General features: G+C 43.1%; 55 protein-coding genes, 2 tRNA genes and 1 riboswitch (1 of these 58 only partly in view). Of the genes, 12 read left to right on the forward strand and 45 right to left on the reverse strand.

Annotated features, from left to right (window positions below):
- Positions 1-139 precede the first annotated feature (139 nt).
- The 3 genes from ACOAOT_RS20235 to ACOAOT_RS20245 are packed head-to-tail and all read right to left on the reverse strand — an operon-like array spanning position 140 to position 2,542.
- Positions 140-874 carry an ABC transporter permease gene (locus tag ACOAOT_RS20235; RefSeq protein ID WP_420218620.1) on the reverse strand — a complete coding sequence of 245 codons (735 nt, stop codon included), beginning with the start codon at positions 872-874 and terminating at the stop codon, positions 140-142.
- Positions 875-878: 4 nt separating this feature from the next.
- Entirely contained in the window at positions 879-1,628 is a 750-nt protein-coding gene (locus ACOAOT_RS20240) for an ABC transporter permease (RefSeq protein WP_420219459.1), read from the reverse strand.
- Complete coding sequence (locus ACOAOT_RS20245; RefSeq protein ID WP_420218621.1) at positions 1,628-2,542, reverse strand: ABC transporter ATP-binding protein; 915 nt, start codon at positions 2,540-2,542, stop codon at positions 1,628-1,630. The genes ACOAOT_RS20240 and ACOAOT_RS20245 overlap by 1 nt, the downstream gene beginning before the upstream one ends.
- A gap of 161 nt (positions 2,543-2,703) precedes the next feature.
- On the opposite strand from ACOAOT_RS20245, the gene ACOAOT_RS20250 reads away from it, so the two are divergent.
- Together ACOAOT_RS20250 and ACOAOT_RS20255 are read left to right on the forward strand one after the other, a co-directional pair.
- Entirely contained in the window at positions 2,704-3,423 is a 720-nt protein-coding gene (locus ACOAOT_RS20250) for a response regulator transcription factor (RefSeq protein WP_420218622.1), read from the forward strand.
- Complete coding sequence (locus ACOAOT_RS20255; protein WP_420218623.1) at positions 3,420-4,784, forward strand: sensor histidine kinase; 1,365 nt, start codon at positions 3,420-3,422, stop codon at positions 4,782-4,784. Before ACOAOT_RS20250 ends, ACOAOT_RS20255 begins: the two co-directional genes overlap by 4 nt.
- 74 nt (positions 4,785-4,858) lie before the next feature.
- On the opposite strand, the gene ACOAOT_RS20260 is transcribed toward ACOAOT_RS20255, so the two are convergent.
- From ACOAOT_RS20260 to ACOAOT_RS20275, 4 genes are all read right to left on the reverse strand, one after another.
- Positions 4,859-5,527 carry a zinc-ribbon domain-containing protein gene (locus tag ACOAOT_RS20260; protein ID WP_420218624.1) on the reverse strand — a complete coding sequence of 223 codons (669 nt, stop codon included), beginning with the start codon at positions 5,525-5,527 and terminating at the stop codon, positions 4,859-4,861.
- A gap of 71 nt (positions 5,528-5,598) precedes the next feature.
- A complete protein-coding gene (locus ACOAOT_RS20265) occupies positions 5,599-6,435 on the reverse strand; it encodes an alpha/beta fold hydrolase (RefSeq protein ID WP_420218625.1) in 837 nt (278 codons plus the stop codon).
- 88 nt (positions 6,436-6,523) lie between these two features.
- Positions 6,524-6,931 carry a MarR family winged helix-turn-helix transcriptional regulator gene (locus ACOAOT_RS20270; protein WP_420218626.1) on the reverse strand — a complete coding sequence of 136 codons (408 nt, stop codon included), beginning with the start codon at positions 6,929-6,931 and terminating at the stop codon, positions 6,524-6,526.
- Positions 6,932-7,052: 121 nt separating this feature from the next.
- Positions 7,053-7,138: transfer RNA gene (locus ACOAOT_RS20275), tRNA-Leu, on the reverse strand.
- 193 nt (positions 7,139-7,331) lie between these two features.
- Between ACOAOT_RS20275 and nox the strand changes: the two genes are divergently transcribed.
- Positions 7,332-8,666, forward strand: a complete 1,335-nt coding sequence (nox, locus tag ACOAOT_RS20280; RefSeq protein WP_420218627.1) for a H2O-forming NADH oxidase — start codon at positions 7,332-7,334, stop codon at positions 8,664-8,666.
- A gap of 69 nt (positions 8,667-8,735) precedes the next feature.
- Here nox and ACOAOT_RS20285 read toward each other — a convergent pair.
- The 12 genes from ACOAOT_RS20285 to ACOAOT_RS20340 form a co-directional block, all read right to left on the reverse strand.
- Positions 8,736-8,817 (reverse strand) — tRNA-Tyr (locus tag ACOAOT_RS20285).
- Positions 8,818-8,906: 89 nt separating this feature from the next.
- Positions 8,907-10,967, reverse strand: coding sequence for a glycoside hydrolase family 13 protein (locus ACOAOT_RS20290; protein WP_420218629.1), 2,061 nt, complete (start codon positions 10,965-10,967; stop codon positions 8,907-8,909).
- 366 nt (positions 10,968-11,333) lie between these two features.
- The gene (gene ftsH, locus ACOAOT_RS20295; protein ID WP_170821665.1) at positions 11,334-13,151 is read right to left on the reverse strand and encodes an ATP-dependent zinc metalloprotease FtsH; all 1,818 of its coding nucleotides are present in this window, start codon (positions 13,149-13,151) and stop codon (positions 11,334-11,336) included.
- Between the two features lie 12 nt (positions 13,152-13,163).
- Positions 13,164-13,691, reverse strand: coding sequence for a hypoxanthine phosphoribosyltransferase (hpt, locus tag ACOAOT_RS20300; protein WP_104433552.1), 528 nt, complete (start codon positions 13,689-13,691; stop codon positions 13,164-13,166).
- Positions 13,684-15,060, reverse strand: a complete 1,377-nt coding sequence (tilS, locus tag ACOAOT_RS20305) for a tRNA lysidine(34) synthetase TilS (RefSeq protein ID WP_420218630.1) — start codon at positions 15,058-15,060, stop codon at positions 13,684-13,686. Before tilS ends, hpt begins: the two co-directional genes overlap by 8 nt.
- Before the next feature lie 74 nt (positions 15,061-15,134).
- Positions 15,135-16,550, reverse strand: coding sequence for a SpoIIE family protein phosphatase (locus tag ACOAOT_RS20310; protein WP_341457781.1), 1,416 nt, complete (start codon positions 16,548-16,550; stop codon positions 15,135-15,137).
- Between the two features lie 206 nt (positions 16,551-16,756).
- A complete protein-coding gene (locus ACOAOT_RS20315) occupies positions 16,757-17,080 on the reverse strand; it encodes a septum formation initiator family protein (protein WP_420218632.1) in 324 nt (107 codons plus the stop codon).
- Between the two features lie 17 nt (positions 17,081-17,097).
- Entirely contained in the window at positions 17,098-17,454 is a 357-nt protein-coding gene (gene yabQ / locus ACOAOT_RS20320) for a spore cortex biosynthesis protein YabQ (RefSeq protein ID WP_104433544.1), read from the reverse strand.
- A gap of 17 nt (positions 17,455-17,471) precedes the next feature.
- A complete protein-coding gene (gene yabP, locus ACOAOT_RS20325) occupies positions 17,472-17,756 on the reverse strand; it encodes a sporulation protein YabP (protein WP_104433542.1) in 285 nt (94 codons plus the stop codon).
- 90 nt (positions 17,757-17,846) lie between these two features.
- A complete protein-coding gene (locus ACOAOT_RS20330; RefSeq protein WP_420218633.1) occupies positions 17,847-18,086 on the reverse strand; it encodes an RNA-binding S4 domain-containing protein in 240 nt (79 codons plus the stop codon).
- Between the two features lie 3 nt (positions 18,087-18,089).
- Entirely contained in the window at positions 18,090-18,392 is a 303-nt protein-coding gene (locus ACOAOT_RS20335; RefSeq protein WP_268875600.1) for an HU family DNA-binding protein, read from the reverse strand.
- A 64-nt stretch (positions 18,393-18,456) separates the two neighbouring features.
- Positions 18,457-18,849 (reverse strand): MazG family protein, encoded by a 393-nt coding sequence (locus tag ACOAOT_RS20340; RefSeq protein WP_349672463.1) that lies wholly within the window; start codon positions 18,847-18,849, stop codon positions 18,457-18,459.
- Between the two features lie 158 nt (positions 18,850-19,007).
- Between ACOAOT_RS20340 and ACOAOT_RS20345 the strand changes: the two genes are divergently transcribed.
- Entirely contained in the window at positions 19,008-19,988 is a 981-nt protein-coding gene (locus ACOAOT_RS20345) for a ComEC/Rec2 family competence protein (protein WP_277409614.1), read from the forward strand.
- Between the two features lie 70 nt (positions 19,989-20,058).
- Here the strand turns inward: ACOAOT_RS20345 and ACOAOT_RS20350 are convergent, their stop codons facing one another.
- The 5 genes from ACOAOT_RS20350 to pth form a co-directional block, all read right to left on the reverse strand.
- Positions 20,059-20,202 (reverse strand): AE-binding protein, encoded by a 144-nt coding sequence (locus ACOAOT_RS20350; protein WP_104433535.1) that lies wholly within the window; start codon positions 20,200-20,202, stop codon positions 20,059-20,061.
- 12 nt (positions 20,203-20,214) lie between these two features.
- A complete protein-coding gene (gene spoVT, locus ACOAOT_RS20355) occupies positions 20,215-20,763 on the reverse strand; it encodes a stage V sporulation protein T (RefSeq protein WP_104433533.1) in 549 nt (182 codons plus the stop codon).
- A 190-nt stretch (positions 20,764-20,953) separates the two neighbouring features.
- Positions 20,954-21,139 (reverse strand): hypothetical protein, encoded by a 186-nt coding sequence (locus ACOAOT_RS20360; RefSeq protein WP_420218634.1) that lies wholly within the window; start codon positions 21,137-21,139, stop codon positions 20,954-20,956.
- 144 nt (positions 21,140-21,283) lie between these two features.
- The gene (gene mfd / locus ACOAOT_RS20365) at positions 21,284-24,820 is read right to left on the reverse strand and encodes a transcription-repair coupling factor (RefSeq protein ID WP_420218635.1); all 3,537 of its coding nucleotides are present in this window, start codon (positions 24,818-24,820) and stop codon (positions 21,284-21,286) included.
- 9 nt (positions 24,821-24,829) lie between these two features.
- Positions 24,830-25,396, reverse strand: a complete 567-nt coding sequence (gene pth, locus ACOAOT_RS20370) for an aminoacyl-tRNA hydrolase (RefSeq protein ID WP_277409616.1) — start codon at positions 25,394-25,396, stop codon at positions 24,830-24,832.
- Between the two features lie 235 nt (positions 25,397-25,631).
- On the opposite strand from pth, the gene ACOAOT_RS20375 reads away from it, so the two are divergent.
- Complete coding sequence (locus ACOAOT_RS20375; RefSeq protein WP_420218636.1) at positions 25,632-27,290, forward strand: DUF4091 domain-containing protein; 1,659 nt, start codon at positions 25,632-25,634, stop codon at positions 27,288-27,290.
- 77 nt (positions 27,291-27,367) lie between these two features.
- Positions 27,368-27,463, forward strand: a riboswitch (purine riboswitch).
- Positions 27,464-27,474: 11 nt separating this feature from the next.
- Positions 27,475-28,884, forward strand: coding sequence for an NAD(P)/FAD-dependent oxidoreductase (locus tag ACOAOT_RS20380; RefSeq protein WP_420218637.1), 1,410 nt, complete (start codon positions 27,475-27,477; stop codon positions 28,882-28,884).
- Between the two features lie 72 nt (positions 28,885-28,956).
- Here ACOAOT_RS20380 and ACOAOT_RS20385 read toward each other — a convergent pair whose 3' ends face one another.
- From ACOAOT_RS20385 to ACOAOT_RS20430, 10 genes are all read right to left on the reverse strand, one after another.
- A complete protein-coding gene (locus ACOAOT_RS20385) occupies positions 28,957-29,607 on the reverse strand; it encodes an RloB family protein (RefSeq protein WP_420218638.1) in 651 nt (216 codons plus the stop codon).
- 2 nt (positions 29,608-29,609) lie between these two features.
- Positions 29,610-30,866 (reverse strand): AAA family ATPase, encoded by a 1,257-nt coding sequence (locus tag ACOAOT_RS20390; RefSeq protein ID WP_420218639.1) that lies wholly within the window; start codon positions 30,864-30,866, stop codon positions 29,610-29,612.
- Positions 30,867-31,118: 252 nt separating this feature from the next.
- On the reverse strand, positions 31,119-31,916 hold the full coding sequence (locus ACOAOT_RS20395; protein WP_420218640.1) for an HAD family hydrolase: 798 nt from the start codon (positions 31,914-31,916) through the stop codon (positions 31,119-31,121).
- Positions 31,913-32,497: a xanthine phosphoribosyltransferase gene (locus ACOAOT_RS20400; RefSeq protein WP_104433507.1), complete on the reverse strand. Its 585-nt coding sequence runs from the start codon at positions 32,495-32,497 to the stop codon at positions 31,913-31,915. The genes ACOAOT_RS20395 and ACOAOT_RS20400 overlap by 4 nt, the downstream gene beginning before the upstream one ends.
- 25 nt (positions 32,498-32,522) lie before the next feature.
- Positions 32,523-33,629 carry a trigger factor gene (gene tig, locus ACOAOT_RS20405; protein WP_420218641.1) on the reverse strand — a complete coding sequence of 369 codons (1,107 nt, stop codon included), beginning with the start codon at positions 33,627-33,629 and terminating at the stop codon, positions 32,523-32,525.
- 125 nt (positions 33,630-33,754) lie between these two features.
- Positions 33,755-35,149: an aminopeptidase gene (locus ACOAOT_RS20410; protein ID WP_420218642.1), complete on the reverse strand. Its 1,395-nt coding sequence runs from the start codon at positions 35,147-35,149 to the stop codon at positions 33,755-33,757.
- 38 nt (positions 35,150-35,187) lie between these two features.
- Positions 35,188-35,652 (reverse strand): D-aminoacyl-tRNA deacylase, encoded by a 465-nt coding sequence (gene dtd / locus ACOAOT_RS20415; RefSeq protein WP_420218643.1) that lies wholly within the window; start codon positions 35,650-35,652, stop codon positions 35,188-35,190.
- Positions 35,653-35,666: 14 nt separating this feature from the next.
- On the reverse strand, positions 35,667-37,466 hold the full coding sequence (locus ACOAOT_RS20420) for a glycerophosphodiester phosphodiesterase (protein WP_420218644.1): 1,800 nt from the start codon (positions 37,464-37,466) through the stop codon (positions 35,667-35,669).
- A 75-nt stretch (positions 37,467-37,541) separates the two neighbouring features.
- On the reverse strand, positions 37,542-38,219 hold the full coding sequence (locus ACOAOT_RS20425; protein WP_104433499.1) for a GTP pyrophosphokinase: 678 nt from the start codon (positions 38,217-38,219) through the stop codon (positions 37,542-37,544).
- Positions 38,220-38,349: 130 nt separating this feature from the next.
- Entirely contained in the window at positions 38,350-39,282 is a 933-nt protein-coding gene (locus ACOAOT_RS20430) for a S1 RNA-binding domain-containing protein (protein ID WP_420218645.1), read from the reverse strand.
- 173 nt (positions 39,283-39,455) lie between these two features.
- Here ACOAOT_RS20430 and ACOAOT_RS20435 point away from each other — a divergent pair, with 173 nt between their 5' ends.
- The 5 genes from ACOAOT_RS20435 to rbr all read left to right on the forward strand — a co-directional run bounded on the left by ACOAOT_RS20435 (position 39,456) and on the right by rbr (position 42,823).
- Positions 39,456-40,181: a phosphatase gene (locus ACOAOT_RS20435; RefSeq protein ID WP_420219460.1), complete on the forward strand. Its 726-nt coding sequence runs from the start codon at positions 39,456-39,458 to the stop codon at positions 40,179-40,181.
- The gene (locus tag ACOAOT_RS20440) at positions 40,178-41,116 is read left to right on the forward strand and encodes a LysR family transcriptional regulator (RefSeq protein WP_420218646.1); all 939 of its coding nucleotides are present in this window, start codon (positions 40,178-40,180) and stop codon (positions 41,114-41,116) included. The genes ACOAOT_RS20435 and ACOAOT_RS20440 overlap by 4 nt, the downstream gene beginning before the upstream one ends.
- Before the next feature lie 94 nt (positions 41,117-41,210).
- Positions 41,211-41,600 (forward strand): Fur family transcriptional regulator, encoded by a 390-nt coding sequence (locus ACOAOT_RS20445; protein ID WP_420218647.1) that lies wholly within the window; start codon positions 41,211-41,213, stop codon positions 41,598-41,600.
- A 116-nt stretch (positions 41,601-41,716) separates the two neighbouring features.
- Complete coding sequence (locus ACOAOT_RS20450; RefSeq protein WP_170821442.1) at positions 41,717-42,259, forward strand: NADH peroxidase; 543 nt, start codon at positions 41,717-41,719, stop codon at positions 42,257-42,259.
- A gap of 27 nt (positions 42,260-42,286) precedes the next feature.
- On the forward strand, positions 42,287-42,823 hold the full coding sequence (rbr, locus tag ACOAOT_RS20455) for a rubrerythrin (protein ID WP_349672441.1): 537 nt from the start codon (positions 42,287-42,289) through the stop codon (positions 42,821-42,823).
- A gap of 88 nt (positions 42,824-42,911) precedes the next feature.
- Here the strand turns inward: rbr and ACOAOT_RS20460 are convergent, their stop codons facing one another.
- The 9 genes from ACOAOT_RS20460 to ACOAOT_RS20500 form a co-directional block, all read right to left on the reverse strand.
- Positions 42,912-43,943 carry a glycosyltransferase gene (locus ACOAOT_RS20460; protein ID WP_420218648.1) on the reverse strand — a complete coding sequence of 344 codons (1,032 nt, stop codon included), beginning with the start codon at positions 43,941-43,943 and terminating at the stop codon, positions 42,912-42,914.
- Positions 43,944-43,972: 29 nt separating this feature from the next.
- Complete coding sequence (locus ACOAOT_RS20465) at positions 43,973-45,112, reverse strand: M20/M25/M40 family metallo-hydrolase (RefSeq protein ID WP_420218649.1); 1,140 nt, start codon at positions 45,110-45,112, stop codon at positions 43,973-43,975.
- Between the two features lie 132 nt (positions 45,113-45,244).
- Positions 45,245-46,144 carry a fumarylacetoacetate hydrolase family protein gene (locus tag ACOAOT_RS20470; protein WP_420218650.1) on the reverse strand — a complete coding sequence of 300 codons (900 nt, stop codon included), beginning with the start codon at positions 46,142-46,144 and terminating at the stop codon, positions 45,245-45,247.
- A 12-nt stretch (positions 46,145-46,156) separates the two neighbouring features.
- Positions 46,157-46,717: a glycerol-3-phosphate responsive antiterminator gene (locus ACOAOT_RS20475; protein ID WP_104433481.1), complete on the reverse strand. Its 561-nt coding sequence runs from the start codon at positions 46,715-46,717 to the stop codon at positions 46,157-46,159.
- A 223-nt stretch (positions 46,718-46,940) separates the two neighbouring features.
- Positions 46,941-47,303: a DUF1667 domain-containing protein gene (locus ACOAOT_RS20480; RefSeq protein WP_420218651.1), complete on the reverse strand. Its 363-nt coding sequence runs from the start codon at positions 47,301-47,303 to the stop codon at positions 46,941-46,943.
- A gap of 1 nt (position 47,304) precedes the next feature.
- On the reverse strand, positions 47,305-48,570 hold the full coding sequence (locus tag ACOAOT_RS20485) for an NAD(P)/FAD-dependent oxidoreductase (RefSeq protein WP_420218652.1): 1,266 nt from the start codon (positions 48,568-48,570) through the stop codon (positions 47,305-47,307).
- Between the two features lies 1 nt (position 48,571).
- The gene (locus tag ACOAOT_RS20490; RefSeq protein ID WP_420218653.1) at positions 48,572-50,020 is read right to left on the reverse strand and encodes an NAD(P)/FAD-dependent oxidoreductase; all 1,449 of its coding nucleotides are present in this window, start codon (positions 50,018-50,020) and stop codon (positions 48,572-48,574) included.
- A 183-nt stretch (positions 50,021-50,203) separates the two neighbouring features.
- Positions 50,204-51,703 (reverse strand): glycerol kinase GlpK, encoded by a 1,500-nt coding sequence (gene glpK, locus ACOAOT_RS20495; protein ID WP_420218654.1) that lies wholly within the window; start codon positions 51,701-51,703, stop codon positions 50,204-50,206.
- A 205-nt stretch (positions 51,704-51,908) separates the two neighbouring features.
- Complete coding sequence (locus ACOAOT_RS20500; protein ID WP_420218655.1) at positions 51,909-54,515, reverse strand: cation-translocating P-type ATPase; 2,607 nt, start codon at positions 54,513-54,515, stop codon at positions 51,909-51,911.
- 428 nt (positions 54,516-54,943) lie between these two features.
- On the opposite strand from ACOAOT_RS20500, the gene ACOAOT_RS20505 reads away from it, so the two are divergent.
- Positions 54,944-55,426: an S-ribosylhomocysteine lyase gene (locus tag ACOAOT_RS20505; RefSeq protein ID WP_420218656.1), complete on the forward strand. Its 483-nt coding sequence runs from the start codon at positions 54,944-54,946 to the stop codon at positions 55,424-55,426.
- Here ACOAOT_RS20505 and ACOAOT_RS20510 read toward each other — a convergent pair.
- Positions 55,423-57,222, reverse strand: coding sequence for a carbohydrate-binding domain-containing protein (locus ACOAOT_RS20510; RefSeq protein WP_420218657.1), 1,800 nt, complete (start codon positions 57,220-57,222; stop codon positions 55,423-55,425). The two genes, ACOAOT_RS20505 and ACOAOT_RS20510, sit on opposite strands and share 4 nt — an antisense overlap.
- Positions 57,222-57,671, reverse strand: partial view of a DUF4956 domain-containing protein gene (locus ACOAOT_RS20515; protein WP_420218658.1) — the 3' portion only. The gene runs 240 nt beyond the window's last position; 450 of the gene's 690 nt are visible here — the last part of the coding sequence; the start codon falls outside the window, past its right edge; it ends in the stop codon at positions 57,222-57,224. Before ACOAOT_RS20515 ends, ACOAOT_RS20510 begins: the two co-directional genes overlap by 1 nt.

Raw genomic sequence — 57,671 nt, forward strand, 5'->3', positions numbered from 1 at the left:
CGTGTAGTTCTATTCCATTTTGGAAAGAGACAGGATCATTATAACGGATAATATTCTGATTAGCATAGACACTTTACCTATGTTTTACAATTTTTACCAACTATTTACACAATTTCCATATATCACATACAACCGCTGACTACTCAGTCGTTACATCTGTGTTACTCAGCCATAAAATTGCTACCACTGCAGAAATTATTAAATAAAACAGGCTGCCTGCCATAAACTGTACCTGACTGCATGCCATAGAACCACCCGGGCTGTTAGCTCTCATACCCAGGCTCAACAGTGTATAGGGATAAAATGCACCGACTCCTTTGGAAAGAGCCCCAATTCCCAGTATTCCTCCCGCCATTGCAATCCCTACCGGTACAGCAAAACTTCTGATTATAAGAGAAATGCTAAGCTGAATTCCACAGATAACGATTCCCCCTATTGCTCCATACACCAGCCATTCAGTTAATTCTGGTGGAACCGGACCTGACAGTCCTGACATTTTACCTGAGAGAATAAACAAAACCCCTACCCATAGCTGAGTCATTATTACCATTGCAGATGCCATAATAAGCTTTGCAAGATATAAATGCAGCGCAGACACAGGCAGCGTCATCACACAATTCCAGTTATGATTGGTGTGTTCCAGCCGAAAAAGGTAAGAACAATACACAGCAATTGTTGCAGGCAAAAAGAAGTAGCAGGTAAACAGCGTGTGCTGAGTCCACAGACTGTACCACCCATCTCTTAAAATCTCAATATTTTGCAGATAATTAAATGTTCCCATAAACGCAGGAAGAACAGGCAAAATAAAGAAAGCCAGCCATACAGGACTCCTCCTCAGCTTCATTTGTTCTCCACGAATTACATTCCACAGCATCAGCTCAACGCTCCTTTCTTGTAAAGCACCGGCGTCCGGTGAAATAGATCACTGCAAACAATCCCATAAGCAGCCAGAAACTGCTCCAGTCCACAGGAATATACTGCAAATCTGCTATCCTGGTCTCGCTGTCCCAGTTCATTCTTACCGGTGTTAAAACTCCGTAATAACTCCATAAAACCACTTTTTGTATATTCTGGGGCAGAAATAAACTGAACAGCCCCGCAAAACTTCCTGTGATACCAATAACAAAAGAAACCATCTGATTGGCAAACAATAGGGAAAACACCTGTTGAATCGCTAAGATAACAACAGTGACCGAAATTGTTATAATAAAATAATAAAGCAGAAAACCTGGAGGAAATGGTTCCGTAAATCCTGCTGCTTTACCCAGAATGATAATAAAGATTGTCTGGACCGCCCCTACTGCCACCATATACATGGAGGCGCAGATAAATTTCGCATCAAATAAGGTCCCCGCCGGCATGACTGTCAGGAGTAGCTTAAAAGTCTGTCCCTTATGCTCCAGATCACAGATTTTTGATGCCGTTATTGCTGCAATCATGGGCATCATGATGGTATTTAACACGGAAAAATGGTACAGGCACTGCATATATCCCTGGGACAGCTTTTTTGCATCCATATTCCGAAATGCCCACAACCCCCAAAGACACTGCACTCCAAGCAGCGCCAGAATAATAACCCAGACTTTTCTCCTGCGTATTTTATAAAATTCAAGAAGTATTCCTTTCATCAAAGCTTCACCACCATTCCTGTTAATTCCAAAAATATATCCTCTAATGTTTTCTTCCGTTCCTCTATGCGTACAACTCCAATATCTTCTTTTAAAAATCTCATAAAATACCCTGCCAGCTGATTATCGTTTAATTTAGGAATCAGCAGGTAGCCTTCCTGTTCCTGATACGCAATTCCCTGGCTGCTTAATACAGTTCCAGCCGCCAGATTATCCAGCGTACGAATTGCAATACGGCTTTCACTTCTGTCATGAAGTACGGAAAGCCGATCCTGAAAAACCAGTTCTCCTCTTGATATAACACCAATATGTCCTGCCATCTGATCAATTTCGCTTAACAAATGACTGGAAACCATTACTGTTATACCAAAGGATTTGGGAAGGGAGCAAATCAGTTCCCTTATTTCCTGGATTCCAGCCGGATCAAGCCCATTGGTGGGCTCATCTAAAATCAGAAGCCTTGGATTACCAAGCAATGCCCCGGCAAGGCCAAGTCTTTGCTTCATTCCCAGAGAGTATTGACCCGCTTTTTTGTTTTTTTGGTCCTCCAGACGGACAAACTTCAGTACCCGGTCAATTTCACTGTCCGGCAGTTCTTTTAAGGTACTGATAATTTTTAAATTTTCTTTTCCCGTCAAATGGGCATAGAAGCTTGGGGCTTCAATAAGAGAACCCGTTTCTTTTAAAATAGCAAGGCGGTTTCTCCGATTCACCTGTTTATCAAATACAGTAATGGTTCCCCTGGTGGGCTTCGCCAGCCCCAGTATCATCTTCATGGTTGTTGATTTTCCTGCTCCATTTGGTCCAAGAAACCCGTAAATTACTCCCTCTGGTACGGAAAGATCTAAATCCTTTACTCCCATAGCAGCTCCATATTGTTTACAAAGACCACTGGTGGTAATAATATTTGCCATAATGTTAATCTCCTCTGTTTATTATGATCTCAGTCTAACAATACTGCCTTACACCAGCCTGTAGGTGACCTTACATTTACCTTAAACATTTATTTTTTTGATCAATTTGTTAATAATTCGGGTTATAATGATAGCTATAAAAACAGAAAGGAACAAATGCAATGAATGATATCTTTGACTGTAAACTGCTTCTTGTTGATGACGAACCAGAGCTTCGCAGAATGGTTGGAAGCATGTTAAGACAAAGCGGTTTTAAAAAGGTCATTTCTGCAGCAGATTGCAGCCATGCTCGTCTGCTGTTTACTTCTGAAAAACCAGATGGAGTAATTCTGGACGTTTCTCTTCCAGACGGCGATGGTTTTTCCCTGATGCGTGAATTCCGCTCAATTTCTGCGGCTCCGGTTTTGTTTCTTTCTGCCAGAGATGAAGATGAGGACCGCCTTCTGGGACTGGGGCTGGGTGCAGATGATTATATTACCAAACCATTTCTGCCAAGGGAACTGATCTTGCGGCTGCATGCAGTCTTAAACCGTACCTATTTTCCAGTTGTGCTAAACCAAAAGGAGAAGCCTGTCTTTTATCTAGGAAAAACAATGATAGATTTTAACAGTGGCTCTATTACTTCTGAGAAAGGAACATTCACACTTACAGCAAAGGAGTATGCACTCCTTGAGAAATTATTTGATAATAAAGAGAAGATTGTGACGGGAGACAGCCTCTGCCTTGCAGCATGGGATGACCCTCTCTATGGGTATGAAAATACACTTATGGTCCACATTCGGCGTTTGCGCGAAAAAATAGAGTTGGAACCTTCCGACCCTGAATTTTTAATTACCGTCCGTGGACTGGGTTATAAACTGGTGGGGGTGACATCATCTTGAAAAGCTTAATAAAAATCTTATCCAGATATGTGCTTTCAGCTGCGGCTACAGCCATACTTCTGCTTATTATCAACTTTACAGTACTGACTGTCTGGCTGTTTCAATCCGCCAGTGAATACGGAAAAAACTATACCGTTGCACAGATGGCGGAAGAATTAACGGAATCTGATGGAATGTATTCACTTTCTGAATCCGTTTCCAGCGAGCTTAAGGATAAACAGCAGTGGGCTATGCTGATAGATGAGAAAGGCGCCGTTGCATGGGGTACAAATCTGCCTTCTGATGTGCCACTTAATTATAAGCTGACTGACGTGGCAGGGTTATCCCGCTGGTACTTAAAAGACTATCCAGTTAAGGTCTGGCAGCATGAAAACGGACTTTTTGTAGTTGGAAGCCCTAAAAACAGTATGTGGAAAATTGGTCTGGAACTCCCGATGAAATTAGTGAACAATTCAGAAATCCTCATACCTACGCTATTAATTCTGAATCTTATTACCGCTGTATTACTTGCCCTGCTCTTCGGTTACCGGCTGTTTTTAGCTTTAAAAAAACTGACCACAGGCATTGAGGACTTAGCTCGAATGCAACCCGTTGCATTACCGGTTCAGGGGATTCTGGGAGATCTGGCTACGGGTATTAATCATGCATCAGCCCAGCTGATCCGGCAGGAGTCCGCCCTGAACAAACGGGATAACGCCCGAACTACATGGATTGCGGGCATATCCCATGACATCCGGACTCCCCTATCTATAATTATGGGGTATGCAGGCCAGATGGAAGAAGACAATACTCTTAATAAGAAACAGCAGGAACTTGCTGTTACAATACGGATTCAATGCCAGAAGATAAAAGCTTTAATCAATGATCTGAATCTGGCCTCCAAGCTGGAATATGACATGCAGCCCATACGAAAAGAAGAATTTCTGCTTGCACCTCTTATCCGCAGTATTGTTGCAGAACTGTTAAACGGCAATTGTTCTCCCAGACATACGCTGAGTTTATCCATTGATGAGAATGCACAGAATATTTCTATAATTGGGGACAGCCAACTGATAAAGCGGGCCATTACCAATATAATCCTAAACAGTATAAGACATAACCCAGATGGCTGTGATATTACAATCCAGCTGAACGCGGAATCTGGGACGTCATCCCTTTCCGTTACAGATAATGGAACCGGATTTCCAGTACAGACGCTGAAACGTCTCAATCATCCCAGGGAACCAATGGAACTGGATAATCACGGATTGGGGTTAACCATTGTCCGCCAGATCATGAAAGCTCATAACGGCACAGCCTCCTTTACCAACCTTACAGGCAGCGGCTGCCGGGTGATCCTTGCTCTGCCGGAAAAACCATAGGAGCTTATATAAAAAAAGCAGAGATTATCTTAAACGATGTTTAACTGTTTAAAATAGCTTCTGCTTTTTTAATTTTAATTGCTGTCAGGGACAAGTTTCGCATATACGTCAATAATATTTTCAACTTCCTCATCTGTTGCAGTATCACTCAATGGTATGAAATCAAAACTACTTTTTTTGTACTGCTCTTTCAAACTATACTGTATATTATTACCTCTTTTATGCAACCACACAACAACATCACTGGCTATGTATACCACTTCATCTATGCACCCGGATTCCTGCGCTACCAGAGTATACCCGACGCATTTCTGTAGAGTAAACCATGCAAATACTTGCCGTAATCTATCATCTGAATCCATTTGCCTGAATCGGTTATACTCCAATGTAACGTTATACATTACATCAATGTTATCTTTATAATCGCCTAGAGATGCAGTGTTCATAATGAACTTTTTCGTATTATACGCAGCTTCATAATCATTTTTATCGTAAAGACTCTTTGCTTTGTTTACCAACGAATACTGCCATCCTATAAATGCAAAAATTGCTATAGCCAGAACAATTATCATTGCACCAATTTGTTGTTTCATAGTAAATTTCTTTGATTTAGAAATTTTTGCTGATGGATCATCCTTACTTACTTCATATAAATTTTCACTTACATCCTCTCGTTTTGTTCCACAATGAGAACAAAACATGCCATCTTCCGATAGTTCCTGCCCACAATTTTTGCAATACATTTCTACTCATCCCTCTTTTATTTTCTTCTAATTATACATAAGAAATCCATTAATTACCATAACTTTCATTTTTATTGTTTATTAATGCTATCTAAAAATTGGTCAAATATCTGATAGAACTCTTCCCTTTCTGCCAGATGCACATTATGGTTTGTGTTACTCATCGTATAAACAGTTCCATCTTTTAGACATGCTTCCATTTCCTTAAAATCCTGTTTAGTCACACATCCTTCTCCTGCCGACTTTATAAGTAATGTTTTGCATGTAATCAAGGAAAGCAGATCCATCCAGTTATAATTATTTGCCCGATATGCGGCTAACGCCTGCTTTGAAAACCAAAAGTGATATCCGGATTTATCTTCATATAAACTATTAATGAAATATTCTGTCTCCAGCTCAGAGCCTGAGGACATTCTTATACACTCCAAAGCTTCTCTTCTTGTGTCAAATGTTTCGCGCCAATCCTTTGTAAAGGCATCATAATCTTTCACCTGACTAGATAAAATGGGAATGTGCTTTTCAGGCCCTTTTGCCGTTTTATCCAGAATGGCTGCTGCCTTAACCTTGTTTTGATACGTGGCCGCAAGATATCCCACAATACCTCCCCCCATGGAATGCCCCACAAGAATTGCATGTTCTATGCCAAGCATCTCCATCAGTTCCCTGACATCTTCTCCCATTTCATCTATGGTATAATATCCATCCGGTTTACTGCTTCGTCCATGCCCTCTTAAATCCGGCGCAATTACTCTGTATCGATCCGCGTAATGGACAATAAAATCACTCCATGTTTCCGCTCTGCCATACATTCCATGCATACAGATAATCACCGGTTTTTCTTCCTTTGTATCATAATAAAATAATTCTGCTTCGCTTAAACTGGCTGTTTCCCTAAAAATTTTTCCCATACGTCTTTCCCCTTTTAATTAGTTTTATATAAAACTATTAGAATAAAAAAATACAATTACCCGCAGAAACTATGCAGAAATTATATTTTTAAATAGCGCTAAAATTCTTGTTAATTTTTTCCAGGGATTTCATCAAAGCTTCCCTCTCCTCTTTAGGGATATCTCTATATACAGTTTCATATAGATTCTTTGAAATATCCTCAAACATCGGTTTTAGATCCAACCCCTTTTGCGTAAGGGAAAGATAGGTTATCCGGTTATCTCCCGCATCCCGTTCCTTTTTTACATACCCTAGACGGACCAGTTTCTCTGCAAGCACAGTCACAGTTGATTTATCTTTTTTAATGGAACCCGCCAGATCCTTCATCGTAATTTTTTCTGTATTGAGTAATGTAAAAATAATATCTCCATGGGACGGTGCCAATTCACAGACTCCATAATCCGCCATTTTTCCAATAATAAATTTATTTGCCTGCGCCCTTATTTTGGACAGCACTGATATAATGTCTTGTTCTCTCATAGTTCTATAATAGTTTTATATAAAAGTATTGTCAAGCAAAAATTTTATTGTATTAAAAAAAGCTGCTGTACCCAAAAGTACAACAGCCTTTTTCCTATGCCGGCGACCGGAATCGAACCGGTACGGGCGATTAGGCCCGCAGGATTTTAAGTCCTGTGCGTCTGCCAGTTCCGCCACGCCGGCAACAACTGAATACAATGCTTACGCACTGCACAACATAAAGATTATACAAAATCATATCTTACTTGTCAACTATTTTCGATTTTATTTCATCCTGAAAAAGGAAATTAAAAAGATTGAATTTATCAATAATAGTAATTGTTTTTATTTTAACGATATGATATAATAAAAAAAAATCCACTAAGGAGGGTATTTTATGGAACGCATCGTAGTAATCGGAGCAAACCATGCAGGAACTGCTGCAATTAACACAATTTTAGATAATTATAAAGATAAAGAAGTAACTATATTTGATTCCAATAATAATATCAGTTTTTTAGGCTGCGGTATGGCTTTATGGATCGGAAACCAGATCACATCACCAGATGGGCTGTTTTATTGCAGCAAAGAGATTTTTGAACAGAAAGGTGCAAAAGTTTATTTAGAGACCATTGTTTATCATGTTGATTTTGATAAGAAGGTGGTATTTGCAACAGGAAAAGATGGTCAGAGTTATCAGCAGCCTTATGACAAGCTAATTATTGCCTCCGGATCACTTCCCATCTCTCCAAACATTGAAGGTACAGATCTTGCTAATGTACAGTTCGTTAAATTATATCAGAACGCCAAGGAAGTTATTGAGAAACTTCACGAATCCATGATCCGCAATGTTGTGGTAGTGGGTGCCGGTTACATCGGCGTGGAACTGGCGGAAGCATTTAACCGGATTGGCAAGAAGGTCACTTTAATTGATAACATGAGCACCTGTCTGTCAGGTTATTACGACCGTGAATTTACAGATATTATGTCTAAGAATCTGGAGAGCCACGGAATTAAGCTGGCCTATGAAGAGACTGTAACCAGCCTGAAAGGCAACGGTAAAGTAGAAAAGGTTGTAACAGATAAAAATGAATATGCAGCGGATATGGTAGTCCTGGGAATTGGCTTTAAGCCTAACAGCCAGCTGGGCAAAGATACTCTTAAACTGTTTAAGAATGGTGCCTATCTGGTTGACAGACACCAGCAGACAAGTATACCTGACGTTTATGCCATCGGAGACTGTGCTACTGTATTCGATAATTCCATTCAGGCTACCAACTATATTGCGCTTGCTACCAATGCGGTCCGCTCCGGTATCGTAGCAGCTCATAATGCCTGCGGCACTCCTCTTGAATCCATCGGTGTTCAGGGCTCCAATGGTATCTGCATCTGGGATCTGAAGATGGTATCTACCGGAATTTCGTTGGAAAAGGCTAAAAAACTGGGTTATGATGCGGCTGCAGCTGATTATGAAGATACACAGAAGCCTGCATTCATACAGCATGATAATTATAAAGTCAAAATCAGGATTGTATATGATAAAAAGACACGGATTGTCTTAGGTGCACAGATGTGTTCCGAATACGATATCTCCATGGCAATTCACATGTTCTCACTTGCCATTCAGGAGCAGGTAACCATTGATCGGTTAAAGCTGACAGATATCTTTTTCCTTCCACATTTTAATAAACCATACAATTACTTTACCATGGCAGCCCTTCAGGCAGAATAATCTAAGGATATAAAAAAGACGGTATGTCCACTGGAACACACCGTCTTTTTTATATCGCTCTTTTTTTAATGGGCGGAGAAGGATTCGAACCTTCGAAATCGTCGATAACAGATTTACAGTCTGCCCCCTTTGGCCACTCGGGAATCCGCCCATGCTTTATGATCAAGCGAGTGTTATTTTAACATAGACAAGTCAAAAAATCAAGGTATTTTTTAAAAAATTCTAATAAAAATGTACAACTTAGTCTCTGTCTCCCACCAGCAAAACTGAACTGAACGGCGGCATTGAAACCCTTACACAGCCATGTTCAACTGCAAATGAGATCTTACCTACATTATAACCACTCTCATACGTCAGCATAACCCGGGACATCGTCTCACCATCCTTCATACCAAGCTGCCAGACCGGTATGGAAACTTCCTGCTCACTTATATGATTACTCACTGCAACCGCACAGATACAATTATTGAAAAACCGCCCGTACGCAATCAGGTGATCTCCTGCAAGAAGGGATTTTAATGAACCAACGCGCAGTGCAGGAAGACTTCGATGCAGCTCAGTCATATATCTGTGAAATTCAATCAGTTCCAGATTTTCATTTCCCCACGGATAAGTTCTACGATTATCCGGATCGGTCCATCCGCAGACACCAGCCTCATCTCCGTAATAAATGGCAGGTGCTCCCGGCCAGGTCATCTGAATCATCACACCTTCCCGGAATATGCCATAGCTGATCCCTTGGGAAGCAGCCTCAGGTCCTTCCGTTGAGGTACGGCCTGTCTTTCCATTGGTTCTTGTAAGAAACCTGGAATGATCATGGTTGGAGAGCTGATTCATGGCGGTTAACAGTGATCCTGACATCATGCGGCTCATATGGTAATTCATGGAGTGAAAGAATGTCTCACCATCTCCCAATAGCTTTAAATTTTTCTCATCGCTATGTTTTTCCATGCCGGTTAAAAACCAGGAGACAGGCTCCATAAATGCATCATAATTCATCACAGTATCCCATTCGTCCCCCTGGAGCCAGCCAGATGGATCTCCGTAATGCTCCGCCAGGACAATGGCATTGGGATTTGCTGCTTTAACCGCTTTTCGAAAGTCCTTCCAGAACTTATGATTAAACTGGCTGCTGTGGCCTAAGTCCGCTGCCACATCAAGACGCCAGCCATCGGCGTTATAAGGCTCAGAAACCCATTTGGCGGCTATATCCAGGATATAACGGCAAAGGGTCTTAGACCCCTCATAATTAAGCTTTGGCAGAGTGGAATGTCCCCACCAGCCATCGTAAGAATCATTGTATGGCCATTTTGAATCAAAAAACTTAAAAAAAGACTGGTAAGGACTGTTTTCAGATTCAAATGCTCCCGGCTCATAGTTCCCTGACAGTTCATAGATCCGTTCTCCGTCTAACCACTTGTGAAAAGAACCACAGTGATTGAATACACCGTCCAGAATCACTTTCATGCCACGTTTATGGACTTCTCCCACAAATCTGGCAAAAAACTCATTGCTGGCCTTTAAATTTTCCCGATCCGTAGTGCGGATCATATATCTGGTAGCACTGCGGTTATCAGAAGCTTCGGGCGTCAGCGCCTCTCCTTCATCCTTAACAATCACACCGTAATGGGGATCTATATAATCATAATCCTGACAATCATACTTGTGATTGGAAGGAGAAACAAATATGGGATTTAAATAAATGACTTCAACCCCTAGATTTTCAAGGTAATCAAGCTTATCCCAGACCCCCTGTAAATCTCCGCCATAAAAGCAGCCCACATCAAACTGATCCGGGTATTTATTCCAGTCATCCACTGCCATAACTCTTTGTCCGATGTAGATATATTCATCTCTTACCACATCGTTGGAGTGATCCCCATTGTAAAAACGATCCACGAAAATCTGGTACATCACAGCGCCCTTCGCCCAGTCAGGTGTGGAAAATCCCGGTACGATGGTAAACCAGCCCGTATCCGGATACTGCCAGACAGGACCGAGACGGCTGTAATAGCACACCTCATCTCCCTTTGTTACTGAGAAACAATATTGGATGGGGCAGTCTCCCACCTTCAGCCTGTATTCATAATAATCAAACATATCGTCTGAGTCTGTTTTAATCATGGCAAAACCGGACTGACTTCCGACCTCAATATAATTTACAGAATCTGCATTATTTGCTGCCGTTCGGAAAAGAAGAACTACTTCATCTCCTTCCTCAGGTTCCGAAGGAAACCGGAAGCTTTCAGTTTCATCGGTGAATAATGCATCTAAATTTAACGCCTCTGCCTGGAAGCACATAGATTCTTCATATCCTTTCCCATCTATCTATTACCATTTTATCTGATTGGATTCAATTACACAACCCCGCCTTTTTCCAAATTGCAATAAAAAACGGTCAGCGGGGTAGCTGACCGTTTTTCGGAGAAGGTATTTCGTTTCTTATGGGGTGTAGCAAAAACTATATAATGTATTGGGGGGGTTTACGTTTATTAATATACCACGCCTGAGGAAATAAGTGTGCACAAACATCAATTTTTTATCAATATTTTTTTATGCATTTTTTCACCCATTCTCCACAGGCAACAAAAAAGCGCAGATTCGCAGGCAAAAACTTAGATATTTTACCGGATCTCTGCGCTTTTATCTCAAATCAAAGTTCAGTCATCAGACTTCTGCTTCAGCAGGAAACAGGCTTTCAAATTCTTTCTGGCCTATCTTCTCCTTTTCCATCAGCAGCTTACAGCAGGCATGAAGGACATCTTCATGTTTTAAAATGATTTCCTTCGCCTTCTCATAGCATTCATCAATGATTCGCTTCACTTCATTATCAATGGTATTGGCAACCTGGCCTCCATAATTCTTGGTATGAGCCAGATCCCTTCCGATGAATACCTCATCGCCATCATTATCATAATTGATCATTCCAACCTGATCAGACATTCCATACTGGGTTACCATAGCCCTGGCAAGAGCTGTTGCCTGCTTGATATCCTGGGAAGCACCTGTAGTAATGTCGCCGAAGATAATCTCCTCTGCGATCCTTCCGCCCAGATCCACCATAATATCCTGCAGCATCTTGCCTTTCGTGTTAAACATATGATCACTTTCCGGAAGAGGCATGGTATAACCGGCGGCACTGACTCCCGTAGGTATGATGGATATGGTATGAACCGGTCCCTCATCCGGAAGCAGGTGGAAAAGGATTGCATGCCCTGCTTCGTGGTAGGCCGTAATCTTCTTTTCTTTTTCCGTAATAACCTTGCTTTTCTTTTCTGCACCGATTCCCACCTTTACAAAGGCTTTATCGATATCAGACTGATTAATATATTTTTTCCCATGCCTTGCTGCATAAATAGCAGCTTCATTCATCAGGTTCTCTAAATCAGCCCCTGTGAATCCGGCTGTGGTCTGAGCGATTCTTCTTAAGTCCACATCTTCCGCGAGAGGTTTCTCCTTGGAATGAACCATTAAGATCTCTTCTCTTCCCTTCACATCCGGTCTCCCTACGCTGACCTTACGGTCGAAACGTCCGGGTCTTAAAATAGCCGGGTCTAAAATATCCACACGGTTGGTAGCTGCCATTACGATGATTCCTTCATTGATTCCAAAACCGTCCATCTCAACGAGAAGCTGGTTTAATGTCTGCTCTCTTTCATCATGGCCGCCGCCCATTCCGGTTCCTCTTCGGCGTGCAACTGCATCGATCTCATCGATAAAGATGATACACGGTGCGTGCTTCTTTCCCTCTTCAAACAAATCTCTGACACGGGATGCACCAACGCCCACAAACATCTCAACGAAATCCGAACCGGAAATCGAGAAGAACGGTACGCCTGCTTCTCCAGCTACTGCTTTAGCAAGAAGGGTTTTTCCTGTTCCGGGAGGTCCTACCAAAAGAATTCCCTTGGGAATTCGGGCTCCCACGCCGGTATATTTTTGAGGATTCTTTAAGAAGTCCACAACTTCCTCCAGTTCCTCTTTCTCCTCTTCCAGTCCGGCTACCTTGCTGAAGTTTATTTTATTGGCATCCTTTGCAAGATGGGCACGGCTTCTTCCAAAATTCATCATCTTGGCATTGGCGCTGCCGGCTCCGGCTCTGGCATTCATTAACATAAACAGAAAAACCAGGGCTACTGCCGTTAAAATAATGGGTAAGGTTATGACAAGAAAAAGATTCTCTTTCTGGACTGCATCCACTGTGTAGGTAATTCCATTCCGGTCCAGAAGATCCTGGATCTCAATCACATTGGATACATTGGCCTGCTTTAATGAATTGTCAGTCATGACCATCTCGATTCTGCCGGTTGGCGGCGGATCGTTCTGTCTGACTGTCGCTGAGGTTATGGTCCCATTGTCAATCGCCTGCATGAGTTCCTGGTTTGTAATGATTCCGCTCTTTTGGGGCAGTCTGCTGGCAAATAATAGCATTATAGCCAGAAGGAGCAGGAATCCCAAGCCTTTAAATGGTTGCTGTTGTTTCAACATGCTGCCTCCTTATTGCTGTTCTATCACTCCAATATATGGCAAATTTCTGTATATCTGATCGTAGTCAAGACCATAACCGATGATAAACTCATCCGGTACGGTAAAGCAGGTATATTTTACTTCAACCTGTTTCTTCACCCGTCGTTCCGGTTTATCAAGCAGGGTACATAACTCAACACTGTTTGGATTTCTCTGTTTCAGCACCTCGATTAAGTAAGAAAGAGTATTGCCGGAATCAATGATATCCTCCACAATCAATACGTCCTTGCCTTCAATTGGGTCATCCAAATCTTTGATGATTTTCACGATTCCGCTTGATACGGTTCCGGATCCATAGCTGGAAACAGACATGAAGTCCATGGTTAACGGCAAACTAATCCGTTTTGCCAGTTCGCAGGTAAAGAAAACGCCTCCCTTTAAAATGCAAATCAGGTGAAGAGGTTTTCCCTCATAGTCCCTGCTGATCTCTTCTGCTACTTCTTTAATTCTTGTTGCTATCTCTTCCTCTGATAACATTACACGTATCTTGTCATCCATTAACTTTTCCTCCGTCTAGCTGCATTTGTATTACTGTATGGGTATCATCTGTTATCTTATAGTATTCACTAATCCGGTATCCGATTACCCATAGGACATGGGAACCTTCCGTTACGAGCGGAATTTTTCCACGTTCTTCTTTGGGAATCTTGGAATCGATCAGATAAGACTTTAAAGTCTTTCTTCCGCCCCCGGCCAGCGTCATGTAATCTCCGGTTTCCCGATACCTCACAGAAAGTGCACATTTGATTTTATCATAATCAAACCATTTCGTATACCCGTTTTTGGGAATTTCCATGCCTTTTTTGTAGGAAAATACAGAAAAATCAACATTTGGGAGAGAAAGTTCCAGGTGGTTATCCACCGGATCTTCGACATTTTTCTTTTTTATCCACATTTGTTTCCCGGTTCTGACTGCAATCAGTCCTCCGGGAAGGTCAATCTGCCTGCCTGCAGGACCAAAAAGAAGCGCTGCCGCGCTTTCCACATGAATCATGGTAATGTCTTTCATGGACTGATTGACGCCCTTAATCATCTGGCGGATTACATAACCCCTTATAATGTCATCCTCGTTTAAGAGTATTTCAGTTCCGATTCCCCACTGATAAACGGTTCCGTCTTTGTCTTTTTTTATTTCCCCATAATTCGTCAGAAGGCTGTCTGCCTGTTTTTCCAGATAGGCATCTGCTTTGGCCGCCATTGACCCTGCATGGATAATGTTCTCCCCCGCCCTTGCATTAAGCTGCTCCTTAATCTGGGGAAGGATGACTTTCCTGATCCGGTTTCTGGCATATTCGGTTTCGTTGTTGGTGGAATCCTCACAATAAGATATCCCATTTTCGCTGAGATATGCAAGAATTTCCTCTCTTCCTACACAGAGCAGAGGCCGCACAATCCGGTCTCTTAATGGCCGCATTCCACCCAGTCCCTTTAATCCGGTGCCCCGGAATAAATTGTACAGTATGGTCTCAGCCTGATCATCACCGTGATGAGCCACCGCAATCTTCGTTCCATCAAATAACTGTCTTTCTTCTTCAAAAATCTTATATCTTAAATGCCTTCCTGCTTCCTCCACAGACATTCCATGCTCTTTTGCATAGCCTGCTGCGTCTACATGGGCGCAGGAAAAGGGCACTCCCAGTTTTTCTGAGAGTTCCCCGGCATAGTTACTGTCTCTGTCCGCTTCTTCTCCTCTTAATCCATGATGAACATGCACTGTCTTTAAAGCCAGATCAAACTCCTGCTTCATTTCGTTTAAAACTACAAGAAGACAGACAGAATCGGCCCCACCGGATAATGCCACAATTACGCGGTCACCCCGGTCAAACAGCTGGTTCCGTCTGACATAGTCTAAAATCGTTTTGTACATTCAGCCACCTTCCTTAGTTGATTTTCTCCCCTCTCTATCATAAATATACCCGTAAAACATGTCTGTTGCAATTATTATTTTCTTTTCCATATCCCGGCAGTCAGCACCGTCATATCATCGGCGGCACTTTCTGTAAATGATCTTGCAAATAAAAGAATCCGATCCGCCATATCCTGGGGATTCTTTATTGGCATTCCTGCAATAAATTCCTGAAGCATCAGCTCCTTGTCATCTGCAGGAAGTGCATCTAAGACGCCGTCGCTTACCATGATGATCCGGTTATCATCCCATAGCTTTTTGGATAAAAGCACCGGTTCCACCGGACTTAATATCCCCATGGGTACTTCGCCTGCCTCTAAGCGTTCCACGCCTCTCTCACTGCGGATATAGGTGGCCGCTGCGCCCAGCTTCATGGCCTCCATAATTCCGGTCTTTAAATCGATGCAGCATAAGTCAAGGGTCGCCGGATGCTGGGTCAGTCCGGTAAGGAGAAGTACGGTATTTACCATTTTAAGCGCTGCCCTGGTAGAAAATCCGGCTTCCAGCAGTCTCTGGGTCAGCTCGATCACCTGTCTGCTCTCTTCCTCTGCTATTTTACCGCTTCCCATGCCGTCAGACAGACTCATAATGGCCTGTCCGGGCTGAACCTGTCCAAATGTATAGTTGTCTCCGGAAATCTCTTCTCCTGTTTTAACGGCCTTTGCAGCACCGTAGATAATCTGATAATCCCCCTTTTCAACAAAACGGATGGTGTCTGCTGACCTGGTAACCAGAGTTCTTCCGTCAGGTGCCACCGTCCACTCTCCTTCTTCCATGGCATCCTCTAATATCTCTGCTGCTTCCTTGACCGTGACGCAGCGCCCATTTAAAGTTCTCATAGTGAGATAGGCTTCTCTCTGCTGGTTCTCATATTCCAGGAGAAGCATTTTTTCTATCACAATATGATTTTTGCGGAAAGCACGCTTGATCTCTTCTTCCCATTCCGGTGTAATATCAGTAGCATGCTCCACCTGATGAGAAAATTCTTCTAAAATCACTGCCAGTTCTTTAAACTGAACAATGATTGCATCCCTGCTTTCCAAAAACCGGTTCTTCCATGCAAGATTCATGGTCGCCCGCCCAAGACCCCTGTTTAAGTGAGCCAGATATTCTTCCCTTCTTTTACAGCTTTCCAGAAAAAAACGGGGCATGTCCCCGTAATCTACGCTTCCCTTTTGTTCAAACGCACGAATTAAATACTGCAGATAATACTGGTTGTCCTGTTCCTTACCGGGATATACGATACATTTGTTGCAGCCTGCGCATACCATTGCAGCAGCAGTCTCCAGTGCTGCTATCCCATCTTCCTTTGTAAGTCCCTGTTCTGCGGACAGCTCATCTGTGCACGCTCTGGCAAGTTCCCCAAGCGAATTTGCCATGTCGTTTAATCTCTTTGCCGTATATACATTCACATCAGCCATATCGTGATGTGCCGCCTTACGTCTGAACACAAAAATCCCTCCTGCCTGTATCATGCTTTAAATCATTATATACAGGCAGGAGGGAAAATTTTGTCAAAACAGCTGATTCATTTTTAAAATTGTACGACAGTTTCCACTAATTATGTCCAAGTTTTTTGGACATCCAGGGATACCCGCAGGGTGTTCCACTAATTATGTCCAAGTTTTTTGGACATCAAGGGATACCCGCAGAAATTCTACTTCTTCTGCGATGGTTTCAATAGTATTTCGTCGGGTTTCACAAGCCCCAGCTTCTGCTTTGCAACTTCCTCCACATACTGCTTGGTCTGAACATATACCCGGTATTCCTCCAGTTCCTTGGCACGACCCTGCTCCTTGTCCACCTGCGCCTGAAGATTCTGCAGGCGATACTGGTATTCCAGTTCTTTTTCTTTGAGCGAAGCACCTTCAATCGTGACAATCACTGCCAGACTGAATACCACAAAGGTAATTCCAATCAGAGTCATGCGGTTGCCCCATCTATCTCTTCTTTTTCTTCTTGACTTTCCCATCTTATTCATACAATCACCAGTTGTTCCTACTGCCGTCTCTTGGGACGGATCCACTTATGCATTATCATTTTAAGGTATTTCTGAAGGTTTTTCAAGGATTTTAAAAAAAACCTGCTGACCAGCCGGTCATATAAAAACATCCCAAGAAAAACCCCGGCTATGACATATCCTCTCAATCCTCCGTCATTTTGTTCATACAACAGGGAAAATGTCACCAGCGCGGCATAAACCCAATAAATCATGTCCTCAATTCCTGTGAATACATAAGAATGAGGAATAAATATACGGAAAATTCGAAGCAGGTCATATGTCATCATAAGCCCCGCACCTGTAAAAAAGCTGTAGAGCAGAAGTTTTACTTCATATACGATATGAACGCTCATATGACTCCCTCTGGATTTTATTTAAACAGCCTGGACAGAAGAGACTCCCCAGACCTTCTAAGAGCCTCGTTAGAGGAGTATAGAAGACTTTCTATTGTGCCGTTTAAATCCACTTCCCCTTTTTCCAGAGTTAACCGGCTGACATGAAGATCCTTGCCCTTTAACGTTAAAAGCCCCATATCCGTATCCAGTACCACCTGGTTTTCATCGAAGGAGACCACATCACGTATTCCAGTCATCGTACTGGAAGCACGATTATCTATTGTCAGCCTGTGAGGGCGTACGCTAATTTTTTCTTCCATAAAGAAAAACCTCCTAATATACCTGTATAAAGTATATTAGGAGGCGAGCTCCAATATTCCTGAAATTAAACTTTTGTATCAAGTGAAAGGCTAAAGATAGCGATAAAGCTCTTTTGCCTCATCTTTTTTTACGGTTTCCGCCACATCAAGAACCTCTACCTTAACCGAACTGGTGCCAAAGTGTATTTCAATTATATCGCCTTCCTTAATGTTTAAGGAGGCTTTTGCAGGTTTATCATTCACAAGCACACGGCCTGCATCACAGGCTTCGTTTGCTATGGTTCTTCTCTTAATGATCCTGGAAACTTTCAGAAACTTATCAAGTCTCATGGATTATGCGTTCACCATATCCTTTAATGCCTTACCTGCTTTGAACTTTGGAGTCTTGGAAGCCGGTATATTCATTACTTCACCGCTCTTAGGATTTCTGCCTTCTCTGGCAGCTCTCTCAGATACTTCGAATGTACCAAAGCCAACTAACTGGATTTTCTCGCCCTTAACTAATTCTTCAGATATTACATCTGTTAAAGCTTTTACTGCCTTTTCTGCATCCTTCTTGGACAGCTCTGCTTTCTCTGCTACTGCCGCGATTAACTCTGCTTTGTTCATTGATATCTTCCTCCTAGAATGTAGCACCAGGCTACTAATTTTCTCGTTGACACGATTACTATATCATTTATAGCTGTTTCTCCTGATTTTGTCAAGGTTTTTTGCTCTTTTCACGAGCCTTCTCCTGCATTTTTATCGCATTCCAGACAGCCTCTCCCTCTTCCGACGAAATCACCTTTTTATCGCCAAAAACATGGGGATGTCTGCGGATCATTTTCTCACAGATTCCATTCACCACATCGTCAATGGAAAAGCAGTGACTTTCCTTGGCTATCTGGCTGTGCAGCATTACCTGAAACAAAACGTCTCCCAGTTCTTCACAAAGATTCTCCATATCCTTATTGTCAATTGCCTGGAATACTTCCTGGCTCTCTTCTTCCAGATGCTTTTTTAAGCTCTCGTGAGTCTGCTCTCTGTCCCAGGGACAACCATCCTCCGCCCGCAGTTTATTTGTAATATCTACTAAATCTTTAAAAGTATACATGCACGGAACCTCCTTTTTTCAGATTATAACATATACCGGAACAAACCGGGGGAATCTGTTTCCAATTCTGACGTTTTTCTGACATTTGTCCCGGACCCCTGTTAAAAATCCCTTGATTCTATTATAATAATTGCAGTTAAATAAAACCGGAGGTTAACATGAAACATTTTAGTATATGGAAAAAAATAGCCGCCTGCGTGCTGTTTATTAACATCGTTTTAAGCGCATTTACACCTGAAATTGTAACGCCAGGAAGTACCGCAGATGAGTTGACTGCTGTACGTATGGGCATTGGTCCTTCCTTAAATATCGGACCTGGCGGCAAGATCTTTAATGGAGGGAGCCTTTCCCTTCTTGCAGATTATGACAACCGCCAGATGCTTTCCATGGTTTTGCAGGATAAGAACGGTTCTTTGGTAGTCATTGACGGCGGCTGGGATATTGATGCGGATCATTTAAGTGATGTAATCCGTTCAAAAGGCGGACATGTTTCTGCCTGGTTTGTCACCCATCCCCACTCCGACCACGTGGGAGCACTGGTTAAAATTTTAAATAATCCAGATCGTAATATTACAATTGACAATGTTTACTACTCTCTGGCAGACCAGGCCTGGTATGATAAGGTAGAGTCCTCCCGATCTCTGCTGGTAACGGATTTACGTTCAGCCTTGTCGACACTCCCGGCATCAAGTCTCCATACTGTGAAAAAGGGAGATGAGATCCAGGTGGGCTCTATAAAGGCCAAAGTACTGAACAACCCCTACCTGCTTGATGTAACATCAGTAAACAACAGCTCTGTTGCATACAAATTCTTTTTAAACAATGTAAGCATTCTTGTTTTGGGAGATATGGGGCCTGAGGCAGGAAAACTTCTCTTGGAAGAGACAAGCGCAGCTGATTTAAAAAGTGATATTGTACAAATGTCCCACCATGGTCAGTATGGCGTAAGCCGGGAAGTTTACGCAGCCATTAAACCCCAGATCGCTTTATGGCCATGTCCGCTCTGGCTGTGGAATAATGATAACGGCAGCGGTATCGGAAGCGGTGACTGGAAAACCCTTGAGACCAGAAAATGGATGGAAGAGCTGGGTGTAAAGGTTAATTATTGTATTAAGGATGGCGATCAGACCATCAACTAATTATGACCCGTCATCAAAACGGCAGCCCTGTTAATTTCCGGCTGCCGTTTTTAGTTGCGCATTTTTTGTATTAATCCCCTCCAGGACCATCTCGTCTTGGTCTTTCTGATTCTGGCAGTGGCTCTACATAAAAACCGTCTTTGTAAGGGTCCGTATCAATCTCCGGAATATCGCCATCACTGTAGTCATCCTCTTCGGGCATAAAAATCCTCATGTTCTCACCTCCTTAACCTTCCATCTGACGTCCTAAAAATCCGGCAGCTGTTGTCGCAAGTTTTGTCTCCATATCACCAAAGCGTGCTCTTGGCTCTCTGCTTAAAAGTGCAACTGCTCCAATGGCATCTCCTTCACAAATAATTGGTGCCACTACCTGAGCCGTTATGCCTTCCAGAGTCTCTCCTGTTAATGCTACAAATCCTTTATCATCTTTTCCTGCCACAACAACGGTACGCTCATTAATGATCGTCTCCAGCTGCTTGCTGATGGTCTTTTGGAGAAGCTCCTTTTTTGATCCGCCAGCCACAGCGATAATCTGATCGCGGTCACTGATACATACGGTCAGTCCGGTAGTCTGTGCCATGGCTTCCGCATACTGGGAAGCGAATGCAGTAAGCTCTACCATAGGAGAATATTTTTTTAATATAATTTCACCTTCTCTGTCTGTAAATATCTCAAGCGGAGTTCCTTCTCTGAGTCTGAGTGTTCGTCTGATCTCTTTTGGTATTACCACACGTCCAAGATCATCAATTCTTCTTACAATACCAGTTGCTTTCATATTTAATATTCCTCCATCTTGTGCATTTTTCTATCACTGATATTATTTTGCATCGAATACACCAGATTATACTTAAGTCTGCCATTTTTCCCAAAATTTAAAATCAGGGCCAGACTTTTAATAAAGTCTAACCCTGATTTTTAATTAGTAAATTATGAAATTTTAAGAAGTGGGATGTTCCATACCCAGATTAAAAATCACCTTGCCTGACACGATGGGGAACTTCTTTTGAAGAGGTTATATACGCCTCATGTGCCACTTTTGCTGCCGGATTATCGGGAACAGGGGACACAAATCTGTTTTCAAAAGAACCATAGCGCTGAATGGTTAATTCATCTGATACTCGTTGGAGAAGATACATACCTAAAACGTCCATAGCTACCACCTTTCTTCGAAACAAATGTATTGAAGTAAGAAAGCATCCGGGACTTAATCCCATCTTCTACTATTAGTATATCACAAAATGCCAAAAAATCAACCAGACAAGCTGTATTTTTTTAGTTATATTTTCTATATTTTTCTATTTATCAGATAATTCACTAATCTGCTTCAAGATGACCTCAGCCTGGCTTATCATGGCATCTGTTGTTGCATTTTTCTTCCGGTCAAGGTAGGCAAATTTGGGTTCTTCTCCCATATGGAATTTTAAATCTCCCCTGTACTGCTCAATAATCTTAGGAATTCCTTCTACCTTAAGCTTTGCATTCCGGTACATGGTAAGCCGGATTTCCTGGCGGTTAATATTTACCTCGGTCACATAGGCGCTGTGTGCCAGAGCCTTTATTGCCGCAACCTTAAGAAGATTCTCAACCGGCTTTGGCATCTCGCCAAAACGGTCCATCAGTTCATCCTGCATATCCATATGTTCTTCTTCATTTTCAATCGAAGAAATGCGCTTATAGATATCAAGCTTCTGATATTCATTTTTAATATAAGAAGTTGGAATATAAGCATCGATATCGCAATCCACCACGGTCTGGTAAGTGTCCTCTTCTTTTCTTTCGCCCTTCAGTTCCAAAACCGCCTGGTTCAATAGTTTGCAGTAAAGGTCATATCCCACGGCTTCCATATGTCCATGCTGCTCTGCACCCAGAACATTGCCTGCTCCTCTTATTTCCAGATCCCGCATTGCAATTTTGATACCAGAGCCAAGCTCTGTAAATTCACGGATCGCCTGAAGCCGCTTCTCTGCTTCTTCTTTTAACATCTTATCCCGTTTATACATTAGAAATGCGTATGCAGTACGACTGGAACGCCCTACCCGGCCTCTTAACTGGTAAAGCTGGGAAAGCCCCATTCGGTCCGCATCCTGAATAATCATGGTGTTTGCATTGGAAATATCAAGTCCTGTCTCAATAATTGTGGTACATACCAGAACATCAATTTCACCGTTTACAAAATCAAACATGATTCGTTCCAGTTCATGCTCGTGCATCTGCCCATGGGCAAACGTAACCACTGCCTCCGGAACCAGCTTTGCAATGTGGTTTGCAATCTCATCAATGTTATTAACCCGGTTGTATACATAATAGACCTGTCCTCCCCTTGACAGTTCCCTGTGAATCGCTTCCCGGACCATTTCGTCATTATGCTCCATTACATAGGTCTGTATGGGCATTCGGTCAACAGGCGGCTCTTCCAGAACGCTCATGTCCCGGATTCCCACAAGGCTCATATGAAGGGTTCTTGGGATTGGGGTGGCTGTTAAAGTTAGAACGTCTATGTTTTCCTTTAACTGCTTGATTTTCTCCTTATGGGCAACTCCAAAACGCTGTTCTTCATCAATAATTAAAAGACCCAGATCCTTAAACTGCACATCTTTGGATAATACACGGTGGGTACCTATTACAATATCCACCATGCCTTTTTTTAAGTCTTCCACCGTTTTCTTAATCTGGGCAGAGGTCTTAAACCGGGACATTAAATCCACCCGTACCGGAAAGTCCTTCATTCTCTGTGCAAAGGTATTATAATGCTGCTGAGCCAGAATCGTAGTGGGAACCAGGTAGACCACCTGTTTTCCTTCCTGAACCGCTTTAAAGGCCGCTCTCAGTGCAATCTCTGTTTTACCATATCCCACATCTCCACAGATTAAGCGATCCATAATTTTGCCGCTTTCCATATCTGCTTTTGTGGATTCGATTGCATCCCACTGATCCTCAGTCTCTTCGTAGGGAAACATCTCTTCAAACTCTTTCTGCCAGACGGTATCCTCACTGTAACGGAATCCATGTGTCTGCTGTCTGGCTGCATAGAGCATAACCAGATCCTTTGCTATCTCTTTTACAGCACCCTTTACTCTGGTTTTGGTTTTATTCCACTGATCTCCTCCAAGGCGGTTCAGCTTTGGCTTCTTGGCTTCCGCACCGGCATACTTCTGGATTCCGTCAAGCCTGGTAGCCGGAAGATACAGATTACCGTTTTCTGCATACTCCACTTTTAAGTAATCTTTGATTACACCATCCTGTTCAATCTTTTCAATTCCCCGGTAAATACCAAGACCATGATCCTCGTGAACCACATAATCGCCAACAGCGAGATCGGAAAAGTTCTGGATTCTGGTGCCTTCATAGACCGTCTTTTTCCGTTTACGTTTCTTTTTCTCCACACCGAACATGTCACCTTCGGTAATTACAAGGAATTTGATCATGGGGTATTCAAATCCCCGGTGAATGTTGCCGTGAGTCACCAGAATTTCTCCCGGCTTCACCTCATGCTCCCCATCCTGATCGTCCGGGCAGTAAGCGCGTAATTCGTATTCTCTTAAATCGCCTGCCAGACGGCTGGCTCTGGTTCTGGAGGCGGACAACAGGATAACCCGGTATCCCTCCCGTTTCCATCTGGTTAAATCCTTAATCAGAAGTTCAAAACTGTTTTGATAGGAATTAACGTTTTTCACCTGAAAACTATAGCGGTTTTTCACCACAAAGCCTGACAGCTTCTGTTCCAGACCGGTTAAATACACTCCGCTTTTCATCTGAATTCTGGCTAACATCTCTTTTGCCGGATAAAGAAGGTTTGTCTGTCCCGGAAGAAGATAACCATTTTCCAGACGATGAATCATGCTTTCCCGGAATTCCATCTCAACGGTTTCTCCCTTTTCCTTTAACCGTTCCGGTTCATCTAAGAAAAAGACTGTATCTTCAGGAGAAAAATAATCAAGAAAGGATACACTCCCTTTACAGAAGTACTGAATATAGCCATCAAGTCCGTGCTGCTTCCAGCCTTCCTTTAAGCCTTCTATCAGTTCTGATACAAGGGACCGGATTCTGGCGGCTTCCTGAATCTTTGACTGAGCCCGCAGATCCTTTTCATATTTTTTCAGTTCTTTTTGAAGTTCTTCCAACCCATCGTTAATCTGCCGGGAGGTAAGAACCATCTCCGTGGCAGGATAGATACAGATTTCATCAAGCTGGTCTATGGACCTCTGGCTTTCTAAGTCAAAGGTTCTAATGGAGTCCACCTCATTGTCCCAAAGCTCAATACGGACAGGTAGTTCTTCTGTTAAGGGAAAAATATCGATGATGCCGCCGCGAATGGAAAACTGTCCCATCCCGTCTACCTGACCCATCCGCTCATATCCCAGCTGGGTAAGCTGTTTTTTCCACAGCTCCACATCAATAATCTGACCGTTCTCAACGGAAAGTGCCTGTTTCTTCAAATCAGCAAGAGGCATAAGGTGGTCCATCAAACCATCAAAGGTTGTTACCACCCATCCGGAGGATTGTTCCATTAAATGACGGAAGACCTCCATTCGCTGTTTAGTCAGCAGATTCCCATGGATATCTGCATTGAAAAACAGCAAGTCCCTTGCCGGATAAAGCCACGTATCAGAATCAAAAAAGCGAAGATCTTCATAGATCTCTCTTGCCCTGGTATCATCATAGGTGATTACCAGTTTAAGACCTGCATGTTTTGCCGCTTCATACATCAGATGAACTTTCTGGGAATCCATGCAGCCGCTTGCCATGACTGGTCCGGCCTTCTTTTTCAGATCAGAGCAAAGACCTTCAAAATCCTTTAGTTCCCTTAATGGTTTCTCAAATAGATCGTTCATGAAATCTCCTTATTTCTTCCTGTTGAAATAATTCATCGCCTTTTCGGCTCCGTCTTCCACCATCATGATTGCCGCCTCTGCCCCAGCCAGGTAAGCATCCGCCATAACAGACTCCAGCTCCTTTGGAAAACGTCCAAGCACATAGTCTGCCAGATCCATCTCTTTAGGCTTCTCACCCACTCCAACTCTGATTCTTGGAAATTCCTGGGTTCCTAAGTGCTGTATGATGTTTTTCAGTCCGTTATGCCCGCCGGCACTTCCTTTCAGACGAATCCGAAGCTGTCCCTCCACAAGGTTGATGTCATCGCAGATCACAATAACATGTTCCGGCTCTACCTTATAAAAGTCAGCCATGGAGCGGATGCTCTCTCCGCTTAAATTCATATAGGTCTGGGGTTTTGAAAGAATAACCTTCTGATATCCTGCCATTCCCATACCATATATTGCTTTATGCTTCTTCTCCGTCATGGGGATTCCCAGTTTGTCCGCCAGAACATCAATAGCCTCAAAACCCACATTGTGTCTTGTTTTATCATATTCTCTAGTTGGATTACCTAATCCTGCGATGATGTACATGATGATTCTCCTTATTATTGTCTATATTAACAGCAGTTGCATTTCATGACTGATCATGGAGTTTTATGAACGCCCGAAAAGCGTTAGATTTCCCATATGAGGGCACCTAACGCGATTCCTCTAATTTTAGCAGTTTAAAACAAGGATGTAAAGGCAGAAACGCAGAATAATTTTATTCCATTGAAATCATTCAGACAGAAAGTTATAATGTAGGTATTTGAGAAAGGAACCTGACATGGAACAAACAAATAATACTTACCGCATGATTCTTTTAAGCTCATTAACCAAAGTATTTACCGATGAAGAGCCTTTATATTATCCGGAATGCTGCCGCCTTACCGGTCTTTATGGGGAAACGGTTTCTTTTCAGACTGCCTGCTCCTTTTCAGGTGAAGAGAAGGAAGCGCTTCGGGTTTCCATTGATTCTCCCCTGGAAAAACAGATCCGGATCAGACAGGTGATTTCCGTCCCCTCCGCTTACCCTGCTCATGAAAAACGGGACAGTAATTATCTCCGCCACACCCCCGGCCTTTACCCGGATCTTCTAAGGAATCTAAATCATGACAGTCTACTTCTGGTACCCGGTAAATGGCAAAGCCTTTGGGTGGATGTTTCTCTCACCAGCGAAATTAACCCAGGTATCTATCCAATTACAGTTTCACTGATTAATTCGGAAGAGTCAATTGCTGCATCCGTTACGGCCACACTGGAAATCATATCAGCCTCATTGCCCAGTCAGGAACTGATTCATACACAGTGGTTTCATGGAGACTGCCTGGCTGATTATTATCATGTCCCCGTTTTTTCTGAGGAACACTATACTATTCTGGAGCATTTTATTTCTCTTTATGCAAAGAGAGGAATGAATATGATACTCACACCAATCTTCACCCCACCTCTTGATACGGCAAGAGGCGGAGAGCGGACAACCATTCAGCTGGTGGATATTATGGAAGAGAACGGGACTTACCAGTTTGATTTCTCCAGGTTACGGAGATGGGTGTCAATCTGTAAAGCATCTGGAATCAGATATTTTGAAATGGCCCATCTCTTTACTCAATGGGGCGCAGAATCTGCTCCTAAAATTATGGTCACAACCAACGGGGAGGAAATCAAGCGGTTTGGCTGGCACACCCCTGCCTTAGGGGACTACACCCATTTCCTTAATCAGTTTCTTCCTGCACTGAAAATGGAGTTAAAACTTCTGGATATCTTAGATGATACCTGGTTTCATATATCCGATGAGCCAAAACCCTCCAATTTTGACTCCTATGCTGCCGCCAGAGAATCCGTTATGGAACACTTAAAGGGCTTTAAGATAATAGATGCACTATCTGATTATTCTTTTTATGAATCCGGCCTGGTAGAAAGGCCCGCTTGTGCTACCGACCACATAGAACCGTTTTTACACCACAGTGTCCCTCATTTATGGTGCTACTATTGTACTGCTCAGTGTGTTGATGTTGCCAACCGCTTTATGGCAATGCCTTCAGAAAGGAACCGCATCTATGGGATTCAGGTTTATAAATTTGGAATGGAAGGTATCCTTCACTGGGGCTTCAACTTTTATAATTCCGAATATTCTCTGGAGCACATCAACCCTTATCTGGTTACGGACAGCGGGGGAAGCTTTCCATCCGGAGATGCGTTTTTAGTTTATCCGGGAGCGGACAAATATCCGGAAGAGTCCATCCGGCTGATGGTCTTATATGAAGCCATTCAGGATCATAGAGCGTTAAAGCTGTTAGAACAGTACATTGGCAGGGAAGCTGTAATCGATCTTTTAGAAGAGGACTTATCGGAACCAATTACGTTTCAGACGTATCCGAAGTCAGCATCCTATCTGATTTCAGTCAGAAATAAAATAAACCGTATGCTAAAACAATTTATTTAAAAAAGATGCTGCAGGTCAGACATACCCGTTATTAAAATTTTATACTCATGTCCCTTGTCATACCTCCTGCCATTATGTTAAAATAAAACCGTTGCGCTTATATAAGTTCAAAATTGGTTGAACGTTTCTACCAACTACCTCAATAGTTGACTATAAGGGTTAGAAGGAAAAAGGAGTGATGTTCATGAAGGAAGCTTCAAAAAATTACGATGTGATCATCATCGGTGCAGGCCCTTCCGGTATTTTCTGCGCTTATGAACTGATCGATAAAAAACCGGATTTAAAGATCCTGATGATTGAAAAGGGCCGTCCGATTGAAAAACGTACCTGCCCCAAACGTACAACCAAAGTATGCGTAGGCTGCAAACCTTGCTCCATCACCACTGGCTTTGCAGGTGCAGGAGCATTTTCAGACGGTAAATTATCCTTATCTCCTGACGTAGGAGGTAATCTGCCCGAAATACTGGGATATGATAAAACCGTGGAACTGTTAAAAGAATCTGATAATATTTATTTAAAATTCGGCGCAGATACCAATGTATATGGTGTTGATAAGCAAAAGGAGATCCAGGAGATCCGCCGCAAAGCCATAAACGCCAATTTAAAACTAATTGAATGCCCCATCCGCCATCTCGGTACGGAGGAAGGCTATAAAATCTACACCCGTCTTCAGGAGCATTTACTGGAACAGGGTGTTGAGATGGAATTTAATACCATGGTAAAGGACATTATTATCGAGGATAATCAGGCTAAGGGAATTATCACAGATAAGGATGAGATCTATGAGGCTCCTGAGATCGTTTCTGCCATAGGCCGCGAGGGATCTGACTGGTTCAGCCATATCTGCGGGAATCATGGAATTGAGACGAAGGTCGGAACCGTTGATATTGGAGTTCGTGTTGAAGTCAGAGATGAAGTTATGGAATTTTTAAATAAGAATCTCTATGAAGCGAAGCTTGTTTATTACACTCCAACTTTTGATGATAAGGTACGTACATTCTGTACCAATCCTTCCGGAGAGGTAGCCACTGAATATTACGAGAACGGGCTGGCAGTTGTCAATGGACACGCATACAAGTCCCAGGAATACAAAACCAATAACACAAATTTTGCAATCCTGGTATCCAAAAACTTTACCAAGCCATTTAAAACACCCATTGAATACGGGAAACATATTTCACAGCTAAGCAACATGCTGTGTGACGGCAGGATTCTGGTACAAACCTTTGGAGATTTCCAGAGAGGAAGACGTACAACTGAAGAGCGCTTATGCCGCAACAATATTATTCCAACCTTAAAGGATGCGGTTCCAGGCGATTTATCCCTGGTATTCCCTCACAGAATTATGGTTGATATTAAGGAAATGCTGCTGGCTCTTGATAAGGTAACACCCGGTATCGCAAGTGATGAGACACTTCTTTATGGAGTGGAAGTTAAATTCTATTCCAATAAAGTGGTTGTTAACAGTGATTTCGAAACCAGCGTGCTGGGACTGCGTGCAATCGGAGATGGTGCTTCCGTAACACGGGGACTTCAGCAGGCCTCTGCCAATGGTATCAGCGTTGCCAGAAGTATTTTAAGCAAACTAATATAAAGAGAAAAAAGGGGTGTTACATTACCGACTTAGTTGGTTTTGTGGCACCCTGCTTTTTATCATGAATCATTATTAAACTTTATTAATCCTTCTTTTAATCTCCCCCACCAACTCATGCACCGTTGTACACGGCCGCATCTCCGATGGCTTCACTTTACCTTCTCTTTTACACTGCTCAAACTTCTGCTGTGCAATTCTTATAGCTTTCTCTTCATTACCATTCTTGCAAATTCTGCTGTAAATATTGCTGTCTGCTTTGGAATACTTTTGTCCTGTTCTATTTTCATACACTTTCCCGAATTCTGAACAACACGTCCATGATTCACGCACTGCAGGCATGGAACCAAAGTAGGCATAAGTCCAGATTTCAAAGCATGGATTCGACCAGCCTACTCCGATTCCTTTTTTTCTTGCTTCATGAATTATTTCATCGAAATCTTTTACTTGATCTCTATCAAACACAATCCAAGGCATGCGGTACTGTGCTTCATATGCTGTCAATTCCATACATTTTTCTAACATGTTACGTGTTTTGGTTTCTACTACCCGAATTACAAGCTTATCTTGAATTTCATAAGGCAGACTCTCGTGTAAGCCATTGAAGTAACATCGTTCTGTAGCCTCTGTATCTGTAACAATTAGATAATACCCCAACTCAGGTACTCTAACCTTATTGCGTTGTTCCCTTGTTTTTCGATTACCTGTTCTTTCGTCTCTTGCCACTCTTAACCCTCCTTAAAAATGTCAATACTCTTTAAGGAGGGAATTGCGCCATACTTACCAATCAGATAATTCTTTTCGTAACTCTCATCCTTCCTGATTCTAGTTCCATCTTCATCTATAAAATCCGCCAGTGAATATAAGGTCGATATTCCTTCATGACTTTTTTCAGTAAACCAGATTTCATCCCGTCTAAGCAATTGATTTGATAGCTGCCAGGTATCATGTGTCGTGAATACCAATTGTGCATGATTTACATTAATTTGTGGATTCAAAAATGTAAGAATAAAGTTTCTTACCAGTAGTGGGTGTAAGCGTGCATTTAATTCATCTATAAAGAATACGCTTCCTTTATTGATTACTTCCTGTAGCTCTGGATATAAAGCAAACATTTTTAAAGTTCCTGCTGATTCCAAATACAATGGAATCTCTGCCATTTCATCCGAGTCTATCTTTTTATGAAGTGCATTAATTTTATATTTACCCTCTTTTGAGTCTCCCTCTGTGGGAATCTTTTCAACACGAAAGTCCTTAATGTTTTCATCAAAAGATGCAAAATATTCAACTACTTTCTTTTGCACATTTTTATCTTCAACAAATTCTTTTGGCAATCTTTTTGACATAAAAAAATTAGTAATCACATCTCCAAAATCTGCAAATTGATTTGCAAAAAACCAATCACGAATTGCTTTACATTTTGCAATCTTTAATTTGGCTCCCAAGGACACAATCAGAACCTGCTTTTCTAAAGCAACTTCTATATTCTCTCTGCTATTCTTTGGAATACCAATAAGATCCAAAGTATCCTCTGAACGATAAAATACAGGGCTATATTTTCTGGCTGTTTTTGCTTTTACATTTAACCATTCTTCTGTAATACCTGCTTTACCAATGCAGAACCCATAGTTATATGATTTTTCCGTTTTATCACCAGGTATTGTAAAATAGACTTCAAAGCTGGATTCTACATTTTCTGAATTACTGTCAAACAAAAATGGGGTAGGTCTAAATTCTGTAAATTTTTCTTCTTCGTCACCGTACTTAAACGATTCTACTATATATTCTGTCATGTATTCAAATGCATTGTAGACATTTGACTTACCACTTGCATTTGCACCATAAATTGCTGCAACCGGAAGAATTTTTTCACTGCCTACACAAACAACACGTTCTGAAAACTCAGTCATTTTGGCTGCTGATAGGTCTAATGTAGCTTCATCTTTGAAGGATTTATAATTTTTAAAATTAAACTGTATTAACATTGTATCTACCTCACCTTCTATTCTATATTCTATTATACCCATTTTAGATATAAAATCAACGCATAAATGTGATAAATTCTCATTTGTCTGTATATTATATTTTATAAATTAAAAGTAGACACCGAAGAACCTGGCTTAGCTGGTTATACCTATTGATTGTTCTGTTAAAAAGAAAAGGAGCATTGCTCCTGATATGAAATCATAAAGATTTCACATCATTTTGCAATACTCCTTTTTATTATTCTGAATGTTTTAGACAAGCCCCAGCTTTTTCATCGCATAAGCCACTCCGTCATCTTCCACATTCTTTGTATAGAAGGTGGCATACGGCTCCAGCTCTACGCTGTGGTGCCCCATTAAGATACAGTTCTTTGCATATTCAAACATAGATAAATCATTGGTGCTGTCACCGAATACGTATGTATCGGAAAGATCCACTCCGTAATGCCTGATTACTTCCTCAATGGCAGTCGCCTTGGAGTGTCCTGCCGGAACACATTCGTAAAATCCGCCGCCCCGGTTAATAATATCAAAATCCAGTCCCAGTTCTCTGGCAAAGCCCTTCATATCACTTTGTTCATCTTCCATAACGCAGAATTTATCAAAGTCATAACAGTCTTCATCCCAGCTGAACGGAGAACAGTTTCCCTCGGAAGCTACATGCTCCTTCATGATTCTGACCTTATCGATCCGTGATTCCTCTTTATTAAAATAGCAGCTTTCTGTTCCCTCTAAGATCCCGTCAAGACCGTATTTCACAATCATTTTCTTAATTTTAATGCCCGTTTCATGAGGAATTGAGGCGGAGTAAATTACGTCTTTCCCCGCCACAATCCGTGTCCCGCAGCCGCAGCAATAGCCGTCTACTTCCAGGAGAGACCGAATGGGCCCGGTGAGGCAGTAGGTGCGCCCGGAATTAATAAATACCAGATGCCCTGCCTCTCTCGCCCGCTCAATGGCCTGCTTTGCGCTTTCCGGTACATTCCGGTTGATTTCCGAAAACAAAGTACCGTCAATATCAAAAAACAGGGCTTTTCTCTTTCCTGTCATCGGTCACCTCGAAAACAGATGGTACCGGTGGCTTCATCCATGCTTTCTACAATTGCAAGTGATTCTACCCGGATACCTTCTGAACGAAGGTGGTCTCCGCCGGGCTGAAATCCCTTCTCAATGACAATACCTGCGCCTACCAGTTCAGCACCGGAATCTTTTACAATCGCTGCAAGTCCCTCCAGCGCTTTGCCGTTGGCTAAGAAATCATCAATGAGCAGAACCTTGTCGCCTGCACCTATGAACTCTCTGGATACCATTACGTCATAGGTTCTTCCATGGGTGAAGGATTCTACCTGAGTGGTATAAACATCTCCGGCGATATTCTTCGTCTTGGATTTCTTGGCAAATACGACAGGAACATCAAAATACTGAGCTACAATACAGGCGATACCGATACCGGAGGCCTCAATGGTCAGGATTTTGTTAACTTCTTCATCTGCAAATCGTCTCTTAAACTCTTTTCCGATCTCCACGAACAGCTTAATATCCATCTGGTGATTTAAAAAGCTGTCTACTTTCAGTACGTCACCGGACTTAATCTTTCCGTCCTTCCGTATTCTATCCTTTAAAAGCTGCATAAAGGTTCCCCCTGTGGTATGTGATTTATTGGGTAATGTTGGCGTTTTCTTTTAAGAAATCCAGTACTTTATTGCTGATAATATAATCATCTACTTCATACTGTCCTGCTGCCTGAATCATGCTGTCTACACTTTCATAGCCCATCTTCTGTGCTACATCCGTGCGGTCATCATCACTCACTGTGATTCCCTCTTTTTCAGCAATGGCATTTAATACCAGTCTCTGCTTTACGATTCCCTCAGCCTGAGTTTTCACTGTGTTTCTGAAGTCTTCTTCCTTCATTCCGGTAAAAGCTGTAATAAAGGACGCAAAATCCATGCCATAAGCGGCTGCCTGATTGGTATATCTTGCTACCACATTCTCAACATTGGCATCAATGGCTTCCTGATTGGCCTCAACTTTGGAGTTTGCTAAAACTGCATCGTAAATATTGCTCTTTACAGTCTGGTCTGCCTGATCATTCTTATTCTGGAGAAGAGTGGTTTTCTTATCTTCCTTATATTCGTCAACTGTTTTAAACTTTGTATTCTCCTGAACAAATGCATCGTTTAATTCAGGGGTCTGCTTTTCTTTAATTGTATTAACGGTCACTTCGAATACAACAGGTTTTCCTGCCAGATCTTTGTTGTTATATTCCTGAGGGAAAGTAAGGTCTAAAGAAAGCTTGTCTCCCTTTTTAGCGCCGATGATGCCCTCTTCAAATCCAGGAATAAACTGATTGGATCCGATGGTTAAATCATAGCCCTGAGAAGTGCCTCCGTCAAATGCAACACCATCTTTCTTTCCAACAAAATCGATGTTTACAACGTCACCGGACTGTACAGCACGATCTACGTCAACGTCTTTCTCATGAGCTGCCAGATCACTCTGGATTGCCTGCTGTACTTCTTCATCAGTCACTTCAACAGTGTCTCTTTTTACTTCTATGCCTTTGTAATTTCCCAGTGTAATGGTTCCGTTATCCACTTTTGATAAATCTACAGTAGGAACAGTTTCCTGAGCTGAGGATTCGGTAGCTTCTGTTGTTTCAGGTGCTGCTGTAGTCGTCTCAGCTGCCGGTTTTTTAGAGCAGCCGGTCATAATTGCGGCGGCAACAAGACCGCACATACATACATTTAAAAATTTTCTCATAATACAATCCTTTTTCCTTCTAAAATTATATAACATATTCGTACCGCTTCCTGTCAGTTATACCATATCAGGCACAGTAAAAAAAGCACTTTCCGGAAATTAACAAAAATTTCAATATTCCGTTATTATTTGTAAAATGCTTTAAATGCCTTATATGTATTATAAACATCCAGTTTGGAAGAAAGCTCGAATGGGGAATGCATGGAAAGGATGGGTACTCCTAAATCCACTACATCAACATCCATGGCAGCTACATACTTGGCTATGGTTCCGCCGCCGCCCTGGTCAACTGCTCCCAGCTCACCGATCTGCCAGTATACGCCTTCCTGATCCATCATGGCAATCACCTTTGCCATAAGCTCTGCGCTGGCATCATTGGATCCTGCTTTTCCCCTGACACCGGTGTACTTTGTCAGAACACAGCCTTTATTTAAATAGCAGGCATTGCGCTCTTCGTAAACAGAAGCAAAGGTAGGATCATAAGCCGCATTCACGTCAGATGATAAACACATGGAATTGCGCAGAACCGTTCTGACATTTGCATGTGCCACTTCAGCCAGATCCTCAATAAAATGAAGAACGAAATGGGAGTTTAATCCAGTATTTCCATCAGAACCCACCTCTTCTTTGTCAGCCAGTATGGTAAGTGTGGTGTATTCCGGTTTCACTGCATCGATCTCCGCCATAAGAGCGGTATAAGCACATACGCGGTCATCCTGTCCATATGCACCGATGATGCTTCGATCCAGACCTACATCGCTGGCTTTCTGTGCAGGTACCATCTCGATCTCAGCCCGTAAAAAATCAGCTTCTGTAATACCAAAACGGTCGTTTAAAAGCTTGAGAGCCATCAGTTTTACCGGTTCTTTTATTTCAGCCTCGTCATTAAATGGAAGAGACCCGATTACTACATTCAGTTCTTCTCCCTTCAGTCCGTCTCTTAACTTTCTCTCATTCTGGTCTGCTGCCAGATGAGGAAGTAAATCTGTAATGCAAAAAACTGGATCGCCATCTTTTTCACCGATATTGACTTCCACGATTTCCCCGCTTTTCTTAATAATTACACCATGCATGGATAATGGAGTGGTGGCCCACTGGTATTTGCGGATTCCGCCGTAATAGTGAGTTTTAAAGTAAGCGAGATCGTTTTTCTCATAAACAGGATTGGGTTTTAAATCAAGTCTGGGGGAATCAATATGGGCACCATTAATGCGGATTCCTTTCTCAAGTCCCTGTGTTCCAAAGGTAGTAGCAAGAATTGCCTTTCCTCTGTTTACCTGGTATACCTTGTCTCCCGGGCGATAGCTCTTTGATAAGTCGAAGGGTACATAGCCCTGCATCTCCAGCATGGCAACGGCCTCTCTTACACATTCACGCTCTGTCTTACCGTTATCAAGGAATCTTTTATATCCCTGGCAGAACATCTCTGCCTCTTCTGTCTGATCCGGCGCTTCTTTTCCAATATGGGGAAATTTAAATGTCAATTCATCCTGAAGCTTTTGTCCAATTGTTTTATCCATGGTAAATAATCCTCCGTTGTTATTAGGGCTTAGCCCTGTTAATTAGTCATTGACGGACAAATTGTCTCACTGTCTAATACCAGTGTAAACGGTCCGTCGTTTAATAATGATACTTTCATATCTGCACCGAAGCTGCCGGTTTGCACCCTTCTTACCAAATTAGTAAAACGGGAAACTGTGTACTCATAAAGATGGTTCGCCAGCTGGGGAGAGCCTGCTTTATCGAAGCTGGGCCGGTTTCCTTTTTTGCAGTCTGCATAAAGAGTAAACTGACTCACCAGCAGAATCTCTCCATCCACCTGGGATAAGGATAAATTGGTCTTCCCGTTTTCATCGGCGAAAACTCTGAGTTTGCATATTTTGTCTACCATCTTATCCGCAATCTCCTCTGTGTCCGTATCTGAAACTCCTAACAGAAGAAGAAAGCCTTTTCCTATTGAGCCGGTCTCCTGTCCATCTACAGTGACTGCAGCATGGGCGACCCGCTGTAATACTATCCTCATATGTGCTCTCCTGTCTATTTCAATACCAGCTGCAGATATTCCAGCAGACTTTCAGTAGCAGCTTCCCGGTAGATGATCTCCCTGGCAAGAATAGGGTAATCTGTAATAATGTTATCCACTCCCAGCATCTTCATGCGTTCCATCTCACTCTTCCCGTTTACAGTCCATGCGTGAACTGCTTTCCCTTTTTCATGGGCAGCCTCCACCAGCCGTTCATTGATAAAGCTGGAGCGAAGGCTGATAAAATCGATGGAATCACTGGAATAAAAATCCCCATACGCCGCAGAAATAATATATCCGGTCCGGATCTGGGGATCCGCTTTTTTGATCCTGACCAGATAGGAGAAACGGGTGGATGTGACCACGCACTGCTCTTCCATCTGATATTCTTCAATCAGCTGCATCACCTTATCGGGCAGGTTACTGTCCTCACCCATGTTTTTAATCTCAATATTTAAATTGATCTTCCCTTTGCAGTATTCCATGACTTCCTTTAAAGTTGGGATACGTTCCTCTTTATATTCATCAGAAAACCAGGAACCTACATCCAGTTTCACCAGATCTTCATAATCATAAGAGCTTATACTGCGGTTCACACCAGCTACCCGGTTTAGCGTATAATCATGCCCCAGCACCACGATCCCGTCCTGTGTCTCTTGTACATCTATCTCTGCGTAATCGGCCAGATCATTCACTGCCTTATGAAGGGCGGCCATGGTATTCTCGGGAGCTTCGTTAGAACTGCCGCGGTGAGCCGTAATCTGTATCTCACTAAGCATATCTCCGGTAATAACCGAACCGTTTCTCAATACATAAAAGAGGGACATCAGGCAAAGCGCCGATGCTGCTGCCATGATAATGCCTGCAGTCTTCCGGTTTCCAAAGGGCTTCCCTTCATAACCGATGGCTGCCGCCTTTCTCGTAATTCTGCTGTTAAAACGGAAATACTGAACACTGACAGCTCCGTATTTGCCCACAGCAAGAAGCATACTGGAAAAGAATATAAGAACCAGCTCAATCCAGTCACAGGCTGCCGGAAGCACAGCAAGCGCCAGACGGTTATCTGTGAATAAGGTAACTGCAATAGCAGTAAGCACAACACAGAATCCGTAAAGAATCCAGAGCGCAAGGATAGCAAGCCCATAGTAGCAGAACATCAGAGGAAGAACCTCAAATATTCTCCGTCTCAAAAGCCACCAGCTTTTTAAATAGCCGTCACGAAACCGCTTTTGTTCCACCATACAGGCATGAAACGTGTAAAGTCCCGGAAGCACAAAAAGCAAAAGTATCAGGATCACTGCTGCCAGACCCATACGACCCAATGGCTGTCTTAAAATTTCAGTGGTAACAAAATTAATGGGTTTTACATGAGTAAATACCCGGTAAATCAGATAAACATTGGTAATAAAGTAATCTGCCAGAACCAGAAGTCCCAGCTGCCAGTTTTTCCGGCGCAGCTCATCTAAAAGTTTTGATAAACCTCCTGCCAGAATCTGCCACAAATTCAGCTTTCTGAAATAAAAAGCTCCCTGATACAATGTAATCAGACAGCCAGCTTCCAAAAGCAGCACTAAGATTCCAAGAATCAAAAGAGCTGCAATGGTCACTGCTGTCCATGGCTTTATCAGAAACAATCCGATGTTTGACACAGTTAAATAGCTGTAATCCGCCATTTTAAGCGCAAACTTAAGACCTGCATTAAGAGCAAGCAGATACAGCGGAGTTGTGATCAGACGAAACAGCAGCGTGAAGATGAAACCATTCCTCTGATTATATTTGAGAATCTTAAATGTGTCTTTTGTTAATGTGCCCATAGAACAACCTTCTTTTTATGAAGTTAAAAAACAGCCTTAAGCGAGTGGAATCGTCAAGGCTGTACCCTTTTTTCATCATTCTTCCTCTGCTTTGCTGTCCCCGCCGTCCGGTATGGGCTTTTGTGCTTCACTCAATTCCAGAATGGCCTGATTCAAAGAAAACATCTTCTTATCAAGCATATTCACCACATCTGCACATGCTTTTAACTCCTGCTGCAGATACGCCGGCGCATTGCCTTCAAACTTGTAGTAAATCTTATGCTCCAGACTTGCCCAGAAATCCATGGCAACTGTTCTGATCTGAACCTCCACCTTAGTGTCAACTGGCCCGTCCGTGAGATAAATGGGGATGGTCACTACCATGTGGTAGCTCTTATATCCATTGGGTTTTGGATTCTCAATATAATCCTTTACATAAAGGACTGTTACATCACTTTGCTTTGTTATCATCTCCGCAATCTGATAAATATCTGAAGTAAACGAGCAGATAATCCGTATTCCTGCAATATCGTTTAACTTTTCCACCATATTATCGATGGTCACATCGTATCCGTACCGTTTTAATTTTTTAACAATACTGTCCGGTGTCTTAAGCCTTGACTTGATGTGCTCAATGGGGTTGTAATTATAGATATGCACAAACTCATTATTGAGTATCTCTATTTTTGTATTAATTTCCCTTAATGCTGAGTCATACAAAAATATGACGGATTTCCACTGGTCAACCTGATCAAATGATTTGGGAATATTCATTCCACATTCCCCCTCTCCCTGGTAACCTGTCTGGGTCAGTGAGACAGGGGCAGCCCAATAGACAGCCCCTGCTACTTCTTTTATAGTATACCATAGAAACCCGATATTTTATATTGTTTTTCCCCAGTTTCTAAAATTTTAATCCTTTTAAAAGACCGGAGAGTCCGGTAAAGGCACTTCCTTCTTCTTTGTAGTCAAACATCTCCTCTGCCTCTTCTTCATCAGCTTCCACCGCTTTCATGCTTAAACTGATCTTATTATCTGCAGTTGAGATAATTTTAACCTTCACAGTCTGTCCTTCTTTTAAAACTGCTCCCGGATGTTTGATTCTCTGATTGCTGATCTGGGAAATATGAAGAAGACCGGAAAGGCCGTTTTCCAGATTGATAAATGCACCGTAATCCTTTATGGTATCAACCGTTCCTTCCATCACCACCCCGGCCTGGCATTTGGCAATTTTTTTGCTGGTATCTTCTTTTTGTTTTAACAATGCAGGTTCTTTTCCAGACAGAACCAGCTTGCGGTTTTCCTCATCAGCAGTAATAACGGTAACATCAATGGTCTTTCCACTGAATTCTTCCAGATTTTCCACATATTCCGCCGCCAGCTTGGACGCCGGGATAAATCCGCGGATTCCTTCCAGGTGAACCACAACTCCACCTTTTACAACCTCTGCAACCTTCACCTTTATGATGGTGCGTTCTTCCATCATGGTCTTTAACTTCTCCCATGCTGCCTGATCGTTTTGAAGCTTTCTGGAAAGTAGAATATTTCCTTCCCCATTATCGGTTTTAATTACAGTAGCGGTGATTTCATCTCCCATATGAATTTCCAGAAGTGGGTTGTATTCCGGATCACTGCTTAAATCTTCTTTGTTTATAATTCCTTCTGCATAATATTTTAAATCCAGAAAGACCTGGTCTTCGGTGACACGGATGACTGTCCCTGTAATTGTATCGCCTTCTCTGACCCGTTTAAAGGATGCCTCCAGCTCCGCAGCGTAATCATCCATGGTCTCCACATGCTCCTCTAAAAGGGCATCTGTCTTCATCTCTTCTTCCATAACAATTCCTCCATTCATAAAATACCTTATTTCAGGCATAATCTAAGTATATATTTAACACATCCCGCCCGATATTTCTATAGTTTTATCAGGAAAAATATGTTATATTTTAAGAAATATACATACCTGCCGGAATCACATGATCCGGCTTTGTAATAGAAAGGACAAACATGATGAAAGACATAATGGACCTGCATACACATACCGTGGCCAGCGGACACGCATACAGCACCTTGTATGAAATGGTAAGATCGGCCTCTGAAAAAGGGCTGGCTCTCATGGGATCCACCGACCACGCACCAACAGTGCCAGGAACATGCAACGAATTTTATTTTATTAATTTTAAAGTGATCCCGCGATCGCTCTTTGGAATTCATCTTCTTATGGGAGCAGAGCTAAATATACTGGATTATACCGGCCGGATCGACTTAAGAGAAGGCATTCTTCAAAATCTGGATTACACCATAGCAAGCATACACGAACCATGCTACAAAAACGGAACAATGGCGCAGAATACCAGTGCCTGTGTAGGTGCCACGGAAAACCCATATGTGAAAATTATCGGCCACCCGGACGACAGCCGCTTTCCTATTGATTATGATACCCTGGTCGCCGCTGCGGTAAAAAACCACACCCTTTTGGAAGTTAACTCCAGCTCTCTCCACCCATTAAGTCCAAGAAAGAATGCCAGAGAAAACTATAAGGTGATGCTGGATTTATGCCGCCGCTACGGAGCATCCGTTATTATAAACAGTGATGCCCACATTGAGGCTGACGTAGGAAACCACGCCCGGGCATTGGAACTTCTTGAGGAGATTTCATTTCCAGAGGAGCTGGTTGTAAACAGTTCCATGGACCGGCTGCTTCCTTATATTCCCAAGCTGGAGGCTTATTTATGATTAACTTCCTGAACCTGGAATATTTTCTGGCTGTTGCGGAAGAATTAAATATAACAAGGGCCGCCAAGCGGCTTTATATCTCCCAGCAGTCTTTGAGTAACCATATTTCCAATATGGAGAAAGAATTTGATGTTCAGCTCTTTAACCGCACCATGCCCCTGACACTGACCTACGCAGGCCGCGCCTTAAAGATCCGTGCCAAAGAGCTTTTGGATTTAAAAGATGAGACATACCGGCAGTTAGCAGACATTAAAGATTTCACCATTGGCCAGCTCTCCATCGGCGTATCTCATACCAGAGGGCGTTTTCTTCTCCCCGTTATTCTTCCCGCTTTTCAGGAGAAGTTTCCCAATATCGAGCTTCATCTGGTAGAGGGAAACTCTTTTGAGTTAAGCAATGCTCTGATCCATGGAGAGATTGATCTTATGATTGACCTTCTTCCATTTAAAGCTGAGAATGTAGAAACAGTTCCCATCTGCGAGGAGGAAATTCTTCTTGTCGTTCCGGATCAGATTTTAGACCGGTATTTTCCGGGAAGACAGGAAGCAGTCAAAAAGGAACTGGAGTCCAATGCAGATGTTACCCTGTTAAAGGATTGTCCTTATCTGCTCATTAATAAAGGAAACCGGGTGCGCACCATAGCCGATGAAATTTTTGAGGAAGCGCAGCTTACCCCCAATATTCTTTTGGAGACAGAAAATATTGAAACAGTTCTCGCCCTTGCCTCCAAAGGAATGGGCATCACCTTCTATCCTAAGATGTTTATGTCCGGAAACCAGGATAGCTCCGGTTCCGTCATGAAAAAAAACGGATTAAATTACTTTTCATTAAATTACATGCGAAGCCATGGCATTCTTGCTTTTGGATGCCACAAAGGCAGATATCTGTCCCAGGCTACAGAAGAATTTATCCGCATAGCCAGGGAAAATATATAGATTTTAACTGCAGATTGACAAACGGAGCATAATCCTATATTATTAAATAGTAACGATTATTACTATAATTATTGTTTATAGAAAGGGAGCGGCCATGAAAACATTAAAGTACAGCCGTCAACGGGAATCTATTAAGACCTGCTTAATGGCGAGACACGATCACCCCACTGCCGACGCCTTATACACATCGATTCGCGAAGAATTCCCCAATATCAGCCTTGGTACCGTTTATCGGAATTTAAACCTTCTGGTGGAACTGGGAGAAATTCAGAAGCTGACCTGTGGAGACGGTGCCGACCACTTTGATGCGGATACATCACCGCATTATCATTTCGTATGCAGGAATTGCGGGCAGGTGTATGATCTGCCTATGGAACCCATGGACAGTATTAATCAAATGGCTCAAAAACATGCGGAGGGCCAGATAGACAGTCACAAGATTTATTTTTACGGTACTTGTAATGATTGTTTGGAAAATAATTGAGAAATTCTCTTGACATAAGACAAATCTTGTGGTAACTTAATATCAGTAATCATTATTGTTATTGATTACCAACATATAACAAAAATAAAAATTAAAATAAAAGGAGACATGAGATCATGAAAAAATGGGTTTGTACAGTATGCGGTTATGTTCACGAAGGAGACACAGCTCCGGAATTCTGTCCAGTATGTAAAGCTGGTTCTGAGAAATTTAAGTTACAGGACGGAGATATGTCCTGGGCTTGCGAGCATGAGATTGGTGTAGCTCAGGGTTCTCCAGAAGATATCATGAAGGATTTAAGAGCAAACTTTGAAGGAGAATGTTCTGAAGTAGGTATGTACCTTGCTATGTCCAGAGCTGCTCACAGAGAAGGCTATCCTGAAATCGGTTTATATTATGAAAAAGCGGCTTTCGAAGAGGCTGAGCATGCTTCCAAGTTTGCTGAATTATTAGGCGAATGTGTAACCGCCAGCACAAAGAAAAACCTGGAATTAAGAGTAGCAGCTGAAAATGGTGCAACAGCAGGCAAATTTGATCTTGCAAAACGTGCAAAAGCATTAAACTTAGATGCAATCCATGATACCGTACATGAGATGGCAAAAGATGAAGCACGTCACGGAAAAGCATTCAAGGGCTTACTGGAAAGATACTTCGGCTAAATCCATTTTCAAAAGGAGGGTTTTACGATGTCTAAATATGCGGGTACAAAAACAGAACAGAACTTAAAAGATGCATTTGCAGGCGAGTCCATGGCAAGAAACAAGTATACATTCTACGCGTCTGCTGCTAAAAAAGCCGGCTATGAGCAGATGGCTGCTTTATATCTGGAAACTGCTGACCAGGAGAAAGAGCATGCCAAGATGTGGTTTAAAGAACTCCATGGCATTGGCACTCCGGCAGAAAACCTTGCAGACGCTGCAGAGGGTGAAAACTATGAGTGGACCGATATGTATAAAAGAATGGCGGAAGAAGCCAGAGCAGAAGGTTTCACGGAACTTGCACTGAAGTTTGAATTCGTGGCCAAGGTAGAGGCAGCTCACGAAAAGAGATATTTAAAACTGTTGGATAGCTTAAAGAATGATAAAACCTTTAAGGGAGATGCTCCCCTTGGATGGAAGTGCCGCAACTGCGGTTATATCCATGAAGGCGTGGATGCTCCTGAGATTTGTCCGGTATGTGCTCATCCAAAAGCCTATTTTGAAAGAAAATCTGAAAATTACTAAAGCAACGCCATAAACTCTCCGTTATGGCAGGAACGGGGCAGAAGCCAAATGAATTTAATTCGTTTGACTTGTGCCCCGTTTTTTATTTCTAATCATCTAATTCTTTTTCGTCCACTGCTTTACTGGCAAGCTCCTCATAAAACTTCGCCTGGGTCATATCTCCTGCTTGTTTATAACATTCTGCCAGTTTAAGAAGGGGTAGTTCCCCGGAATACCGGATATTCAGTTCACATACTGTTTCATAAGCGGCATTATAAAACCAGATCACAGCTTCATTCATATCTCCTGCCTCCATAAAATACTCCCCAACGTCATAGCAGACCTCTGAGCTTGCCTTCCCACAGGCAACATTTTTTAAGGCATTTTTTAAGATCTGGGTTCCATCCTTTTTAATCCGACCGCATCTGGTCAGAACGCACTGAATGATTTTTAACTCTTCTTCTGTCCTGTCCTCTGAAAGCAAACCGTTAAAGTAATCTTCCGCTTCCAGAAAATCCTGATCTTCTCCGGAAATAAACAGTTCTCTGGCGTACATGGAACGAAGCTTTTTCGAAAGAGGAATCCCTTTTCTGATCAGCTTATTAAATATGTCAAAATCCCGCTTGGAATGGTTTCCTTCGGGCAAATGTATGATTTCAATTTCGCTGTCAAATATAACCGGTTCTAAACGAATGGTTTCGTGAACGGGGTCCATCCATTCAAACCTGCGATTTCTTTTAAATAATTTGGGACGATACTCGCAGTCAAAGTTATAGGTTGTATTAAACTGAAGCTGATTGGTGTATTTCATCTGTACAATCTCTATTTCAGGCAGAATACACTGTTTTAAATCCATAAACCGTTTTCTGTTTTCTTCGTCAATGACCTCATCGGCATCTGCGGTGTAGATATAGTCCATGCCGGCTTTTTCAAAGGAAAAATTTCTTGCGGCTGCAAAATCATCCACCCAGGTAAAATCAAAGATTTTGCATCCGAACCGTGCTCCGATCTCTTTTGTTGTATCTGTGGATCCGGTATCTACAAGAATTATCTCATCAGCCAGATCCTTCAGACTTGAAAGACAGCGGGCCAATACATTTTCTTCATTCTTTACAATCAGACATGCGCTGACAGTAATCATCGTCTTTGTACCTCATCTCTTTCTTTTTCTTAAAAGCAGGATAGTATCAGTTCAAATGTAACACGGTATCCTTCTTTCAGACTGGCGATATCAACCCATTCCTGCCGGGTATGGGCTCCCCCTCCCCTGACTGCACCAAAACAGACACTGGGAATTCCCTGTGACAGAGGAATGTTACAGTCTGTAGAACCGCATTCATTTTTGGGCTCAGTGCCTGTATGGTTTTTCAATATTTCTGTGACCTTGCTGGTGATACGATTCTGTTTTACCGGATCAACACCACAGCTGCAGGGACGTTCCCCTACCAGAATTGTATTTACCTCCACCTGCTTTGACCGGTAACTTTCTGCCACTGCCCGAAAATGATGATCCATAAATTCCAGATCTTCTCTACTGTCAGACCGGAACTCATAAAGCATTTTGGCCTGCTGGGCTATGGTGTTGACTGAGGTTCCGCCCTGAATGGTTCCTACATTATAGGTGGTTTTTGTCTTTGTTTGCGGTACCTTTAATGTATAAAGAGTATCGATCATGGAGGCCAGATAGGCGATGGCATTACGGTTTCCAAAGTTTGTAAAGGAATGACCACCTTCTGTCAATACCTCCACCTCATACCGCCTGGATCCCACCGCATCTGTTGTAATATGGTCCATATATCCGTCTATAGAATAGAACTCTCTGATTCGCCCTTCATATTCCTTAACAATCTGCCTGGAGCCTTTTAAATTGCCCAGTCCTTCCTCTCCTGCATTGGCCACAAGAAGCAATCCACAGTCTGATGGTGTAATCTTTTTACCCGCAATGTATTTGGCACACATAAGAAGTGCGCACAGATTAGCCGTATCGTCTCCGATTCCGGGAGCTTTTATTCTACCTTTCTCCACTTCAACAGGAAGAGGTGTGATATCTGGAAAAACCACATCAGTATGAGCCATAAATACGACTACAGGGTTATCCCTGGTACAACCAATTGGGTAAACCACATTCAAAGCGGAATCAATATAGACATTTTCTGCCCCCTGACTCACCAGCCAGTCCCGGCAAAACTCTGCTCGTTTCTCTTCCTGGTTGGAAGGTGCAGGTATTGTTCCAAGGTTCAGCAAAAGTTCATATGTCTCGTTGCTGTGTTCCTCAATATATTCCAGTATCTCCAATGATAAGTGATCCATTGTTCATCCCCTCCGTTTTTATATATTCTATCACGTTTATCCGCTTTGTACAGCATGATTGGACTTTTGAGGGCAGAAAAAAAGTGCACAACTGCAGAGATCAATTGTACACTTTTCAAAATAATTATTCAGTTATATTACACGGTTTTTAATGGAACCAATCTTTTCTATAATACATTCCACCTCATCACCTGGAGACAGAAATGCCGGGGGATTAAAGCCCATGCCCACCCCTTTTGGCGTACCGGTGGATATAATGGTTCCAGCCTTTAAGGTCATGCCTTTTGATAATTCACTGATAATGTGATCAATCTGGAATATCATCAGACCTGTATTACTGTCCTGTCTCAGCTCTCCGTTCACCTTTGACTGAATAGAAAGCTCAGGCGGATAGGAAATGGAATTGGCTGTGAGAATACAGGGACCCATGGGAGTGAATCCGTCCAGGCTTTTTCCAAAATACCATTGCTTGTGGGCTGTCTGTACATTACGTGCGCTCACATCGTTGATGATAGTATAACCAAATATATAATCTTCTGCCTTTTCTGGAGGCACATCTTTTGCATCTTTTCCAATGATAACAGCTAATTCAGCTTCATAATCCAGGCTGTCCACTATATCGCTATGACTTAATATATCACCATAAGGACCAACTGACTCATTCACTCTCTTTGAGAAATAGACTGCATAGTTTCTTTCCCCGTCAAACGCTTCTTTTTTATAGCGCGCTGACTCCTCGGCATGTTCCATGTAATTAAGACCCAGACAGATAATATCCTGATCTGGTGTCAGAATTGGGGCCAGGAGGGTAACTTCTTTCATCATAGCTGCTCCAACGATGTTGCTGCTTTCAGGATCCAGCCCAGATGCATGTTCAAGCAAGTCCCGTTCTGACTGGCTCAGTCCCTTTACAACTTCCAGCATCTCTCTGTATTCCATACCGAATGCCTTAAGAGGGAAAACCCACATCTCATCCCTGCTCACGACTCCGATATCTCTTCTACGGTCAACCTCGTAAGTAACTAATTTCATAAAATCCTCCTTTTACATGAACCATAACTCTTCCCTGGTCGTAGAGATCGCATCTGCTCCTGCGTTAAAAGCAGCCATAATATCCTTCTTGTCCGATATGAGACCACCGGCAATGATGGGAATATTGGTGTATCTGCGAATCTCTTCCAGTGCTTTGGGCATTACTCCGGGCATGATCTCAACCATATCCGGATGGAAGGTATCAATCTGCTTTTTTGTCGTACTCATGGCAAGGGAATCGATAATAAATGTTCTTTGAATCCCGAACAATCCAAGTTCCACCGCGCGCTTTACAAGAAGCGGCTTCGTGCTGATGATACCATCAGCTAACGTATTTTCCTTGATGAAATCCACCACGATCTCTTTTGAATTGAGACCATGGGTCAGATCTGCATGTACCATAGCGTACTTTCCATGTTCTTTTATCTGCCGTACTATCGTTCCGATGTTTAAAATACTTCCGTACAGAACAAAAACGACCTGGCACTCTGATTCAAAACACCGTTTCAGCCCGCCTTCATCCTTTACTGCCGCAATCACCGGAGACGTCTCCAGCAGTTCTATTGCTTTCATTATTATCCCTCCGCACCCAAAATAACTATGGATCTTGTTCTACTTTATCAATCCTTACCACCACCGTCAAGAAAATTCTTCCTCTTTCTTTATTTTCTTTCAAAAGTAAAGTCTCTTTTCAGTCTTTTTCCACCACTGACTGATTAAAAATAAACCCGCAGCAAAGGCTCTTTTTAACCCGCTTGGAAAGCGGGCGGCATTTGCTGCGGATTTTTCTGATCAGTTATGATCTTTTTACATTTCTTGCGGCAACGATGGATACTCCGGTGCCTGCGCAGTTTTCAATGATTACATCTCCAATGGCAACCGGGGCATGAACGGAGGCTTTCTGAATCTCCTTCATACAATCAAAGATCTTACCTTTTGGAATATCTGTTTTGGTTTTTACGGGTACCATGGCAAATTCACCGTCAATTACTTTTACCGTGGAGGTCACAACCCGGGTTGGGCTTAACACTTCTTTCTCCCCGTATTCTGCACCTCTCGGACAGGAATTACCAGTAACGGTAACTGCACCGTTGTCGATACGTACGGTCATAGGGCAGCCCAGGGGACAGCAGATACAGATCAGTTCACGTTCTTCCATTTTAATCCTCCTCTGTGCAGATTACGATTTCTGCCAAATCCGGATATTTTTCCAGACTTTCTTTCTTAATTGCTACCTGCTCCATCTCCCCAGGTGCGAGAACCTTTTTCTTCTTATGATAAACCCGTTCATCTCCATAATAAATACTGATATAACGGTCGCGGTATACATCGGAAACACGGAAACGGATCTTCCACTGATCAGCCTCAGACTCCCGGTTAACAAACTGGGGAACTGTATAGCGGACACCATTTACAGCCCGGATTCTGACATTGGAGGAAGCAGGTTCCTCTTTCCGGGACCCGGCATATGCTGCAGCACTTCTTCCAGCAAGAGCAGCCTCTTCGGAAACGTAATCCACCAGGTCATGAACATGAAGTACATTTCCACAGGCAAATACGCCGCTTATACTGGTTTCCAGGCAGTCGTTCACAACAGGTCCGCCTGTTATCTGGTCAAGATCCACTCCTGCGCTTTTTGACAGCTCGTTTTCCGGAATCAGACCGACTGACAGAAGAAGTGTATCACAGGAGTAATATTCTTCTGTTCCCGGAACTGGTCTGCGTTTCTCATCCACTGCAGCAAGCGTTACTCCTGTTACCCGCTCCTTTCCATGAATCTCTACTACAGTATGGCTTAATTTTAACGGAATTCCGTAATCATCCAGACACTGTACAATGTTTCTTTTTAATCCGCCGGAATAAGGCATAAGCTCTGCCACAACTTTAACTTTAGCACCCTCTAAAGTCATACGTCTTGCCATAATGAGACCGATGTCTCCTGATCCCAGTATGACCACCTCTTTTCCAACTTCATAGCCGTCTAAATTCATAAGACGCTGGGCAGTACCTGCTGAATAAATTCCTGCCGGACGATAACCTGGTATGTTAAGAGCTCCCCTTGGACGCTCCCTGCATCCCATTGCCAGAATCACAGCACCTGCTTTTATCTGAATTAAGCCTTCTTCCCGGTTGATCACGGTCAGCACTCTGTCACTGCTGATGGAAAGAACCATGGTATTAAGCTTATAAGGGATCTGCTCTTTTTCAATCATATCAATATAACGGGACGCATATTCCGGTCCTGTCAGCTCTTCTTTAAATGTGTGAAGACCAAAGCCGTTGTGAATGCACTGATTTAAAATGCCGCCTAAGTGACCTTCCCGCTCCAGGATCAGTATATCTTCTGTTCCCGCTTTTTTTGCAGCCGCAGCGGCAGCCAGACCAGCAGGGCCTCCCCCGATAATAACGATATCATGCTCTGTCATGTCACTCTCCTCCTTGTCTTTTCCCAGTCAGTAAATTAGAACCGGATCTGTTTTTGCAGATGTCTTCCATATTTCTTCCTGTTTCCCTAGCCAGAATTTCCATTGTTTTCGGGATACAGAAGCCTGACTGGCAGCGTCCCATTCCTGCACGTACCCGGCGCTTTACTCCATCTACGGAAACTGCTCCCAGGGTTCTTGTCACTGCATCTGCAATCTCACCCTCACTGATGCCTTCACAGCGGCAGATGATGGTTCCGTATCTGGGATCCTTTTTGATCAGTTCTCCCCTCTCTTCCAGGGAAAGCTTCTGAGGATTGATAATACCTTTTCTGGTTTCAATAAAGTTTTCCTTCTTTTTTGCATTGGCTTTTATGGCTATCTGCTCTGCTAAGTAAACTCCTACAGCAGGAGCGCTTGAAAGTCCCGGAGATTCCATACCTGCTGCATCGAAGAATCCGTCTGCATCCTTTACTTCTCCTACAACGAAATCATCTCCCTCTTCATGGGCACGAAGACCGGAGAAGGATGTAATAACCTGGCGGAAGGGAATATTGTTCACTCCCCAGGCTGCTTTTTCCATAATATCGGCAAGCTCCTGGGCTGTTGTGGAGGTCTCCTCTTTGTCGGTTACATTAATCGCTGTAGGTCCTGTCAGCAGATTACCGTGAACGGTAGGTGTTACCAAAACACCCTTTCCCATCTTTCCGGGAAGCTGGAATATGGTATGGCTCACCAGGTTTCCGGCTTCTTTATCTAACAGACAGTAATCTCCCTTTCGTGGTATGATGTGAAGCTTTGACTCACTGACCATGTTGTGGATCTGGTCTGAGTAAACGCCGGCTGCATTGACTACATAGGTAGCGTGAATGATTTTATCACTGGAGATCAGATCATAACCGGAATCCGTTTTGTTTATTGTTTCAATTTCTGTCTCAAATAAGAAATCGGTTCCATTATCACAGGCATTTTCTGCCAGAGCGATAGTCAGTCCAAAGGGGCAGACGATTCCTCCGGTTGGCGCATACAATGCTGCCACCACTGTCTCAGAAACACTGGGTTCCATGGCACGTACTTCATCCCCGGTCAGTATGGATAATTGGGGAACACCGTTTTTTAATCCTTTTTCATACAGAGCATTCAGAGACGGTCTGTCGTCTTCAGAAAAACAGAGAACCAGTGAACCGTTTCGGTCAAAGGAAAAATCAAGAGCTTTTGAAAGATCTCCCATCATGCGGTTTCCTTCTGTATTAAATCTTGCCTTTAATGAGCCTGGTTCCGCATCGTATCCTGCATGCACAATGGCACTGTTGGATTTTGATGTACCGGAGCAGACATCTTCCTCCCGCTCAATGACACAGATGTTCAGCTGATAACGGGACAGCTCTCTGGCTATGGCACAGCCGGTAACGCCACCGCCGATAATCGCAGCATCGTAATTTAATTCCTTCATAATCAATCTCCTCCAAATCCGTGATAATTCCCGGTTCTCCGGGACTATAGAAAAAAAGAGTAAGGAAAATAAACGGATAGCTCCGTATCATAATCCTTACTCTTTCGTCTCAAAGGTTATTTATTCAATTGTATTAATGCTAACATAATTTCATTCTGATTGTCAAGTGATTTATAGCCTGGCTTAATCCTCATCCTGAGACCAGTAAAGAGCACATTTGACTGCCCGCTTCCAGCCCTTAATCCTCTTTTTGCGGCACTCGTCTTCCATCTGGTTGTCAAAGGTTCTGGAAGCTTCCCAGTTCTGTCTGATCTCTTCCCTGTCTTTCCAATACCCTACAGCCAGACCTGCCAGATAGGCAGCGCCAAGAGCTGTTGTCTCAATGCATTTCGGTCTGACAATCCGTGTATCCAATACATCTGCCTGAAACTGCAAAAGGAAATTGTTGGCGCAGGCTCCCCCGTCTACTCTTAATTCTTTTAAATGGATCTGAGAGTCCTGTTCCATGGCTTCAATCAGATCAGATACCTGATATGCCATGGATTCCAGGGTGGCGCGGATAAACTGCTCCTTGCTGGTTCCTCTTGTCACTCCTACAATGGTACCTCTGGCATACTGATCCCAATAGGGAGCGCCAAGACCTGCAAATGCCGGTACCACGTATACGCCTCCGGTATCTTCCACCGCCTGGGCATACTCCTCTGTCTGGGAAGCAGACCGTACCATACGCATGGCGTCCCGCAGCCATTGAATGGCAGCACCTGCCACAAATACGCTTCCTTCCAGTGCATACTGAATCCGTTCCTGATCACTGGCTGCTATGGTGGTCAGCAGGCCGTGTTCGGATTTTACCGCTTTCTCTCCGGTGTTCATAAGGAGAAAGCAACCGGTTCCGTATGTATTTTTAACTTCACCGGCTTCGAAGCAGCACTGTCCGAATAAAGCTGCCTGCTGATCTCCTGCTGCCCCTGCAATGGGGATCTTTCCGCCCATTACGTCAGAAGAGGTATAACCGTATACGCAGCTGGATGGTTTTACATCCGGAAGCATTGCCTTTGGTATATTAAAATAGTTAAGAATGTCTTCGTCCCAGCACTTTTTATGAATATCAAACAGCATGGTTCGGGAAGCATTGGTATAATCCGTTACGTGAATGCAGCCCTTGGTCAGATTCCAGATCAGCCAGCTGTCCACGGTTCCAAAAAGCAGTTCTCCACGTTCTGCCTTCTCTCTGGCTCCCTCTACGTGATCCAGAATCCATTCAATCTTACTTCCGGAGAAGTACGCGTCCGGAATCAGACCGGTACGGTCTGTGATAAGTCCTTCCAGCCCGTCTTCTTTCAGACGCTCAATGCGATCAGCGGTCCTTCTGCACTGCCATACAATGGCATTGTAAACAGGCTCACCTGTCTCCTTATCCCACACAATTGTGGTTTCTCTCTGATTTGTAATTCCGATTGCAGCAATATCGCTGTAATGCGCCCCAATTTTCCCCATTGCTTCCATGGTCACTGAAAGCTGTGATGACCATATCTCCATGGGATCATGCTCCACCCAGCCTGGTTTTGGAAAAATCTGCCTGAACTCTTTTTGTGCCTCGCTGCAGATGCCCCCTTTCTCATCAAACAGTATGCACCGGGAACTGGTAGTTCCCTGATCCATAGCGATCACATATTTTCCCATGATTCCTTCCCCTTCCATCTTCTTTCATTCGTTAATTTTTTACCAAATAATAAAGAAAGAGCCTTGGAAATGAACGGTTCCCCGCACTCATCACCTGGCTCTGTCATCTCTTAGGCTTTTTATTAAATAACACAAATTTATACTACCACGCAGGCAAAAATATGTCAAGTTCTACAACAAATACAAATTTTACCTGCAAAAAACCTTAATGCATACTCTCCCGGATGGTTTTCAGCGCCTGAATCACCAGCGTAGGAAGAATAGCAAATATAAATATAGTTATAAATTGTCTTCCTGTTAAATCTGCCACATAAAAAAGATCGTGAAGCGCCGGAATAAAAAGGACTGCTCCCAGCAAAACTGCTCCCGCCTCAAACGCCATGATACTCCATAAATTGCTCATAAAACCGATTTTCAAAATGGAATGGCTGCTGCGGCAGTTAAATCCATGGAACAATCTGGCAAGTGTCAGGGTGGAGAATGCCATCGTACTGGCTGCAGCTTCACTTCCGGTTAACAGCCCGGTGCTGTAGGAAGCCATGGTACATACTGCAATCAGTGCCCCCTGAAAGAGAATCACAAGGATAAACCTTTTCGTTAGTATGCCTTCCTTGGGATTTCTGGGCTTCTGGGACAACAGGTCTGCTTCTGCCTGTTCCATTCCGATTGCAATGGCAGGAAGAGAGTCCGTCAGCAGGTTGATAAACAGCAGATGAACCGGTGCAAAGGGCAATGGGAGTGCCATAAGAGAGGTATAAAGCACACATAAAATTCCTGCCATGTTTCCTGAAAGCAGGAACTTAATGGCATTTCTTATATTCCTGTATACGTTACGTCCATTGGCCACCGCTTTAATAATTGTAGCAAAATTGTCATCAGTGAGAATCATGGAAGAGGCTTCTTTAGAGACTTCTGTTCCCATCTGTCCCATGGCGACTCCGATATCCGCCTGCTTTAATGCAGGAGCATCGTTGACACCATCTCCTGTCATGGCTACAATGTGCCCCTTCTTCTGCCATGCACGGACAATTCTTATTTTATGTTCCGGGGATACCCGGGCATATACACTGATGGATTCCAGCCGGTGCCCCAGCTCATCTTCCGTCATATCATCAAGCTCCGGACCGCTGATTGCCAGATCATCTTCCTCCAAAATACCAATCCGTTCCGCAATGGCCGCTGCCGTAATTTTATGGTCTCCCGTAATCATTACCGGGAAGATTCCGGCTCTTCTGGCATTGGCGACTGCATTCCTGGATTCCGGCCGGGGAGGATCCATCATAGATACCATGCCGAGAAATGTATATCCGTTTTCTGAATTTTCCGAAAGCTTCTCCTGGTCCTCCATCTCCCTGCATACAAAGGTAAGAACCCGAAGCCCCTGGGCAGAGAACATCATGTTCTGCTCCATAAGCATCTGTTTATCACCGTCTCTGAACGGACGGATTCCTTCGGATGACCAGATCTGGGTTATCCTGGGAAGAATGATATCCACTGCTCCTTTTGTAAATAGAATGTTTTTTCCTTCCAGATAATGAAGCGTACTCATAAGCTTTCTTCTGGAATCAAAGGGAACCTCTCCTAATCTTGGGTGATAGGATCTGACTGCCTCATCATCGACTCCGGCGCGCTCCGCCATCTGGAGTAACGCGGTTTCAGTAGGTTCACCGTTAAGAACTCCATTTACATGGCTGGAATCATTGTTTAAAACAGCATCGTAAAGCAAATATTTATGTACTGGAATCTCAGGCTTTAACATTTCCGGAAGATAAAGCCTGTTATTAACAAAAACCTGCTGGACAGTCATTCGGTTCTGGGTGAGGGTTCCTGTTTTATCGGAGCAGATAACAGATACACACCCGAGGCTTTCTACCGCTTTTAAATCCTTAATAATTGCATTCTCTCCCGCCATTTTCTGGGTTCCCATCGCCTGAACAATGGTGACGATAGAGCTGAGAGCCTCTGGTATGGCGGCGACAGCCAGTGCTACTGCAAACATAAGGGAATCCAAAATTGGCATTTTTCTGTAAATACTTAACCCAAAGACAATCACACAGATAAAGAGGATCGCTACCGCCAGCCTGCTTCCAAACTGGTCAAGGCTCACCTGTAAAGGTGTCTTCTTCTCACCTGTATCATTCATTAAAGAGGCAATTCTTCCGATTTCTGTATTCATGCCTGTTCCGGTGACCACGGCAATGGCTCTTCCCGCTGCAACCTGAGAGCCGGAAAAAACCATATTGGACTGTTCTGCCAGCGGAACCTTCTCCATACGCAGTCTTCCTGTATGCTTTTCCACATTGACTGATTCTCCGGTCAGAGAGCTTTCATTGACCAGAAGAGAATAATTTTCCAGGATACGGCCGTCTGCCGCCACCATATCTCCTGCCTCTAATAAAAGTATATCTCCTGGTACGATTTCTTCCGACAGGACTTCTTTATTTTTCCCATCTCTTCTCACCCACGCCACTGGCGCAGATAATGACATCAGGCTGTCTAAGGATTTTTCTGCTTTCTGATGCTGCACAGTTCCAAGAATTGCATTAAGCAGTAACACTGCAAAAATTACTCCGGTACTTTCCACGTCACCAGATACCATGGAAATTACCGCTGCTATAATCAGAATGATGACTAATAAGTCTTTAAACTGATCCAGAAATACTTGAAAGGCACTTTTTCGTTTTGCTTTTTTCAGCAGATTGGGACCATGTACCTGCCTGCGCCTGAGAATTTCTTCGGAATTCAGTCCATTCCTGTCAGCTTGAAGCTGTTTTAAGACTTCATCCTCTGATAAACGAAACCATTCTTCCATTAATGACGCTCCTTCCCATTTCTCCTACTATGGTATGAAACAGGACGGGAGTTTCATGAATGATTTTCCCTGCATAAGGTGACGGCTATTTTCTATTCCCACTTTTAAAGTATGTTAATTATGTTTATTATCAGCTCCTTTTATTAACACTTTACGTAAACCACATTATACTGTTTCACAGGTTATTCAGACAAAAGGTCAACATGGTTGATCGCACCACACCTGGTATCTGTCCGGTTATGGACTGGAATCTGTTCCTATGATGCTTACAGAAGTTTCTGACGCATTAAAATAAGCAATCCATCAGACTGAATACGGCTGCGTGCAATTGTTCCTATTGCATGCAGCCGTTTTTTTTATTATAATCTGACTGAAGACAGCCAATTATTCCAACGGCTTAACCACCTTTCAGAAAGGACCTGATTAATATGGAAAAAATTACAAGCTTTACGATCAATCACTTAAAGCTTCTTCCGGGTATCTACGTCTCCCGCAAAGACAAAGTGAGCGATACCACAGTTACTACGTTCGATATCCGCATGACCAGACCGAATTTCGAACCGGTCATGAATACGGCAGAGATACACACCATGGAGCACTTAGGTGCCACATTCTTAAGAAATCACCAATCATTTGCTTCCAAAGTTTTATACTTTGGTCCTATGGGATGCCGCACCGGCTTCTACCTTCTTTTGGCGGGAGATTACAAATCCAGGGATATCGTACCGCTTATCACTGAAATGTATGAATTTATGCGTGATTTTGAGGGAGAAATCCCCGGGGCCGCAGCCAGAGACTGCGGAAACTATCTGGATATGAACCCCGGTATGGCAAACTATCTTGCCAGAAAATTTTTAGATACGGTTCTTTACGGCATTGATGACGAACACCTCATTTATCCGGCAGATTAGCGGTTATTTCCAGGCGGCATACTGCCCCTGCCCCCTTCACGGACTGCGTTTGAAGTGACAATTGACTCAAGGGTCAGTTCGGTTTGTTCCGAACCTGCCGTGAGGGTGTAGGTGCTGCCAGTCTGCAGCTTGGGACTGCTGATGACAACGGAAGAATACTTTTTCTCAGGAGTAAAGCTGATAAGCTCATTCCCTTCCTTGTCCTTAAGAGTAATTACAGTCCCTGCTTCCTGCTGTGCGGTTAAATTATGTAAGACAGAGCATTGGGTAGAGGTATCACCAAATCCCTGTGCCATACCAGAGCTGCCAACCGCTATTACTGTTCCTCCTGTAATAATCCCATCTCCATTATAATCGATTGCCCCATCTCCGTCGCTTACCGGACCGGTAACATAAACCATACCTCCTGATATTAAAAGACTTCCATTGGAATCCAGTCCGTCTCCGCCTGCGTCTACGTACAGAGTGCCTCCCGTTATCTTAATATAAGCATTGGTATCATTCTCCATACTTCCGCCCATTTGACCGCCACCCATTACACCTTTGCCACCAGGACCGCCGCCTCTTCTTTGCTGGCCTTCTTGTGGCAGGTTTTCATCTGATTGTGCTCCGGACTGGTTTTCCTCAGACCTGGGAGAATTCCCTTTCCCCTGGCCATCTTGCGGCATTTCCGGTTTCTCATTCCCACTATCACTCTGACCAGTATCCTGACCTTCTGCGGACGAAGATTTTGGCTGTGCCGCATTGATTCCATCATCGGAAGCCTGAATTGAGATTTCCCCTCCATTCACCGATACCCGATAAGCTTCCAGTCCTTCATAGCAGCTGGTGACCGTTATTGTGCCATTATTGACCACTACATCCTGGTCTGCATGGAACGCATCATCTCCACTTTCTACCGTAAAGGTGCCTCCGTCAATTACCATGGTTCCGCTGGCATGGAAGGAGTCGTCTTTGGAATTGACAGTAAAGGTTCCGCCTGCCACATAGATGTTTCCAAGAGATGTATCATCCTCATTACTTGATTTCACCGCTTTCCCTGAAGTTGTCAGCAGAAATGTTCCATCCAGGATTTTCACTTCATCCTTACCTGCCAGACACTGGGAGACTGCGTTAACAGAGATATTTCCTCCTGTAACTGCCAATGTATCCTTTGAAACAATTCCGTGTTTATAGTTGGCATTTACCTCCAGGCTTCCACTGCCGTTTACAGTCAGATCTTCTTTTGAGAATATAACCCCATCTACGGTATTGTCATCAGTATCTATGTACTCCGTTCCACCTGACAGCTTATTTGTTGTTCCATCTGCCAGAGTAACAAAAACCTTATCAGCAGATTTGACATAGATTGCAGCACTGGTTTCACAATTAATTCCGGCATTTGCTAAAACGATCTGAACCTTGTCTGTATCCGCTGCATCAACAATAATCTGACCGTTGTCCAACGTTCCGCTTACCAGATATGTCCCTTCTTTGCTTATGGTTACAGTGCTTCCAGTTATACTGACACCTGCTCCCTCTGCCTCTGCTTTGTCTGAATCCAAATTTATTTTAACTGCACTGCTTTCGTCGTAGCTCCCATCCTTATCACGGTCTGTAAAGTCCTTGTCAACAGTTGCTTCTGCCGTACTGCTGTCTGTATTACCATCAGTGCCGGAATCTGCCTGTGTGCTTTGGGTAACTACTGTATTATCCGTTGAAGTCTGGCTTTTACACCCAGAAATAGTTGTTGACGCCAGTGCCATTATTAACACCAATGCGGCTGCTTTACCTCTGAACAGCTTTCTTTTTACCATTATAGTTCCTCCTTATTGCCAAAAGGTCTTCCCAAAAATATCTCAAGATTCCCGTTTCTGCATCGTAAATCGTCGATCAGTTTCTTTTCTTCTCCGTTATTTTTTAAAACTACTTCATAATCCAGTTTATAAAGACTTCCCATATTGGTTGTCTTCACCTGATTCAGATCCCAATTTTTCAGATACCGTGCAAATACTTCATCAAATACAGATGTATAATCCAAGGACTCCGGAATTGTGATCTTAAGTACTTTTACGCCTGTCTTCTGCTGTCCAAATTTAAGGGAAGCCAGCAATATATTTACCACTCCCATTATAAGGACAAATAAAACTGCCATGCCAACGTAACCCATTCCCGTAGCCAGTCCAACCGCCATTGCCTGAAAAATGCTGCTGATCTCTTCTGCTTTTCCAGGAACTGACCGGAATCGGACCAGGGAAAAGGCTCC

It is taken from the genome of Lacrimispora struthionigena (genome assembly GCF_048627165.1).
Taxonomy (GTDB): Bacteria; Bacillota; Clostridia; order Lachnospirales; family Lachnospiraceae; genus Lacrimispora.

What these genes read in the sequence shown, in the direction of transcription:
- ACOAOT_RS20235 (WP_420218620.1), bottom strand. Translation starts at nt 874, where the DNA reads ATGCTGTGGAATGTAATTCGTGGAGAACAAATGAAGCTGAGGAGGAGT.
- ACOAOT_RS20240 (WP_420219459.1), bottom strand. Translation starts at nt 1,628, where the DNA reads ATGAAAGGAATACTTCTTGAATTTTATAAAATACGCAGGAGAAAAGTC.
- ACOAOT_RS20245 (WP_420218621.1), bottom strand. Translation starts at nt 2,542, where the DNA reads ATGGCAAATATTATTACCACCAGTGGTCTTTGTAAACAATATGGAGCT.
- ACOAOT_RS20250 (WP_420218622.1), top strand. Translation starts at nt 2,704, where the DNA reads ATGAATGATATCTTTGACTGTAAACTGCTTCTTGTTGATGACGAACCA.
- ACOAOT_RS20260 (WP_420218624.1), bottom strand. Translation starts at nt 5,527, where the DNA reads ATGTATTGCAAAAATTGTGGGCAGGAACTATCGGAAGATGGCATGTTT.
- ACOAOT_RS20265 (WP_420218625.1), bottom strand. Translation starts at nt 6,435, where the DNA reads ATGGGAAAAATTTTTAGGGAAACAGCCAGTTTAAGCGAAGCAGAATTA.
- nox (WP_420218627.1), top strand. Translation starts at nt 7,332, where the DNA reads ATGGAACGCATCGTAGTAATCGGAGCAAACCATGCAGGAACTGCTGCA.
- ACOAOT_RS20290 (WP_420218629.1), bottom strand. Translation starts at nt 10,967, where the DNA reads ATGTGCTTCCAGGCAGAGGCGTTAAATTTAGATGCATTATTCACCGAT.
- hpt (WP_104433552.1), bottom strand. Translation starts at nt 13,691, where the DNA reads ATGGATGACAAGATACGTGTAATGTTATCAGAGGAAGAGATAGCAACA.
- tilS (WP_420218630.1), bottom strand. Translation starts at nt 15,060, where the DNA reads ATGTACAAAACGATTTTAGACTATGTCAGACGGAACCAGCTGTTTGAC.
- ACOAOT_RS20315 (WP_420218632.1), bottom strand. Translation starts at nt 17,080, where the DNA reads ATGAATAAGATGGGAAAGTCAAGAAGAAAAAGAAGAGATAGATGGGGC.
- yabQ (WP_104433544.1), bottom strand. Translation starts at nt 17,454, where the DNA reads ATGAGCGTTCATATCGTATATGAAGTAAAACTTCTGCTCTACAGCTTT.
- yabP (WP_104433542.1), bottom strand. Translation starts at nt 17,756, where the DNA reads ATGGAAGAAAAAATTAGCGTACGCCCTCACAGGCTGACAATAGATAAT.
- ACOAOT_RS20330 (WP_420218633.1), bottom strand. Translation starts at nt 18,086, where the DNA reads ATGAGACTTGATAAGTTTCTGAAAGTTTCCAGGATCATTAAGAGAAGA.
- ACOAOT_RS20340 (WP_349672463.1), bottom strand. Translation starts at nt 18,849, where the DNA reads ATGTATACTTTTAAAGATTTAGTAGATATTACAAATAAACTGCGGGCG.
- ACOAOT_RS20345 (WP_277409614.1), top strand. Translation starts at nt 19,008, where the DNA reads ATGAAACATTTTAGTATATGGAAAAAAATAGCCGCCTGCGTGCTGTTT.
- ACOAOT_RS20350 (WP_104433535.1), bottom strand. Translation starts at nt 20,202, where the DNA reads ATGAGGATTTTTATGCCCGAAGAGGATGACTACAGTGATGGCGATATT.
- spoVT (WP_104433533.1), bottom strand. Translation starts at nt 20,763, where the DNA reads ATGAAAGCAACTGGTATTGTAAGAAGAATTGATGATCTTGGACGTGTG.
- ACOAOT_RS20360 (WP_420218634.1), bottom strand. Translation starts at nt 21,139, where the DNA reads ATGGACGTTTTAGGTATGTATCTTCTCCAACGAGTATCAGATGAATTA.
- mfd (WP_420218635.1), bottom strand. Translation starts at nt 24,820, where the DNA reads ATGAACGATCTATTTGAGAAACCATTAAGGGAACTAAAGGATTTTGAA.
- pth (WP_277409616.1), bottom strand. Translation starts at nt 25,396, where the DNA reads ATGTACATCATCGCAGGATTAGGTAATCCAACTAGAGAATATGATAAA.
- ACOAOT_RS20375 (WP_420218636.1), top strand. Translation starts at nt 25,632, where the DNA reads ATGGAACAAACAAATAATACTTACCGCATGATTCTTTTAAGCTCATTA.
- ACOAOT_RS20380 (WP_420218637.1), top strand. Translation starts at nt 27,475, where the DNA reads ATGAAGGAAGCTTCAAAAAATTACGATGTGATCATCATCGGTGCAGGC.
- ACOAOT_RS20390 (WP_420218639.1), bottom strand. Translation starts at nt 30,866, where the DNA reads ATGTTAATACAGTTTAATTTTAAAAATTATAAATCCTTCAAAGATGAA.
- ACOAOT_RS20395 (WP_420218640.1), bottom strand. Translation starts at nt 31,916, where the DNA reads ATGACAGGAAAGAGAAAAGCCCTGTTTTTTGATATTGACGGTACTTTG.
- ACOAOT_RS20400 (WP_104433507.1), bottom strand. Translation starts at nt 32,497, where the DNA reads ATGCAGCTTTTAAAGGATAGAATACGGAAGGACGGAAAGATTAAGTCC.
- tig (WP_420218641.1), bottom strand. Translation starts at nt 33,629, where the DNA reads ATGAGAAAATTTTTAAATGTATGTATGTGCGGTCTTGTTGCCGCCGCA.
- ACOAOT_RS20410 (WP_420218642.1), bottom strand. Translation starts at nt 35,149, where the DNA reads ATGGATAAAACAATTGGACAAAAGCTTCAGGATGAATTGACATTTAAA.
- dtd (WP_420218643.1), bottom strand. Translation starts at nt 35,652, where the DNA reads ATGAGGATAGTATTACAGCGGGTCGCCCATGCTGCAGTCACTGTAGAT.
- ACOAOT_RS20420 (WP_420218644.1), bottom strand. Translation starts at nt 37,466, where the DNA reads ATGGGCACATTAACAAAAGACACATTTAAGATTCTCAAATATAATCAG.
- ACOAOT_RS20425 (WP_104433499.1), bottom strand. Translation starts at nt 38,219, where the DNA reads ATGAATATTCCCAAATCATTTGATCAGGTTGACCAGTGGAAATCCGTC.
- ACOAOT_RS20430 (WP_420218645.1), bottom strand. Translation starts at nt 39,282, where the DNA reads ATGGAAGAAGAGATGAAGACAGATGCCCTTTTAGAGGAGCATGTGGAG.
- ACOAOT_RS20435 (WP_420219460.1), top strand. Translation starts at nt 39,456, where the DNA reads ATGAAAGACATAATGGACCTGCATACACATACCGTGGCCAGCGGACAC.
- ACOAOT_RS20440 (WP_420218646.1), top strand. Translation starts at nt 40,178, where the DNA reads ATGATTAACTTCCTGAACCTGGAATATTTTCTGGCTGTTGCGGAAGAA.
- ACOAOT_RS20445 (WP_420218647.1), top strand. Translation starts at nt 41,211, where the DNA reads ATGAAAACATTAAAGTACAGCCGTCAACGGGAATCTATTAAGACCTGC.
- ACOAOT_RS20450 (WP_170821442.1), top strand. Translation starts at nt 41,717, where the DNA reads ATGAAAAAATGGGTTTGTACAGTATGCGGTTATGTTCACGAAGGAGAC.
- rbr (WP_349672441.1), top strand. Translation starts at nt 42,287, where the DNA reads ATGTCTAAATATGCGGGTACAAAAACAGAACAGAACTTAAAAGATGCA.
- ACOAOT_RS20460 (WP_420218648.1), bottom strand. Translation starts at nt 43,943, where the DNA reads ATGATTACTGTCAGCGCATGTCTGATTGTAAAGAATGAAGAAAATGTA.
- ACOAOT_RS20465 (WP_420218649.1), bottom strand. Translation starts at nt 45,112, where the DNA reads ATGGATCACTTATCATTGGAGATACTGGAATATATTGAGGAACACAGC.
- ACOAOT_RS20470 (WP_420218650.1), bottom strand. Translation starts at nt 46,144, where the DNA reads ATGAAATTAGTTACTTACGAGGTTGACCGTAGAAGAGATATCGGAGTC.
- ACOAOT_RS20475 (WP_104433481.1), bottom strand. Translation starts at nt 46,717, where the DNA reads ATGAAAGCAATAGAACTGCTGGAGACGTCTCCGGTGATTGCGGCAGTA.
- ACOAOT_RS20480 (WP_420218651.1), bottom strand. Translation starts at nt 47,303, where the DNA reads ATGGAAGAACGTGAACTGATCTGTATCTGCTGTCCCCTGGGCTGCCCT.
- ACOAOT_RS20485 (WP_420218652.1), bottom strand. Translation starts at nt 48,570, where the DNA reads ATGACAGAGCATGATATCGTTATTATCGGGGGAGGCCCTGCTGGTCTG.
- ACOAOT_RS20490 (WP_420218653.1), bottom strand. Translation starts at nt 50,020, where the DNA reads ATGAAGGAATTAAATTACGATGCTGCGATTATCGGCGGTGGCGTTACC.
- glpK (WP_420218654.1), bottom strand. Translation starts at nt 51,703, where the DNA reads ATGGGAAAATATGTGATCGCTATGGATCAGGGAACTACCAGTTCCCGG.
- ACOAOT_RS20500 (WP_420218655.1), bottom strand. Translation starts at nt 54,515, where the DNA reads ATGGAAGAATGGTTTCGTTTATCAGAGGATGAAGTCTTAAAACAGCTT.
- ACOAOT_RS20505 (WP_420218656.1), top strand. Translation starts at nt 54,944, where the DNA reads ATGGAAAAAATTACAAGCTTTACGATCAATCACTTAAAGCTTCTTCCG.
- ACOAOT_RS20510 (WP_420218657.1), bottom strand. Translation starts at nt 57,222, where the DNA reads ATGGTAAAAAGAAAGCTGTTCAGAGGTAAAGCAGCCGCATTGGTGTTA.